The sequence below is a fragment of the Pedobacter psychroterrae genome, from assembly GCF_004331695.1.
Classification (GTDB): Bacteria; Bacteroidota; Bacteroidia; order Sphingobacteriales; family Sphingobacteriaceae; genus Pedobacter; species Pedobacter psychroterrae.
Map to the genome: position 1 here is coordinate 1 of NZ_SJSL01000003.1, position 57,671 is coordinate 57,671.

Here is a 57,671-nt window from a genome sequence, read left to right on the forward strand (position 1 = left end):
TATCGCCACAAACGTTTTTGCCGTGTTGATAAATTTGACTGCTACCGACATTCTCTTTCTTGCCTCGACCTGCTTGTCCGAAGCCTTCTTTTTTTTCTTTTTGGATTTCATCTTAATGTAAGATTTCCCAAATCGGATGTAACCGATTACATCCCCGATTTTTCCTGTAAATCCACCAAGGATTCCGCCTTTTAAAATTGCCATATGTTCTTTTTTTTTGTTTCTGAGTTCTTGTTAATTACTACTCTTAATTTTAATATTTTTGCTTCAAAAATGTTTGGCAGATGCCTTCTACCGTTACTGTACCGTTCCTGCACCGTTGCTGTACCGTTACTGCACCGTTACCAATAAGGTAGCAGTCGGTAAGCTTTTAGTCTTCAGAAGTAAATGTAATGGGAAAAAAAATAGGCGATGTCGCATTATGTCGTGTTATGTCGCATTATGTCGCAATTAGTACTTTATGTCGCATTTTGTACTTTATGTCGTTTTTATTGGATTAGTTACTGAAAATCAATTGTTTAGCTGCTTGTTTCTGTTTCTTGACATCTGGATTTCAGTCGCGAAAAGAACTGGGCAAATGCATTGATTTTTATTTATAGGTATTTACATTCGGTCAATCTGGATGAGGCATCTTAACATCCAGAGGCGCTTTTTTATGAATAAGTGCTCCGGCATATCCTTGCCATATAGGTATATAGCAAGGCTCTGAATGAGTTTTACTCCTTCACCCGAGTAGTAACGGTAGATACCAGTTTGCCCTCACAGCGGGTGATACGGGAACTGGAGATGCTGGTAGACTGGCAGGGTAGGCCGGATACGATCCGTTCTGATAACGGTCCGGAATTTATATCTGCCGCTATCTCGGAGTGTTGTGAAAATAACGGGATTAGCTGGCACTATATTCAACCAGGTAAGCCCACACAGAATAGCCTGATTGAACGTTTTAACAGAACCTTCAGACAGGATGTACTGGACAGCTATATGTTCGACAGTCTGGCTGAATTAAGAAAGTATGCGCAGGCCTGGGCCTGGATGTACAACAACGAAAGGCCCCACGCTGCTCTGGGATATCTGACACCTGTAGAATTCTTATTGAAATATGGAAAACTCCCAGCGCTGAACCAGCGCCAGTTTCCCACATTACAACAAGATAATAATAGCAATATGAATTGTAATTCTTTAGTTTTGAACGTAGTTCGTTAAGGGAAGATTACACCGATAGGTCGTCGATTTCGTTCAGTAGATTTTTATGAGTTCTTATTAATAGCAAGAGCTAATGGCAAAAAAATCCAATGTCCCGAAAAGTTTCAGCACCAAACACAGCTCTAGCGACGGATTCTAAGTCAAATCTCCCAGATACTAAATGGCGATTTTATTGAATTCAATTAGTCTACATGTTTGTGGTGTAATAATAAACCCTTATACTTAAACATCATGAAAAATTGTGCTTTACTTTTATTTTATCTTACCCTGGGTATCTGGTGTCCTATGAGCTCCCTTGGGCAGTCTACCGATAAACAAACTAATATCTTTAATTTCCAATATAACGGTGTCTTTTATGGTGAACTCAATGGCATATCAACAGTTCATATACCTGATACTGCCATTTACCAGGCATTGCAGTGGCTGAATGTGAAACCTGATTATAAAACGCCAAATAGTCCCATTATGCTTGGCGTGAAATTAAGTCCAAATAGGCCATTAAACATACCCTCACCTATAAAGTCTCTTTCCAAAACTTATTCGAGTTATTTCATCTCAGATGGATCAGCGGGAGTCGTTATAGCTATGGGTATTAATAAGAACAACATAGCGGACTACCTTTATCGGGTTGTCGAGAATGATAGCACCGAACTTGTTCCTTGGTCTAAAATCCCAGCTTTAGAGCAAAAATATGGTGCTAAACAACCATATGGCTTTATCGGCCGATTCCAAGCTCCAGGAAAACTTATACTTGTTGAGGTGAGAAACAAAAGAAATTTTAATATTAGGGATGGAATTATTTTCGACTGGCGGACTAACTTAAAACCTGCTCTTCAGCAAATTGCCATTTTTGCCAGAAGAAAAGGCCGGTTAGAATATGGCAGCCTTAAGGGCTCCGAATTTGCAAAAAAATTCAATCCCAGAACAAATATCCCCAGTGATTTCAAGTTTACGCAGGGGGACCTGGAACATTTACAGTTGTTTTTCAACGATCACTTCGGCCTCCCTTTCTCCATCGCTCTTCGTCGCATTGACGATAAGAACGAGAAAACAGATTTAGGTTTTCTTGAATTGGAGATGTTAGAGAATTCTAAAACCATCCAGTACAATCATTTCGATTACCCCGGTAAATACGAGATCATAGTAAATCGCATGGACGATTATGACCCCCTGCCAGAAAAGGAGGCACTTCGTATTCCATTTGAAGTATTGCCCCGGCCCTATAAATTTAAGAAACCACACATTGAAGTAGTCATCATTATCGCAGTAGTTATCCTCATCATTGGCGGGATAATCTTCCTCCGGTATCATAAACGCAGCAAAGAAAGGCTACAAAAATCAGCGCAGGAAAAACAACTGGCAAGCCTCAAACTAAAATCCATCCGCAGTCAGCTCAACCCACATTTCATGTTCAATGCACTAACCTCCATCCAAAACCTGATCAATAAAAACAACATCGAGGAAGCCAATTTTTACCTTTCTAAATTTGCCGGCTTAACCCGTCAGGTGCTAGACAGCAACAATGAAGAGCTGATCAGCCTTGATGAAGAAGTCAAGCTCCTGAACGACTACCTGCAAATGGAACAGCTCAGGTTCAATTTTAAATATGAGATCCTGGTCGATGAAAACCTCAATCAGGCCAATATAGAAATCCCGGCCATGCTTCTGCAGCCATTTGTGGAGAATGCCGTGAAACATGGCATATCCGGCCTAAAAGAACTGGGTACACTGTCCATAAAAATGATGGCTGATAGCAATGATTTGCTGTTGATCATTGAGGACAACGGCAAAGGATTTAGCGAAAAAGAAGATAACATGGGATATGGATTAAAACTCAGTGAAGAACGGATCACGCTACTAAATCAATTGTATAAAGAACAACCACTATCTTTACACCTCAAGCCGGGCAATACTGGTACATTGGTTACTATACGCTTATCAAACTGGATATCATGAAGATTAAAGCCTTAATCATAGACGACGAACCTAATAATATAGAGAATCTGCAACTCATTATCGATAAGTACAGTGCAGATGTATTTGTAGCAGGTACGGCAGATAATGCAGATGAGGGCGCGAAGCTTATTCGGCAACACGAGCCAGATCTGGTTTTTTTAGACATTCAAATGCCGGAGAAATCCGGCTTTGATTTGCTTTCAGCATTGCCCAAAGTCAACTTTGAAGTCATATTCATTACTGCCTACGACAAATACGGCATTCAGGCCATCAAGTTTTCAGCACTGGATTACCTGCTCAAACCCATCAACATTGAAGAGTTTCAAGTCGCCATTGAAAAGGCGAAACAGAGAATAGAGCTCAGCAAACAAAGCAGAAACATAGACAACCTGCTCGAGTACCTGAAAGCAGGGCAAAAGGGGGGGGCTAAGATCGCCCTGCCTACATTAAAGGAAACTATGTATGTCAGGATCAGTGACGTCGTCCGTTGCGAGGCTACCAACAACTACACGACTTTCCATTTGCAAAACAAAGAACAGGTATTGGTCTGTAAAACGCTAAAGGAGTTTGCAGATCTGCTAAAACCTCATGATTTTATCCGTACTCATCAATCTCATCTAGTCAATATGAATTGTATAAAAAGCTATTTGAAAGAGGATGGAGGTTCACTGTTATTGGAAAACCTTCAAAAGGTTCCCATTTCCAGGCAGAACAGGGAAATGGTGAAAGCACGTCTCAGTGCCGTGGGAAATTAAAGATTTCGGCAATCACTACTAACCCCAACCTTTCATCCCTAATCTGACATGAGGAAGATTTAATTATTGTATCAAAAAACGAAGATTTGGAGATAATCTCCTCATGGTGACTTTCAGTAGCCTGGAAGCAAGAATTGCCGCATTGAGGGATTAACTAAAGTAGTTTTCAATTTCCTTTATTGCGTTTTCAAGCCCGTTCTCATTTCTTATTTGTCGGCCAGTAATTGCTACATTATCCCTTATTTCATTTGTTTGAACCTTTGTTAGCGCTGAAATCAGTCTATGAGCATTAAGCTTTTTGATCGGGATATGAACGCCCAAATTCATTCGTTCTACAATTTTCCCCCAGGTTGGCTGGTCCGTATAAAATGAAATAATAACTATTGGCAGATTGTTCCTTAGCATAGTTGCCAGTGTGCCCGCACCACCATGAAATATCCCTACTTTACATTTGGGTAAAATAGCTTCGTGATTTACATATTTTGTTACAAACAGGTTTTTATGTGCCGGCAAATTTTCAAACACCGACCAGCCGGTGCAAAATAAAATCCGTTGGTTGGTTTTTGTTAAAATATCGTTTATTATAGCTGTAATTTTTTTTAAGTTGCCCACGCCGTTACTGCCAAATCCCATGTACACCGGTTTTTCGCCCTCGGCTAACCAGTTACTTAACGCTTTGGGAATTTCATCAAATGGATGATTTTCCCTGTACTTGTTTGGAATTGTTAAAACGCCTGTTATTTTATGGTTTTCTTCCCAATCGTTTGGCCGAGGAAACAGTGTTGGGCTTATGCTATTTACAACCAAAGGTTTTTGTTTGCCGATGTGATAAAGAAGGTTTTCTTTTAGCACAGGTAGTCCTAATTGTTGCCTGAATTCATTAGTCTCTTCCTTAACAAATTTCCAGTAAAAGGTATGTGCTAATTTATAAGTGAGCTTATTATACCAGGAGAAATTGAAAAAATCAAAATCAGCCAATGGGAATTCGGCGGTGGATACAACGGGTGGCATAAAATAGCTGAGCACAAGTTTTTTATTTTGTTTTTCGGCAATTGCGCTCGTAATTACAAGCGTTGCAGCATTCGCTATGATAAAATCAACCTTATCAAATCCATCCAGATAGCTTTTCCGCAACGGGACTTTTATATCGTGAAGCACTTTAAAAAAATATTTCATCAGTTTAAGGGTGTTTCCGGCTTGCAGCACGCTTTCTCCTAACGGAGAATTCATCCCTTCTTCCGCATTCCCATAAAGCGGGTGAAAAGCGATACCGAAACCTTCAACAAATACTGCAAAATTTTCAGGAGCTGCTATAGTTACCTGGTGCCCCTTGTCCATAAGTCCCAATGCTAAAGCAATATAAGGCTGTACGTCGCCCCTCGTTCCGTAAGTGAAAATTCCTATATTCAATTGTGATATGATTATTCACAAAAGTACCGTTTAATGAAAGAATTTTTTTAGAAATTGCTAAAAGACTTACGAAGCCGCTGTGCAAATGGTGATGTAAATCCGTTTTCGATTTTTAAAATTGTTGTCCTTAAAATGATTATTAATCGAGAAAAATTCTCATATTCAATTGCATGAAGAGGTTTAAGATTTTTTATCCATTATTGGGCTTAGCTATGTTGTTGACTGGTAGCTGGTCAATGTATGAATTAAAGCCACAACAAAAAAAAGCATTGATTATTTTTGATACTGACATGGGTCCGGACTATGATGATGTCGGTGCTATTGCAGTTTTGCATGCATTGGCAAATAAAGGTGAGTGCGAAATTTTGGCTACACTGGCCAGCGATGCACATCCGTCAATAGCGCCAACCATTGCCTTGTTTAACCAATATTTTGGACGGCCTGAAATACCGGTAGGATCGGCACCGGCTAATGCGCCCAGTTTTACTGCATCAAATAACTGGAATGATTCTTTGATTACGCGATTCTTTAATAAGCAGTATACCCGCGATTATCTTCCGGCTGTGACTGTATACCGGCAAGTATTGGCAAAGCAGGCGGATAATAGTGTTACAATAGTCACAGTTGGTTTTGTTTCTAATATAAGCGCTTTATTGAAATCCGGACCAGACCAGTTTTCGAAATTATCGGGAACTGAACTGGTTAGAAAGAAAGTAAAGAATTGGGTTGCTATGGCAGGCGCTTTTCCTCAGGGAAAGGAATTTAATGTAGACCAGGACGCTGCAGCATCTTTCGAGGCTTTTGCTAAATGGCCAAGACCTATCCTTTTTAGTGGATTCGAAATTGGTCAGCATATCTTAACAGGTGCAAGAGCAGCTCAGGGTGATGCCTACAGAAATCCTGTGGCTTGGGCGTACAGTTACAATCTGAAGACTTACGATAAGCAAGTTCAGGCGAACAGACCTTCCTGGGACCAAACAGCAGTATTGTGCGCAGTGAGGGATCCGGAAAGGTATTTTTATGTACATGGTCCAGGCAAGTTTGTTGCTGATCGACAGGGTGCAAATACCTGGGATGCCGATGGAGGTGCTAAACATTACTTCCTGAGTCATAAATATCCTTATAACACGATCGCAAAAGCCATTGAGGATCTGATGGTGGAGGGGCCTAAATAAAAAATTCTCAGCACGGCTAATCTGGAATTATCAGTTCCTTGCTGTAGGTCAGTTCCTTATTTTTACCTGAATATTGTATCAGGTATTTTCCGGGATAGAGGCATATCTTATGGTCTTTGCCTTTAGACCGTAGAACTGTCACATATATCGGAATGGCATTTTGATTCTTGAGATAATCAACTTGATTGAAGACTGATATCGCAATTAGGCTGTCAGTTACTCTTAAAGAATCTGGTAACCCGATATTGGTTTCTATTGGTATTTGGTTCCTTTTGAAACCAACAGGCTTATCCGGCATATTTATGTTGTTCCATAGCTGAAGGTCAGTGCCGGTTGTTGAGTCCTTATTTGTATATATGTAAACGTCTTGCCGATTATCAACTTCCAGATCGTTACAAACACTGGTCATAAGTTTTGTCTGATCTATTGTAAATGGGTTTATGCCAGTTATTTCGTGAAAAAAAGCGGCCATCCGTTTCGGTCTCATTGTTTCATCAATATGGGCATATCCCGCTAAGACAATCAATCTGTGGCCTTTCTTTAATTTTAACGTCTGATCTGCAAGGTTCTTAGCCTGCCCCTGTTCCCTATCAACCGAACTGCTTTCATAACCGATAACCTGAAATCCCAATGCAATGGCGTGATTGATAAGGTTTGCCATTACGGGATCTCGCACATAAAATCCATCGTCAAGCGTTGCAAAGCCTCTTTTCATTACGTTTGAAGAATCTCCTAGTGCCTCAAGCGCCAAGTGTGTGAATCCCTGATCACGAAGTCTATGAAGCAGCTGACCGACGAAATAAGCATGTTCAGGTCTATGATGAGCTGTGTTAAACATCACTACTTCTTTATCATGCGTTTGATTAAGTATTTCGGCGGTTGCGGGAAGCAAATTTTTAACGGCAATTGTTTCATTATTGAAGCCAATGAATGATTTTTCCGCCTTACTAACCGAATCTTGAGTGCCGCTAAATGAGTAGTAAGTGGCCAAGGCCTGGGTTAGTAAGCTTTGTTCTTTATACTTATTTCCACCAATGGGTAATATATATGGTGCAAGATAACCATGGTTCTCGAATAGCTCTTCAGCATCTTCAAATGGATTCAAAACTGGCACCATGCTTTCTCCGCTTCTGATTCTTCGAACACTGTTTATCATGATAGTGTGAAAGCCCTCTTTTGCATTCTCTCTTTCGGATTCGCCGTAATCAATGATTGATAAAAACCTATTAGTATCCAGACGGATCAATCCCTCAGTAGCTTCTACTCCTCTATAAACTATCGATTTCATTAAATAATATACCTTACGATCCAGGACATTTTTATATTCATTTAGCTTAATGTCATCAGCATTCCGAATCGACCCTACGATATTATATTTTTTAGACATGCTTGTGAATAGGAGTGGTTGGGACTTCATAAGACCGAACCTTCGAAGCACTTTTTTACAGAAGGGCGTCATTTTAATTGCCAAACTTCTTTTCTGATCGCCTATGTCCAGGTTCATATCACCATAAACAACTGCTCCTACACGAAGACTATCATTAAAATAGTAGTTGCGATACGTACTTTCAACTCTACCTCCTTCACTATACTTGAACGTTGTGCATCCAACCTGACAGAGGAATGAAACCAAGAACAGTGCACACACTATTTTAATAGGGGAGGTTTTTTTTGAGAGATTAACTTAGTCATGTTACTACCATTCTTATCTGTGAACCTAATATAACTAATTATTTAGTTATATACGGAGTAATCTTTACTGGGCCAAAGTTTCCGCCTGATAGCCTTAAACTAGCTACATTTAAATGATTGCAATTTTTGACTTCAAAATGTGCAATCCTAAAAAACCAAGGTTATCAATAACAATCTGTAAATGCGATTGTGAAGATCGCTGGAAATAGCAGAAATAATAGTATGTTCATAAAATTTTTTATATGAAGCTTTTCCCTGCAGTTCCGTCTTTCGTTAAATTTCTAGCCTGGATTTGTTTGATTTGGAGCGGAATGTTTTTCGTCACAGTTGGTTATAGTTTTTTTAATGAAGTGGAATTTAGTTGGTCTAGTTTCAAAACTAATAATTTGCTATCTCCACTTGGAATGTTAATTGTTTCTTTCTGGTTGATGAAAGGACTAGTAAGCTATGGTCTTTTAAAAGGGGAGATTTGGGCATATAAGCTAGGCTTAATTGACGCGGCTGCAAGTACTTTCCTATATATTGTAGCTGCCATTCATCCGTTTATCTATTTTAATCCTGAAGCGACCAGGACATTGAATTTTTCTGAGATATTATTTTTCCTAGTCTACTTTCTATTTATGAGGAGTAGAAATCAATATCAACTTGCTCAACAACAGATTATTATCCATGATAAATAAAGACATTCATGTAGTTTTCAATGAATCTGCCGGAAACACACTAATACGAAGTAAGGTTCTTAATCCTGAAAATTCAGAAATTGTTGTCTTTCGGGATTGTCAAAATATAGGTCCAGTCTGCGGTTTGAATTCGTCGAAAGAAGAACAAGAACTGAGAACTGAGTGGTTGTGGGATGTTTACGGCGGTTATCTGAATCCATATGAAGAGAGAGTTCTTTACATTGTAGAGGAGGATTTACATTCCATTTCTACCATAATTAATTATGCTCTGGCGGGTAACAAAATTTACCTATGGACCGGTATGGATGGTGCTGAAATAGCAGCAACAGGTAGATTAATAAATTACCTGCCAAATAATTTGCCTAACATTTTAAAGGTGGATTTTCCTGGCGCTCAACTTCCATCATTTAGTGAAAGAGATAATTTTATAAATCTATTACATTGTGTAAAAGTAACTCAAGTTGCACAACTCATTGATAACTTTCATCCTTTGACACCAGAAGAATATTCCAGTTTTAAAATGATCGGAAAATACCTTCTGGACTGTAAAGGTGAATTGAGGATACTTCAGGATGATTTTACGCTCAAAGAGGAGCAGGTTAGCTATTTCGATCAGATTTTGATAGAACATTGCAACACTGAATTTAAACCATCAGCCCTAACTGTAGGATATACTCTGATGGCTATCAATTTTCAAGTTGGTGATGGGTTTTTGAATTGGCGATTAAAGGAACTCGCAAAAAGTAATAGAGTTGCTTACAAAGGCGAACTTAAAGGATTGAGGGATTATGAGGTAAAAGCATAAGCGGGTACAGTGGCTAGATTAAATATAGAATTGAAAGAGGAAACTTTAATTAGTTTTGAATTATGAACTGGATCACCCGCGAAAGACCAAAGATAGACCGCATTGCCTGTCCTTGGCTAATCACGAATTTCATTGATGCGGAAGCGAAGTTTTTTTATGTGCCTTTTGATTCATGGCGCCAATTGTAAGAGGTGCAGATACAGATCAACACGGCCTCGCCAGTCAGGCTTCGGGGCTATGGGCTATTGCAGCAGGAATGGCGCACAACATCAAAGACGATCAGGAATTGTTAAAAGCCGGTATGGTTATTTACGATGCCTTATATACTGTTGACCAGTATGGCTGGCTTAATGAACAGGAGTTTGTAGATGCTGTGGCTGTTGTCATGATTACACCCGGTCCGGTGGTGATCACAGTCGCTTTCATCGGTTATTTAGTTGCGGGTTTTCCAGGCGCTTGCGTAGCCGCTTTCGCAACCTTTTTACCCTGCTATCTTTTTACAGTGGCATTGGCCCCATCTTTCAAAAAAATAGCAAAGAATGCCAGTATTAAGGAATTTGTAAACGGGATTACCGCGGTGGTTGTTGGCGCCCTGGTAGGGGCGGTAGTCATCATAGCAAGCAGGGCGATTGTGGACATCCCTACTTTCATCATCGCAATAAGTGCTGGCCTGACACTGATTTATATCAAAAAAATCAAAGAACCGCAGATTATTCTATTGGCTGCGGTCATCGGTATTCTTATAAAGAATTTCTGATTTAATCTTCCACAAGAATTGTTAAAAGCCGTACCGTCAACTATATTAAGTGACAGTGATAGACAAAAAAAATAAATAATTCAATCTGCGATACTCTATAGTGTGGGGGTAAATGGAGGTATTTGAAATCTTCGCTGAGGAGAGAATGAGCATTAGGATATTGAGTTAGAATTAGTTATTATTGATAAGCATTCATTAAACAAAAAGAAAATGAGGACACTAACGATCTTGTTTGTGCTGGTATTTGCTATATCTGCATGCAAAAAAACAAAAGATGAAAATAGCAATACATCGACATTGAAGGTGATGCTTACCTCGCCGGTTGATGGTGCTACCGTTCAAACAGGCAGTGAAGTTCCATTTACCTGGTTTTCCTCGTCTTCAGATAATAGTGTCCAGATAATGCACAAAATCAAGATCGTTGAAATAACAGCAGATCAGTCTCCGGAACAGGCTTATAGAAGTAATAAACCCCACTTTGAAAAAGACAGCTTAAAAGAACTGCTTGTTGTGCTTCCTCGTAGTGCAGCATCGCCAGGCTAGGTATTAGGTAAGAAGTATGCCTGGGGTGTGACTGCTACTCAAAAAGGCCTGACCTCTACGGGTGGCGAGAGTAAGGTGTCGATGTTTACTGCGATTAGATAAATAATAAGAATAGCGGGCAAGAATACCGCCCCGCCTAGTGTAAGGCAATTGGCATGCAGGATGGAAATGGCGGTAGTGGTAGCTTTTTTTAGGCCAATGGTGGAATTTATATCCGGATGTTGTGATGGACTATACTAAGGCAAGGGTAGCGGAGGGTACTTTGGCTATGGCTGAGGGTGCTGCGGTTTCAGCTGAAAACGAAGGGCTGAAATTTACCTGGGATGTACCTGCGGATTTGGACTGGAATGAGCAAGGACACCTAGCCATGACGCTGGCTTATTTTCCATTGCTAAACAGGGCAGTGTATTGCCTGGCTGGCGCTAAAAGGAAAGATGGTGTGGACTTGCTGTACATTCCGCAGGATCTGAAAGGAGAATACATGGAAACTTATCTTTCGTTTATAGTGGTAGGTAATAATGAGGTGGCAGACAGCGTGTATACAGGTAGTGTGAACAAGCTGGCATAGCAGTGTTTGGTAAAATTTTTGCATTATATGGTACTGTTTCTTCATTTTTATAATTGTGTTTGTTTTTTTACTATCTTCAACTTTTATTAGATAATGTAATTTTTACACTATGGTCTTTTTGTCCATCGTTTTAAATCAATTGTCTATTGATACGAGAAATTGCAGTAATAACTTTACAAAAATTAACCAGATATACCTCGCCTTTAGGCCAAACCGTAGACGGGTGAATCTTTATTTAACACACAATATGAACTTTTTCAATCAAAAAAACACAATTAAACTAGGCCTGGCGCTTTTTGTAGCGGTGGGTATTTATGCTTGTTCGAGCACCAAACCGGGCGGCAAATCTGCTTCAGGCCATCCTGAAACTAAACTGGGCTGGAAACTGGGCTCGCAGGCTTATACCTTCAAAGAATTTACTTTCTTTGATGCGGTAAGGAAGATAGACAGTTGCGACCTGCGTTTTGTAGAAGCATTCCCTGGACAGACCATCGGTGGTGGTATAGCAGGCAAAATGGGTCCGGATATGGACGATGCTACCAGGAAAGCAGTGTTAGCTAAATTAAAAGAAAGCAATGTGCAAATGAAAGCTTTTGGTGTAACCGGAGCTGGTGATGAGGCTGGCTGGATTAAATTGTTTGAATTTTGTAAAGCAATGGGTGTAGAGACGATCACGTCTGAGCCTAATGAAAAAGATTTGCCGTTGATATCTAAACTATGTGATAAATATGATATCAGAATGGCTATCCATAACCACCCTGATCCATCTCACTACTGGAATCCTGATGTGGTATTGAACGCCATCAAAGGTCAAAGCAGCCGCATCGGTGCTTGTGCTGATATAGGCCACTGGGTACGCTCTGGTCTGGACCCCGTAGAATGTTTGAAAAAACTGGAAGGCCATGTGTTTCATTCACATATGAAAGACCTGCATGAAAAAGGCAAAGGTGGCCATGATGTGCATTGGGGTGAAGGTGTATCCAACATTGCTGGCGTAATAGCTGAGATGAAGAGACAGAATTTTAAAGGAATGATCTCTGCGGAGTATGAGTACAACTGGAAAAGCAATAGCCAGGATGTAGCTGCAAGTGTGGTGAATTTCCGTGAGTTGTTGAGAAAATAAGTAAAAGAATAACATGATGAAATTATCATTTTTGAAACCAGTAACGGCCCTAGCGCTGTTATTGGTTTCAGCATTTATAGGGAATGCACAAACGGCGGCCAAGCCTGATGAAAACAGGTTTACCAAGGTGGTGCTTCAGCAAAAACTGGAAGAGCCCATTCAGTTTCAGATCCTGGCTGATGGCAAGGTGCTGTACGCAGAGCGAAAAGGTAAACTGAAGCTCTACGATCCGGCAAAGAATAAAATGGAAGTATTGGCCGAACTTTCCGTAAGCCGCGAGTATGTGAGCAAAACTGGTGAGCATTCTGAAGGGGAGGATGGCCTGCAGGGCGTAATCCTGGATCCGGACTATGCGGTAAACCACTGGATCTATATTTACTATTCTCCTAAAACTGAGTCGGTAAACAGGCTGTCGCGCTTTACCTGGGCAGGTGGTAAACTAAATCTGGCAACAGAGAAAAAGATACTGGATGTGCCTGTACAGCGCGAGGAGTGCTGCCACGTAGGTGGGGGTATGTTGTTTGATAAAGACAAAAACTTGCTACTGAGCACGGGCGATAATACTTTCTCCAGGTCATCTGATGGCTTTACGCCGATAGATGAACGTCCGGGAGAGGGTCCGCGTGATGCGCAGAAATCGTCTGGTAACACGAATGACCTGAGGGGCAAGATATTGCGTATCCATCCTGAAAAGGATGGTTCGTATACCATCCCGGAAGGCAATTTGTTTCCGAAAGGAACGCCTAAAACGAAGCCGGAGATCTATACGATGGGCAACAGAAACCCATGGAGGCTGACGATCGATTCTAAAACCAACTGGTTGTTTTGGGGTGAGGTAGGGCCTGATGGTTCTAACTCATCTGAACTGAGAGGGCCAAAGTCTTATGACGAGTTTAACATCGCCAAAAAAGCGGGCAACTATGGCTGGCCTTATTTCAATGGTAAAGAGGCATACAGGTATTATAACTTTGCGACCAAAGAATCGGGTGCATGGTATGATCCTTTGAAACCTGTGAATAATTCGCCTAACAATACAGGACTGAATGTGCTGCCGCCTACGGTAGATCCTTTTATCTGGTATCCTTATGCAGCAAGCGAGCAGTTTCCGGAAATGGGAAGCGGCGGCCGGAGTGCAGTAGGTGGTCCGATATTCCATAAAAGTGATTTCAAGAACGCGAAGGGCTTGTTCCCTGCCTATTATGAAGGCAAATGGCTGATCACTGACTGGGTGCGTGGCTGGCTGCTGTCTGTGACATTTGACGAGCAGGGAAACTATGTATCGATGGAGCGTTTCTTGCCCAACCTGACCCTGCGCGGTCCGATAGACATGAAGTTTGGCCCGGATGGCAGTTTGTATGTACTGGAATATGGTAACGGTTACTTTAAGGACAATCCTGAAGCTGAACTGATAAAAATAGAATACAACGGGGGCAACAGAAAGCCGACAGTACAGGTAGCTGCTGATAAGACGGCAGGTGCATTGCCGCTGAAGGTTTTGTTGTCTTCTCAGGGTACCACTGATGCTGATGGAGATGTGCTGAAATATGCCTGGAAAATAACTAAGGCCGGGGTGGTAACTCAGAGCAGTACTAAAGCAAATCCTCAGATCATACTGGCACAGTCTGGTGTGTATAAAGCCACATTGACGGTGACTGATCCTAAGGGAGCAACCAATAGCAAGTCGGTAGAGATCGCTGCGGGTAATGCGGTCCCGGTAGTGAGTTTTGCTTTTACCAGGGGCAATAGCAGCTATTATTTCCCTGATAATACCATCGACTATGTGGTGAGTGTATCGGACAAGGAAGATGGTAGTCTGGCCAACAAGCGCATCACGCCATCGCAGGTGTCTGTATCGATCAATTACCTTTCTGAAGGGTATGACATGACGGTGGTAGCACAAAGGCAAAAGACCTTTGACGCCAGCGCACAGTATGCTGTGGCAAAGGGGCTGATAGGCAAGAGCGATTGTAATGCCTGCCATGCTTTGGATACCAAATCTTTAGGCCCGTCATTTACAGAGGTGGCACTAAAATATAAAGGAAACGATGCTGCACAGGCTGCTTTGGTTAAAAAGATAAAAGAAGGTGGCTCGGGAGTATGGGGCGATGCAATGATGCCTGCGCACTCTACGATGCCTAATGCTGAGCTGAATACTATTGTAAAATATATATTGAGCCTGAGCAATAAATCGCAGGTGCAGAAAAGCCTGCCGGTGACGGGTAGCTATATGACCAAATTGCCGGCTGAGCAGACGAATAAAGGAAGCTTTATCTTTAGAGCGGCCTACCAGGATAAGGGAACCAAGCTTGCTCCTGCACAGTTTGGCGAAAGTATCGTGGTATTGCGCAATCCGACGGTATTGGTAAACGAAACGGCTAAGTCTAACGAGATCGCGTTTAACGGCGACAGATCGGTAGCTACTGCGAAAAGCAAGGGTGCCTATCTGCAGTTGAGCAATGTAGACCTGACGGATATTAAGAGCATGGAGTTTACAGGGGCGGGCAACAATCCTTTAGGTTCTATTGAGGTACGGATCGGTTCGCCGGATGGCACTATGATAGGAAAAGCCAGCGGTACAGGTGGTAATGGAAACGCTACTGCACAGATCACTTCTACCAGTGGGCGTCATCATGTTTTCTTTGTATTTGGAGAGGCTGAGGCAAAGATAAAAGCGATCAGCATGGTCAATAAGTAGTTTTTACTGCAAATAGATTAAAAGGTATATACTTTGCTTTGTGCAAGGTATATACCTTTGTCATATAGTGACATACTAAAAAAAGATTATCTTTGACATGGGATTAATAGACTTATGTCGGGATACAATGTACTTGCGGATCTGGAGCTTTACACACTGCTAAAAGCGGGTGATAAGGTGGCATATACCGAAATCTACAACCGCTATTTTTCACTTTTGTACCTGCATGCTTTAAAGAGACTAAGGGATGAAGAGGCTGCCAGAGATCTGATCCAGGATCTTTTTGCTACGCTGTGGCTGAAACGCGAGGTGCTTACGACTAAAACTAATCTGTCTAACTACTTGTTTACTGCGGTGAGAAATGGGGTGTTTAATTTCATTGCCCATCAGAAAGTAGCCTCCAGATATATCAGCGAACTGCCTGATAAAGTTGAACCCAGCGAATGCATTACAGATCATCTGGCCAGGGAGCGGCAACTGGCTGCGTTAATTGAGAAGGAAATAGGTGAATTGCCGGAGAAGATGCGTGAAATATTTTTGCTAAGCCGGGTAGAGGGTCTTAGTCACAAAGAGATAGGAGAGCGACTGGGGATATCAGAGCTGACGGTGAAGACCCAGGTGAAAAATGCCCTCAGGATCCTGCGCGGAAAACTGGGCGTTATTATTTATTTTATTTTTATCTACCCCCACCTCTAGGTCTTTGCTGTCTATATAAAACAGGCCGGTTAGTCCAGCCCTTTTATTATGGAAAACATTGACATTATAGCCCTTACTAAGAAATACAATGCTGGCGATTGCACACCTGAGGAAATAGCATTGCTGGAAAACTGGTACTTGCAATGGATACCTGAAGGTATAAAAGTCGATAGTGAACAAATAACTGAGGCCAGTGATGCGGTGTGGAGCAGGCTTCCTGTCTATCAGGAAGATGCTTATCCGGAATTGAAGTTACCTTCGCGTATTATTCCATTGTTAAGGAAACTAGCCGTAGCAGCATCTTTGCTGATCTGCATTGGGATTGGGTTTTACTTTTATCAGAAGGAAATAAAAACAGGTGAAGCGATCACTGCTTCTAATGACATTGCACCGGGAGGCGATAAGGCAATATTGACTTTGTCTAATGGTGAGAAGGTTCTTCTGGACAGTGCGGTCAATGGTGAGCTGATGAAACAGGCAGGTATCACCATTACGAAAACTAAAGACGGAGAGCTGATCTACACTGCAGATAAAGATGTTGCGGGTAAGCTCGTGTTTAATACGATTGAAACTCCAAAAGGTGGACAGTACACGGTAATTCTTCCCGATGGTTCTCGCGTGTGGATCAATGCGGCTTCTAAGCTGGTTTATCCTGTAAGGTTTGCCGGCACTGAGCGAAGTGTGGATTTAGTTGGTGAGGCGTATTTTGAAGTAGTGCACAACAAAGCCATGCCTTTTAGGGTAAAAACAGCTGCCCAGCAGATAGAAGTATTGGGTACGCATTTTAATGTAAACAGCTACCCGGATGAGCCTGCGATAAAAACTACCCTGCTTGAAGGTTTGGTGCGTATAGCGGTAGACGGGCAGATAAATAATGACAGGATTTTAAAGCCAGGTGAGCAATCAGTGCTGGCTGATAAGCGCCTGAACATAGTAGTAGTAAATACGGAAGAAGCCATTGCCTGGAAAAATGGGGACTTCGTATTTGAAAATCAGACACTTCCTGAGATCATGAGAAAGATTTCAAGGTGGTATGATGTAGAGATCGACTATCAGCAGGCTGCAAATCCACAGGAAACATTTAGCGGTACGGTGTCGCGCTCGCGTAATCTGTCGGCTGTACTTAAAATGCTGGAATTAACCACCCAGTTCAGATTTAGAATAAAGGGTAATAACATCACTGTAATTAATTAGCATCCTAATAAAATCAACATATCAATTAAAAACTAAAACCAACTAACTAAATCAACATGAAAAAAAGCTACCACAAAAGTCCTTAAGGCGCAAGTGTAAGAAAGGCTATAAAAAAGCCGGATTCCGATGGCGTCGGAACCCGGCTAAAAGTTTAGGCCTCATCATTAATCCCGGTATATGACCGGTGATTGAGTTAACAATTTATTAATGAACCCTTTCGATATGCACCAATTGGTTGTACAGTAAATGCATAGCGAAATAAACTCAAACAAATGTATGAATTTTTATACTAGAAAATTATACAGGCGGATAGCCTGTATCACACAAATTTTGCGTGTTATGAAACTAATTATTTTCTTATTAACGACAGCAATTTTACAGGTAAGCGCCAGCAGCTTTGCGCAGCGCGTGACAATTAATTTGAATAAAGCATCACTGACTGCTGTTTTTAAAGAGATCAGAAAACAGACAGGGTATGACTTCTTTTATTCTGACCAGGCGATGAAGAATGCCGGAAAGATAAACATCAATGTTAAAGATGCTGATCTTAGAACAGTAATGGAATTATGTCTGGCCGACCAGAAGCTCAGCTACAGAATTGATGATAATATCATAGTAGTCAAGCAACAGGTTAGTATAGGCATATTCCGCAATTCAATACAGCCAAGAATCTACATTGGGATAGTACTGGACGAAAATGATAAGCCACTGGCTGGCGTGGGTGTTAAAGTAAAAGATAGTAATCTGATAATCACCACCAACGTGGAAGGCCGGTTTACCACACCAGTAATTACCGATCCGGAGGCGGTGCTGATCTTTAGCTACGTTGGCTATGTCACCCAGGAAATAAACGTTTCAGAACTAAAAGCGCCCATAATTATTAAACTCGTAGTAGCCAATAGTGCTCTGGACCAGGTGCAGGTTTTAGCCTATGGCTCTACTACAAAAAGATTAAATACAGGGAATTCTTATACCATTAAAAGCAGTGAAATAGAGAAAAACCCTGTTCCAAATATCCTGCAGGTAATGCAGTACAGGGTTCCAGGGCTGTCTATTTCACAAAATACAGGCCAGGTAGGGGGGTCTTTCCTGGTTCGTGTAAGGGGACTAAATGGATTGAACAACATTGATCCGCTGTACATAGTAGATGGTGTCCCTTTCCCGGCAGGTGGTTTGAATAACAACCCGAATGGCATGTCCGGCGGTCTCCCTACTTTGTCAAACAACCGCGGTTCAGGTACACTGGCACAACAGGGCGGAAACGCGCTGAACTATATTAATCCTATTGATATTGAAAGTATTGACATTCTAAAAGATGCTGATGCAACTTCCATTTACGGCTCGAGAGGGGCTTATGGGGTGATCCTCATTACCACCAAAAAGGGCAAACAGGGAAAGCCTAAGCTAAACGTTAACCTGAACCGTGGTGTAGCCACACCTGGTTCTTTTCCAGAGCTGCTAAAAACTGAGGACTACCTGATGCTAAGACGTGAAGCGATCAGCAATGACGGACTGACGGTAACGGCTACTGATCTGGATCTCAATGGAACCTATCCTGAGGATGCGTATACCAACTGGTCTGAGGAACTGACCGGGCATACAGCGGCTACCACCCGCTTAAATACCACCTATAGCGGTGGTACGGAGCTGACCAGTTTCTCACTGAGCGGAAGTTATAATGACCATGGTAATGTGCTGCAAGCCAAAGGCTATAACAGGGACGGATCTTTAAGGTTTCAGATCAACAATACCACGCCAAATAAAAAGTTCAGTATAGACCTTTCCGGCTATTACAGTTCTACTGTAAATACCATGGTTCCCTATGATTTTACTGGTGAGGCTTCTATCTTCAGGGCACCAAATGCACCTTCTTTCTTCCTGCCTGATGGCTCGCTAAACTGGGAGTCTGGGTCTAATCCATATGCCTACATCAATGCAATCTATAAAGGGCTGACCAATAACCTCTTTGGAAGCACTTCATTGAACTATAAACCAGTTAAAGGACTTACGCTGCGGGCAGTATTGGGATACAATCTTCTTACTGGTAACGAACTGAGGGCTATTCCCACCACGGTATTTAATCCGGTAGGCGCAAATAACGGGCAGAGTACCAACAGTGCGAATAATGCGTATAACATCCGGACATGGTCTTTTGAACCCTTTGCCAATTATGTAACTAAAATTGCAAAAGGAACGCTGAATATTACAGCAGGGGCAACTTTACAAGATAAACTGAACAACCAGACCACCATTACGGGTACGGGCTTTGTTGCTGATGCAAGGCTGAACAATCCATCGGCAGGTACTACGCTTACGCAGAATTATAACCAGTTTGTATTCAGGTACGAGGGTTATTTTGGTAGTATCAATTACAATTGGGACAATAAGTATTTACTTAATCTAAGCACCAGGTATGATGGTTCAACCAGGTTTGGCCCCGGACATCGCTATGGGCTCTTTGGTTCTGTCGGCCTTGGTTACATTTTTACTGAGGAGAATTGGATCAAAGACAACCTGTCCTTCCTTAGCTTTGGTAAGCTGAGGGGCAGTTATGGGACCAGTGGCGGCGATGGTATCCCTAATTATCTTTACCTGTCTACTTATGCCACCACAACCGCATACCTGGGCAATACGGCATTCCTCAACAATGGTCTGGCCAACTCAGACCTGCACTGGGAAACTACCGATAAACGCGATATTGGCATTATTCTGGGCTTTTTTAAAGACAGGCTAACCATTGATGCTGGTTATTATAAAAATACTACTACTGAGTCATTGGTACAACAGCCGCTAGCCAGTACTACAGGATTTATTTCCATTGCCCAGAATTCGCCTGCCAAAACACAATCGACGGGTGTGGAGCTAATCCTTACCAGCTCCAATCTGAGAGGAAAGGATTTTAACTGGACTACTACTGCGGTAATGACTGTGCCGCAGACTAAACTCGTTGCTTTTCCGGAAGGCCAGATTCTGACTGTTTCCAATTACCTTGTGGGCAAATCACTTACAAACATGAAGGTATTTGACTATGCAGGGGTAAACCCTGAAACAGGGGTATACAATTTCATCAATGCCGCAGGAGTACAGGGACCGTATCTGACTGGACTTACTGAAGCCGATAAGATCAGAAATGTAGATGTTGCCACCAAATACTTTGGCAGCATTTCCAATACAATCAGCTACAAATCACTGTCTGTAGACTTTACTTTCAGCCTCATCAATAAAATGGGCTTCAACTATCAGGGAAGGTTAATGTATCTTCCGGGCACGCTCAATCAAAATACTACAGAATGGGCATTGGACCGCTGGACTACTCCAGGGCAGGTGACGAATGTACCAAAGGCGACTACTAGTTTCCTAAACAGTCTGCTAGGCCAAAATACATTCAGGTTAAGCTCAGGTGCCTATGAACGAATTATCTATTCGCGTCTACAAAACGTGAGCATCGCTTATGACCTGTCCAATTCATTCTTTAAACGGATTAATGTAAACAATATGCGTGTGGTACTGAGTGGACAGAATCTATTGACTTTTTCGAAGTATCATGACCTTGATCCGGAAAACAATTCACTGAATTCTATGCCTCCATTGCGTGTGTTTAACCTTGGCCTCAATTTTACGCTTTAACTGAAAGAACAATGAAACAAAAAAATATAATCCATACCGGCACATTAGCTTTAGCATTGATGCTGTGCCTTATCCTGGTTTCAGGCTGTAAAAACTTCCTGGAAATACCATTGCCTACTGATAAACTGGCTGCTGATGGAGCCTATCTGACCGATAATTCGGCAGGGGCGGTGATCACCGGCATACTGAGTAGTGCCGCCAGCAATTCCGCTTATGGCGGAAGCAACAACAATGAATCTATCGGTTACCGTACTTCACTCTACATCGATGATTTTCAGCTGATCAATCCAAACAGTACCTCAAACACAGCCTATTTAACAAGCGGGGTATTTCATGCCAACACGCTTACTGCTGCCTATTCTACACAATGGAGCGTCCTGTACAAGCAGATTTACTATGCCAACCTGGCGATAGAAGGAATCACGGCAAACCAGGGTAAACTGGTGAATAAGAACCAATGGCTGGGAGAAGCATTGTTTATACGTGCATTTTCTTATTTTGACCTGATAAATTTGTATGGTGATGTGCCATTGGCCACTACTTCAAATTATCTTGCCAATAATGTGCTGGCAAGGAGTTCTAAAGCGCTTGTGGTGACTCAAATGATCAATGACCTGAAACAGGCAGAAAGCCTGCTGGGTACTACCTATCTGAACGGACTGAGCGTGGTAACACCTAATCGTGCGAGGCCGAATCAATTTGTGGCAAGTGCATTGCTAGCCCGTGTGTACCTGTACAATGGGGAATGGGCCAATGCGGAAGCTGCTGCTGCTAAAGTCATCAATAATACTACGGCTTATGAACTGGTAGCTCCGGGTCTGGCCTTCCTGGCAAATAGTAGGGAAACGCTCTGGGCACTGGCACCAATGGCCAATACAGGGGCTACTTTTGTAAGGGATTATGGTCTGTACAACGCAGGTATGCCTGCACAAGCACCAACATCAGCTAATATGGCTACTTTTTCCATGACGCCTATCAGTGAGTCATTATTCAATTCCTTTGAAGCCAATGATGCCAGGGTTACCAACTGGCTGAGACTGACTATCACAACGGCATCGCCAACAGCCGGACGTTTCTACTTTCCCAATAAATACAAAACAAATGTAGTGGGTGCAGAATTCAATATCGTGTTAAGGCTGGCAGAGCAATACCTTATCCGAGCTGAGTCCAGGGCCCGGCTGAACAATCTGAGTGGGGCCAAGACTGATGTGGACGCAGTAAGAAACAGGGCCTCATTAGGTGGCATTACAGCAACTACACAGGCAGAAATGATCAATGCGGTTCTCAAAGAGCGCAGGACAGAGTTGTTCTCAGAATTTGGCCATCGTTTTTACGACCTTAAGCGTACAGGGCTGATTGATGCTGTAATGAATGTAGCCGCTCCGCTAAAGGGCGGAACCTGGTCTGGCTTTAAACAGATCTGGCCTATCCCGGCTACTGATGTAATTGCCAATCCAAACTTGACACAGGCACCTGAATATAATTAATCTACATACACTTATTTGTTAAAGCCATCATGGGCCAGATACCGGTAGGGGTGCCTGACTCATGATTGCTTCATTCTTCAATAACTAGAAACTCATGAAAACTTCAATTAAAAATAACATAGCATACTGTACTTTTTTTCTTTGCCTGATAATGCTGCAGACGATAGCACAGGAAAAAAAGAGTTTTATCATCAATGGCAGCCTGACAAACATGACACCCACAAAAGTCTACTTAAGATATGATCAGGTAACGGGAAAATCTGCAGATAGCAGTGTGGTTACCAACGGTAAGTATAGTTTTAAAGGGGATGTGGATGCTTCGGTAGTAGCCATGATAGCCTTAACTAAAGACGGTGTGAAATCACCGGCTGACCAATACAACCTGATGCTTGACAAGGGTGTGATCAATATTGTTTCAGATCAGACCATCAGCAATGCTATGGTTACAGGAACCGGCAGCAATGCGCATACTGAATACCTTAAAGTGACTAGGTTTTCATTTAATGAATCTGCTGCCATAAAGAAAATTATCGAGAGCGAAGCATACAAAACAGATGAAGCATTAAAAAAGGAGGTGACATCCAAGTCAAACAACCTGCTGGGGAGCGCTCTTACTAATATGATCGTTTATGTGCGAAAAAACCCTGCATCTCCTGCCAGCCCTTATTTTACCTATGCACTGATTGCATCCGGATTTGTGACCCCCGCTATGATAGATACGCTGTATAGTACTTTTCCGGCTGAGCTAAAGACTTCAAAACTCGGCCTTGCCATCGATACAACGCTCGCTAAACGCAGAGAAGCAGAAATGGAAGCAGCTGCGAAAAGAAAAGCCCTCGATGATATGGTTCCATTGGGTTCTAGGGCAAAAGATTTTACACAAAATGATACTAATGATAAACTGGTCAGCCTTTCTTCTTTTAAAGGCAAGTATGTACTGATAGATTTCTGGGCCAGCTGGTGCGCACCATGCAGGGCGGAGAATCCCAACGTGGTCAAAGCCTATGAAACCTATAAAGATAAGAATTTTACCATTTTAGGTGTTTCGCTTGATTCAAAAAGTGGTAAACAGGCTTGGTTGAAGGCCATCGAGAACGATGGGTTAAACTGGACACAGGTGTCTGATCTAAAGTCTTTTGACAACGAAGCAGCCAAATTGTATGGTGTAAGTGCTATCCCTCAAAACTTTTTGATAGATCCTGACGGAGTGGTCATAGCAAAAAACCTGAGGGGTGAAGAACTGCAGCAAAAACTGGCCTCTGTATTAAAATAAATTAGTACACTTATACAATTGAACTTGAAATATGACCTGAGCAGTTATGCTGTCACTCTTTTGACAGGTATTACTACAAAATAATTTTGCTAAGGAATTAACTCATATAAAAGTGCCTTTTTTAAAAATAAAAAGGCACTTTTGCATTCCCGTAAATCAGTACAACGATGTAAACATAACGCGCATATGGAAGAAATGATTGTTGAAGAGATCACAGCGCTTTTAGAGCAGGAAGATGATGCCCGGTTAAAGGCATATCTGGACGATCTGAATATTTCAGATGTAGAACACCTGATAGATGAACTTCCACAGCATGCCGTTAAATTCATTGAAACATTATCCAGCAAAAGAGCAGTAAACGTATTCAGGATTCTTGACTTTCCAACTCAGGAAAGGATCATTAAGAAACTCCCTGGAAATAAGCTAACTGAACTCATTAACCTCCTGCCTCCTGATGACCGTACTTCCTTATTCAGCGAGCTGAAAGGTGATGCAGTTAAAAAGCTCATCATTTTATTGCCGGCCAAAGACAGGATAGAAGCCCTTTCGCTTTTAGGGTATGAAGAGGACAGTGTGGGAAGGCTGATGACACCGGATTATGTGGCGGTAAAGATCGACTGGACGGTAAACCGGGTACTTTCTCACATCAGGCGGTATGGCAAAAACTCTGAAACAATTGATGTCATCTATGTAATTGACAAAGACGGTGTACTCCTTGATGATATCAGGATACGGGAAATTCTTCTTGCAGATCCCGAGGCAAAAATAGGCGACCTGACCGATCAGCGGCTTATAGCGCTTAAAGTTACTGACCCACAGGAAGAAGCCATCAATGTATTTAGAATGAATAACAGGGTGGCACTGCCGGTAGTAGATGACAATTATATACTGCTTGGCATTGTCACGGTAGATGATATTCTTTGGTTGGCCAATGAGGAGTATACAGAAGATATTCATAAGATTGGAGGTACCCAGGCACTCGACGAACCTTACCTGGACGTGCCTGTTTTTGAACTTTATAAAAAGCGGGTAGTATGGTTAATCGTGCTGTTCTTTGGAGAGCTCCTCACTATATTTGCGATGTCTAATTTTGAGAGCCAAATTGAAAAAGTAGTGATTCTGGCTACTTTTATACCACTCATTATTTCCAGTGGAGGAAATAGCGGGTCGCAGGCTGCCACATTGATCATACAGGCTATGGCACTCGGTGAGATCACCATTAAGGACTGGTGGCGGGTAATGCGCAGAGAGATATTTTCAGGCATTTTTCTGGGAACCACCCTATGCCTGCTCAGCTTTTCGGTGATTATCTGCTGGCAATTGATCTCAGGATCATTGGAAGAACCAACCCGGATTGCCCTGGTAGTTGGCTGTTCACTGGTAGGTGTAGTACTTTGGGGAACCTTGATGGGCTCTATGCTTCCTTTACTCTTGAAAAAACTAGGTGCTGACCCTGCGGTATCTTCTACACCATTTGTGGCAACGCTGGTTGATGTAACAGGTCTAATCATTTACTTCAGCATGGCCCTGCTGTTTCTAAAGGGTGTATTGCTGTAGCAGGTCTTCAGGTATCCTTATTTTTTGTATGGGATGAAAAAGCTGAAGGTAGTACCTTTTGATGGATCGCTTTTTACACTGATCTTACCTCCCTGCATCTCAATAAGCTGTTTGCATATATATAGGCCAAGGCCAGTACCTACCTGTCCTTTAGACGAACTGGTTTGATAATATTTAGAAAAAAGGTTTGGTAGCTGATCAGCAGAGATCCCTGATCCGGTATCAACTATATCAACCTGGAGTGCGTCTCCGTTCTGCAGTTCGGCTTGTACAGTAATTCCACCATTAGGTGTGTATTTTATGGCATTGCTCAGCAGGTTGACCAAAACTTGTTTTAACCGGAAATCATCGCCAAGTACCAGTGCGTTTTTATCTCCTGCAAAGTTATAGCACAATGAAAGCTTCTTTTTCTCCGCACTGTAGCTCATGCTTTCTATCACCTGTTGGATGGTAAAATCAGGATTAAAAGCTACTGTATTAATCTTTAACTGACTGTCTTCCATCTTTGCCGCATCCAGTGTGTCATTCACAGTATGCAGTAGCATGTCAGAGGACCTTCTAATAGATTTGAGCATTTGTGTTTGGCGTTCTGAGAGGCTGGTCTTGCTAAAAACATTCAAAAGGCCTTGAATGGCAGTGAGCGGGTTACGAATCTCGTGGCTCATATGCAGCAGCAAATCCATCTTTTGCCTTGCGGTGTTTACCGATCTTTCATTTTCTTTCCTGAGCAGCAGTTCAGATCTGTTCAGCTGCGTAATAAACACAATCAACAGCAGGGCAAATAGGAGCACCAGGAACAGCGCGGCAAGATAAAATTTATTCAGCAATAAGGTAGTTTCCTTATAGTTCTTGAAGGCCATGTCTTTAAAGGTGCCTGTCATCTGGTAGTCAATATCTCTTAATTCATTGACAATTCTCTCCAGCTCACTGGTAATAGTTGAATTAAGGATTATCAAACGACGCTGCATATCAAGTAAATTTCCATAACTCTGCTGTAGCCGCCGGAGCTTTTCCCTTGTTGCTTTGTCGCCCTTGCGCCCAAAGCCCTGAGCAGATTCCGCGTATATCTTTGTCTGCTTGTTGTGATTGATCTCAATAATGCCCGTGGTAGTACTTGGTTTATTGACAATGGCATCTTTTATTCTGCCAAAAAGCCCTTTCTTCTTACCTGTATCAAATAACTTCTTAAGTGTGTCGGTTTTTTGAGTAGTCTGATTGCGGCCAGGGGTATTGACAACAACCGGCTTTTGCCCCTCTTTAGAAGCAACATTATAAGCCCCATATACCGTCAGCAGAGAATCGAAATCATCCTTTAGCACAAACAAGCGCTCTGATAAATATATTTTTCTCTGATACCATAGGCCAGCTTGTTTTCGCTGTGAGCGGTTGAGCTGTGAAGTATCGGAACTTTGTGTAAGCAAAGTATCAATCTTGTTGAAAGCCAGCAAAAGAGTGCGCTTGTAGGCCGTGCTTTTCTCACTATTGGTATCTAATAAGGAAGCCTGAAAATCATCCTCCGCCTGATGAAGCAGCAGCAGCGCATCTTCCGGATTCACCTTGTCGTTATAACTCTGGGTAAGATCAGAGATCATTGCCAGCTTGTTGGTGATGTTATTACGAACAAGGAGCGCTGCTATCGCAAGAATTGCTACAAATGCCAGGAAGGCCAGCAATATCTTCCTCGACAGAACAAGTGTTTCACTGCTTTTCTTCATTAAACATTGAAGCGGAAGTGCATGATGTCGCCATCTTCTACTACATAGGTCTTTCCTTCTACGCCCAGCTTACCCGCATCTTTACAGGCATTTTCAGAACCCAGTGTCACAAAATCTTCGTATTTGATCACCTCAGCCCGGATAAATCCCTTTTCAAAATCAGTATGGATTACACCTGCAGCCTGTGGGGCCGTAAAGCCCTTAGTAATGGTCCACGCCCTTACTTCCTGTACTCCAGCTGTAAAATAAGTGTATAGGTCAAGTAACCGGTATGCTGCACGGATTAGTTTATTAACACCTGATTCCGTTAAGCCCAGATCAGCTAAAAATTCCTGGCGGTCTTCATAGCTGTCCATCTCTGCAATCTCTGATTCTATTTTAGCCGATATCACCAATACCTCAGCATTCTCATCTTTTACAGCTTCTTTAACACGGTCTACATAAGCGTTGCCATTTATCACCGATTCCTCATCCACATTGCATACATACATCACGGGTTTTTGGGTAAGCAGCCCAAGGTCCTGTATGAATTCAAAATCTTCAGCAGAAACCGCAGCGGAACGTACAGATTTTCCGCTTTCAACATGGCTTTTGATTACGGAAAGGATATCAAAAGTTCTTTTGGCTTCTTTATCCGTTTTAGCCATTTTCTCCACCTTTTGGATACGCTTGGTCACGGTATCAAGATCTTTAAGCTGAAGCTCTGTATCAATGATTTCCTTGTCGCGGATCGGATCTACCGAACCATCTACATGGATGACATTGCCATCGTCAAAACAACGAAGCACATGGATAATGGCATTGGTAGCCCTGATATTGCCCAAAAACTGATTGCCCAGTCCTTCACCCTTGGAAGCACCTTTTACCAGACCTGCAATGTCAACAATTTCTATGGTGTTAGGCACTACGCTTTTGGGTTTAACGAGTTCTTCCAGTTTAGTAAGCCTGTCGTCCGGAACGGTGATTACCCCGATGTTCGGTTCAATAGTACAGAAAGGAAAATTAGCTGCCTGAGCTTTTGCGTTTGATAAACAGTTAAATAAGGTAGATTTACCAACATTTGGTAAGCCCACTATACCACATTGTAATGCCATGTATGTTTTTTTTCTTGATTTGGCGCAAAGGTATCAATTTTTTAAAAATATTCTTTATGTTTAGGGGAACCAATAAACTAAAAAAAATAACACAACATGGAAAATATTGAAGAAAAAGAACCTGAAGTTTTGATTATCACCGAAGACATTCGCAGTTACATCTATGAGACTGCCAAATGGGCAAATTTTCTGTCGATAGTTGGATTTGTGTTCACTGCACTGATGGTGTTATGTACATTTGGTGTGGGGGCATTTATGTCGCTGATGAACAATGCCATGGGAGCTGCAAACCCTTACGCCGCTTTGGGTACAGCCGGACTTACCGTAGTATTGCTGTTTTGTGCACTTATCTATTTCTATCCGAGCTTGCTGTTGTTTAAGTATGCAAATGCTGCAAAGAAAGCAGTACTTTTTGCAGACCAGGCCACTTTAAGCATTGCAATGGGCAAGATGAAGTCTTTTTTTAAGTTTTGGGGCATCCTGATGATAGTGGTTCTTGCATTTTACGGACTCATCTTCTTGTTTGGGATAATAGCAGGTATAGGGGCTGCGGGTGTGGCTTCTTAGTTTTTTTAGATCTTGTATACTTTTGCCAGGTCACTCAATAATATACAATTTGGTTTTAAAAAGGGCTAATGGATGTCAGTCCTTTTTAATCTGCACGGATGGCCTGTACAGGATTTATTCCCGCAGCTTTATATGCCTGAAAAATTACCGTAATCAGCGAGATCAACAAGGCCATAAATCCTGCGGCCATAAAAAACCAAAGTTGCAGCTCAATTTTATAGGCAAATGAAGCCAGCCAGAGCCTGCTGAATACATACCCTATGGGCAAGGCAATCAATATTCCTATCAACACAGGCTTGGTAAAATCTCTGGATAGAATATAAACGACACTTAAATTTGTAGCACCCAGTACCTTTCTGATACCGATTTCTTTAAATCGTCGTTCGGCGGTAAATGAGGCCAGACCAAATAATCCTAAACACGAGATCAGTACAGCCAATACGGCAAAGTATCCAGACAAGAGGCTGACCCGGGTTTCAGCCACATATTGTGCCTGAAAATCCTGATCCAGAAATTTATAATCAAGTGGAAAGCCAGGATTATAAGTTTTATTGAACTCCCCAAGTCCTGCCAGTGCCTCTTTCACTTTTCCGGAAGCGATCTTTACCATGATCCTGTTGGTTCCGGTTGGTTTATATCTTATAAACATTGGTTTGATCTGCTGGTGCATGGATTCAAAATGAAAATCTTTTATCACACCAATGATCTGCATATCTTCTCCCCAAAGGGTAAATATTTTACCTACAGGGTCTCTTAAACGCATCACTTTTATACCTGCTTCATTAATAATGATCTTTGAGGTATCTGATGTAAATTTTTCAGAGAAGCTTCTGCCTGCCGCCATTTGTATTCCCAATGTTTCTATCAGCCCTGTGCTGACATCGGCACGTTGAAATTTAATCACTTCCTTAGGATCTCTGCCTTCCCAGTTGAAAACACCGGTAGTGTAGCTCAGATCACCCAAAAACTCCCGGTTGATGCTGGACGCATTGACCACTCCAGGGATTTTCTTTATTTGTTCAACTGCAAAACCTGCATTGCCGTTAAATTTTCCTGCCGTTTCAAAGTATAGTACATTGTCCTTTTGATAGCCCTGGTTTTTTGTCTGTACATATTCCACTTGTTTATGGATGATCAGTACTGCCACAATCAATATCACTGAAACAGCAAACTGAAATACGACCAGTCCCTGCCGGGTCCACATGGCTCCTGAGGTTAACCTGATCTTTCCTTTCAACGCAGCAGCAGGTTTAAGTCCTGAGAGGTATATAGCAGGATAACTCCCAGAAATTAAACCCGTAAAAATGGTAATCCCAAGTAGTGGAAATACAAGGCCCGGACTAAAACTAAGAGATAAATGCTTTGCTGTCATGTTGTTGAACTGTGGTAGCGCCAGTTCTACAATCAGCAATGAAACGAACATCGCTATTAAACTAAGCATCATAGATTCTGATAGATACTGCAGCATGAGTGATCTTCTGGATACACCCATCACTTTTTTAACCCCAATCTCCTTTAGCCTTCTAGATGCTTTTGCAGTAGAAAGGTTCATAAAATTGATACAAGCAATGATCAGTATAAATACAGCAATCAGGGAAAACAGCTTTATATAATCTATTCTGCCCCCGGCTACCACCCCGTTTTCAAACTGGTTGTAGAGGTAGCTATCTGCATATGGCCTGATGAACAAGGTATAATCTTTCACACCCTTTTCTTTTAAAAAATCTCTGATCCGGGTATTAAACAAGTTAGGATCCGCATCTTTTTTGAGCGATACGAATGTATTTGGACCGTAATTATTCCATTTTGCATAGGTTGCATTTCCTGCAGTCAGTAATACATCCAGTGACACAAGAAAATCAAATTGGTCAGAAGAATTGCGTAGTACATTCTTAAATACGCCCGAGATCAGCGCATGGCTTTCTGCCTCCATCTCTGCATTGGTCCATATTACTTCTCTGCCAATGACGTCAAGGGAATTAAATAGTTTCATAGCCAGTGCTTCTGATACGACTACTGTGTTTTTTTCTGCCAGTACTTTGTCTGCACTTCCTGATAGCAGCGGATAAGAAAATACTTTAAAAAAATCCTTGCCTGCAAATTTACCGGCAGCATTGACCGGAGGTTTACCATTCAATGCTATTTTGCTTTTGGCCAGCCAGTAAGCAGGTGAGGTGGTCACAGCTGTGGCTACATCAGGCACCTCTTTAGCAAGTGCTTCTGCCAATATTCCGGGCGTACCATCTACGGTATTGACCCTTTCTGTAATGTGTTCATTCTGCATTACCTGGTATACGGTTTTGTCATGAAACCCATCCATCTGTACTTCATCATTTACCCAAAGGTAAATGAGCAAGGTGCAGGAGAGCCCGGCGGTGAGACCTATGAGGTTAATGAAAAAAGAACTTTTATATCTTTTAAAATTTCTGTAGGCAAGTAAAAGGTGATGTCGGAACATATCCAGGGTTTATTTCGCATACGGATTCAATCCGTATGCCATTTCAGATAAAGATCGGCTAACGGCATTAAGATAAGGAATTTAAACTGTTGGTGTGCGGTTTTGAACAGTACGTGTACGTATTTGAACGATACCTACACATATGTTTGCAATGTTTTATACCGGGATATCCCCTGCATTGGTATTGAGTTCCAGAACAATTACAGAAGCATCAGCATTGGGCAGTTGCTCCGGCAACTGGAGCGTGACCGATCCATTGGTATCCTGTGTATAGGTTATTTTAGCACCTTTCAGAAAATAAGCCTTATTGACCTTAATTCCTGGCAATACAGGCAAAGAGAGGGTAGCAGATTTTCTTTCAAAAACATGGATAAAAAGCTTTTTAGCTTTGCGTGTAGCAGCGTATGTTTCATTTGGCACAAAAGGTCCTCCCTTGGTGCCATAAATGCTTTCACCATAAATCTTTAGCCAGTCGCCCATTTCCTTAAGTCTTTTTACCTGCCGCTCTTCAATTTGTCCGTTTGCCTGAGGGCCTACATTAAAGAGCAGGTTGCCGTTTCCGCCAGCAGTTTTGATAAGGGTCTGAAGGCATTGCTTTAGGGATTTCATGTTGTCGTTTGGTTTCCATGCCCATTGTTCGCATATGGTCATGCAAGTTTCCCAGGGGTCTTTCATGTTTAAAGTACCGATCTTTTGTTCAGGGGTCGCATAATCGCCAATGGCCGTCGGACTCAATATAGAATGATCATTGCCTGCCGCTACATTTGTGGAAATGCTTTTAAGCCTGTTGTTTATGATTACATTCGGATTTAGTTTTTTAATGAAACTATACACATCTACAGCATGTTCCGGAGTCCAGGGACTTTCCCAGTTGCCATCAAACCAAAGCATATAAGGGTCATATTGGGTAATGATCTCTTCTAACTGGTTTTTCATGGTCATTACGAATTTGTCCATATTTGCATTGGGATCTGCTTTAGCTCCTGAAATATGTATCGGATAGTTTGGGTCATGCCAGTCAAGTACAGTAAAATACACGCAGAACTTGATGCCGTATTTTTTACAGGCTTTGGCCAGCTCACCTAATATGTCTTTTTTGTAAGGGGAACTCATGATGTTGTAATCTGAGAATTTGGTAGGCCACAGGCAAAAACCGTCATGGTGTTTGGCGGTAATTGTCAGGTACTTCATACCAGCATCTTTGGCGGTCTTCACCCAGGCATCTGCGCTAAACAAAAGAGGGTTGAATTGCTTATACAGGTTGTCATATTCTTCAGTTGGGACACCCAAGCCCCTGCTCCAGCCAATTTCAGTACCGCGAAGTGTTACAGGGCCCCAATGGATAAACATTCCGAACCGCTGGTCCATAAAATCATCCAATACCGATTTAGGGGTTTTGATTAAAGAAGTGGCAGATTTTTCCTGTGCATTTAGCTGGAAAAAGAGCAATAGAAAGATCAGTGAATTGAATAATAGCTTCATTGTGTGTGTTTTTGGTTAGAACACCTAAATTAAGCCGTCCCAATTTAGCAAACAATGAACTAAATATCGATTTTAATGAATTATTCTATTGTCAGCTCAGCACCCTGTCTTCAATAGTATGCTTGAAATTTTTGATCTCTTTTTTTAACAAGTGTTCCAGATATGGATTAAGGAATTTCCCTAAGGCAATACCAACCCCGCCAATAGGTGGATGATAAGATAAAACAACTTTAAGCATTGTTCCTCCATGTTTGCTCTCCTCAAATGTTACCTTACCAACATGTCCAAGGGTGCTTCCATAGGCAGAACGCCAACCTATGAGGTGGCCTGGCTCATCCTTGACGATCTCTATATCCCAGTTCATAGAAAATACTTTGCTCAATATCCTGGACTTCCAATCTGAAAGACTTTCGTCTCTAACTTTCACATTCAATAAATACTTGATACTCCCCGGAAGGTTGTCTACATTCCGCCAATGGGCATACACCTCGGCCGGACTGCGCTCTATCTCAAATTCACCTCTTATATTTATGGCTTTTGGATTGGTAGCATCTATTCCCAGACGGTCGTAAAACAGGCAATGGCCGGTTAGACCCCGGTAGCTAAGGTAAGCCCCATACAAAAATCGCGACTTAAATGGTTTGGTAATACTTCGACTGATTAACACTCCGCCCAAAAACATGGATATCATTCGTTCCGTAAGTCCGATGTTTTCATAATGGTGTTTTTCAATAGAGAAATTGCCTGATTTTAGCCTTAAGTTATGTCGATGTAGTTCCATATAGCTGCTATTTTATTTCAATAACAGATATACGGTGCTTAAGTTTTTGCAGGATGTAAATAATGCCAAAATCCTTTAGCTTAATGACAAATTAAGATAATTATTAATAGTTGTTATATTGCAATTTTAGGCAACTAACCAGGCATATGAAAACCATACATTACCTTATTGCAGCAGGACTCTTCTCTCTTTCGACTACTTCAACAGCGCTTGCACAAAAAGCACCCGCTCCTTATGGCGCAATCCCTACAACACATCAGCTGGAATGGCAGAATATGGAATACTATATGTTCATCCATTTTGGGCCTAACACGTTTACTGATAAGGAATGGGGACATGGGGATGAAGATCCAAAAGTATTTAATCCCAAAAAACTGGATGCCCGTCAGTGGGCGCGTACCGCAAAAGCTGCAGGTATGAAAGCTATAATAATCACAGCAAAACATCATGATGGGTTTTGTTTGTTCCCCAGTAAGTACAGTACACATACTGTCAGGGAAAGCAACTGGAAGGATGGCAAAGGTGACGTGCTGAAGGAACTTTCGGCAGCGTGTAAAGAATATGGTCTTAAGTTTGGCGTATACCTTTCTCCATGGGACAGAAACCACCCTAAGTATGGTACAGCCGAATACAACGAGATATTTGCCAAAACCTTAAAGGAAGTGCATACCCAATACGGCCCCATATTTGAACAATGGTTTGATGGTGCAAAAGGAGAGGGAGAGAAAAAGCAAGACTATGATTTTAAATTGTTTAACAGCGTAGTTTATGAACATAATCCTCAGGCAATTATATTTAGTGACATTGGCCCGGGTGCCCGCTGGATGGGTAATGAAAATGGGGTAGCTGGCGAGACCAACTGGTCTACACTGAATACTGATGGATTTGGGGTAGGGGCCGACGCACCTAAAGCGACAGTGCTGAATACCGGTAATGAAGATGGCAAGTACTGGATTCCTGCAGAGGTGGATGTTTCCATCAGGCCGGGATGGTTCTACAGCGCCAGCACGGATGATAAAGTGAAGACACTGGAGCAACTGGTATCGATCTACCATACTTCAGTAGGCCGCAATGGTAATTTATTGCTCAATGTACCTGTAGACAGGGACGGCCTGATCCATCCAAATGATTCTACACGATTGATGGAACTACGCAGGTATCTGGATGCGTCGTTTAAGACCAATCTAGCCAAAGGAAAGAAAGTGATAGCCAGTACCGAGGCGGGAAAAAAATATGGTGCCCAAAACCTGACTGACGGTAATGCCAATACCTACTGGACTACAGGGGGAATGGTTAAAAATGCTACAATCACCATAGATTTAGGCAAGCCCACCCAGCTCAATCGCATTGTGCTTCAGGAATACATTTCATTGGGGCAAAGGATTAGTTCTTTTATGGTAATGTATTGGGATGGTAAAGCTTATAAGCTTCTTGATCAGCAAACCACTATCGGACACAAAAGAATCCTTGCTTTTCCTACCATCACCAGCAGTAAAATACGAATAATAATTACTGAGCCTAATGCTGATCCAGTGCTGTCTGAGATAGGGGTTTATCTCGCACCACCATTGCCAAAACCCACAGCGCCATAGGTATAGCTCTTGAGTCCAAAGGTTTAATGTATAATTAATTGAAAATAATGTGATTACATTAAAATTTGCATTACCTTTGCGCAAATTTTATGAAGAAGATAGCAGATTACAGGAAGTTATTGGGTGTACAGAAGGATGCCGAATTGAAAGAATTAAAAACCATTTACAGGAATTTAATGAAAGACTGGCACCCGGATAAGTTTCAGGACAGTGAAGAAGCCAAAGCAGAAGCAGAGACCAAAAGCAAGGAGATCATTGAGGCCTACCATTTTCTGGTAAGTATTGCTCCGGAAACACTTGCCATCTCTCTTGATGAGTATACGCAAACAACTGCTACCTGTGGTATTGCCGACTATAACTGGGCTGGTTTGGTATTGACTGTTCATTTCCTGGATGGAAGTGCATATGAATATTTTGGTGTTCCCAAAGCAATTTATGTAAAGCTGGTGAATGCCGATTCTCCTGGTAGATTTGCACGCCGTCATATATTTGGGTCCTTTCCATACAGGAATATAGCCAAGCTGGCTACTGCTTAGATTGTAGCTATTGCGTCAGAAAGCCTTCGTTATTTTGTAAATCTAATTCTCCTTGTTACATTTGTTAACACCGTTAACTATTGTGCTATGGGTATCGCAGAACGTAAAATTAGACAAAAAGAGGAATTCAAAGCCAGCATTCTGGAAGCAGCATGGCTGCAGGTACTGGCTGATGGATGGCAATCTTTATCCATCCGTAAGATCGCGGATGCAATAGAATATAGCGTTCCGGTTATATATACCCACTTTGAAAACAAGGAGGCTATTCTTTTAGAGTTCACAAAAGAAGGTTTTCAGAAGCTGGCAGACCAGCTTCAAGGGGTCAAAGACCAGCATTCAGACCCTTCGGTACAGCTTGAAGCCATTGCAAATGCATATTGGGATTTTGCTTTTGAACATAAAGAGTATTACCAGCTGATGTTCGGATTGGGCATCCCTGCCTGTGAGATGGTCAATCAAATTGCTGAAATGAAGGTGATGACGATGATCATGATTTCCACCATCAAGGAAGCAATTGAAGGCAGTGAGAATCGGGAAGCTGATTATTTTTTGAAATATCACACCTATTTTTCTATACTTCATGGTATCGTGTCCATTCAGATGATCCAAAAAGAGGGTAAGCCGGCAGAGGAAAAAAGAATGATCCTTCAGGATGCAATATCAGGATTTATCAAGTCGCTGATTATTAAATAAATTAACTACTGAATAATAATTGTGGAACTAAAATTGTTGGGTTTGCACAGTTTTTATATATGTTTACCGATTACTAAAAAACGAGAATCTACATGAAAAGATTATTTAATACCAATTTTAACAATGAAACCGTTCATGGTATGCTGCTTTTTCTGCGCATAGGTATTGCTGCTTTGATGCTAACTCATGGAATTCCAAAACTACAGGGCCTGCTGGCTGGAGGAGAAATAAAGTTTGGCGATCCTATTGGGATTGGTGTGGAACCCTCACTTTATCTGACGATCTTTGCTGAAGTTGGTTGCTCGGTTTTATTAATACTGGGCCTATGTACCAGACTGGCTATTATACCGTTAATCATTACAATGCTCGTAGCGGCATTTATTGTCCATGCCCAGGATGATTTTGGAACAAAGGAAATGGCATTTCATTACTTGCTGGTGTTTGTATTTTTGTTGTTCTCAGGCCCGGGTAAGTATAGTTTTGATAGTTTAATTGGCCGTAGTTCAGGACAAAGTTCCGGCCGTAGAAGAAGAAGTAGTAGAAGATGATAAAAATGAGAAAAATACTATCTGGATGCCTGATTGCCATTGTGATAGCAGGTTGTGGTATTAACAAACAAGCGCAGCAAATTAAAGCGCTTGAAAAATGTACCTATAGGATCATCTCTGCTGATCAGATTACTGTTGGCGGTGCGGATGTAAAAAAACTGATTAAAGATCAGGATATTAACCTGGCAAGTCTGCCTGGTCTAGCACTGGGCCTGCTAAGGCAGGATGTTCCGCTTAAAGCCCGTTTAAACCTGGAAGTTAAAAATCCAACAGGCGATGCAGCCTCCATCAATCAGTTTGAATACAAGATCCTGATCAATAAACAGGAGCTGGCAGATGGTATTGTAAACCAGGAGGTAAATATTGGGGCAGGGCAGGCTACTGTTGTGCCTGTAGATATGCAGATCAATCTTTATCCTTTCTTGTCCAATAGTAAAGTAATGCAGGAGATAAACGAATTTTTGCAGGCAGGCAAAGGTGGCCCTGAAAGGAAGGGTATATTGACTTTAAAGATCAAACCGAGTATAAAAGTAGGCAATTCAGTGGTGAAATACCCTGGCTATATCACCATAGATAAAGAAGTGAGTAGTAAAATCCTGCTGTAAAATCTCCTATAAAAAGGGTCGTATTTTTGCATTATTGTTACCGATTTTAGTAGGTATTTAACTGTAGAGTGATGTTTTTTAATTAATTTCGAAACCGTCATTAAGGTTATATATTTACAAAATATGAAGTTTCATTTATACCTGTTCTTGTTAATTGCAGTTTTACCGGTTTGTTTGAAGGCACAGAATATGCAGCAGCTAAATGCTGCTGAAATCAAACAGGGACTGGAAGGGCTGAATGTGTATGGCAGTGTACTCTACATTGCTGCACATCCTGATGATGAAAATACCCGTTTACTTGCCTACCTGGCAAAAGAAAAGAAGGTGAGAACCGGCTATTTGTCACTCACCAGGGGAGACGGGGGACAAAACCTGATAGGTAATGAACAGGCAGAAGTGCTAGGTCTGATCCGTACGCAGGAACTGCTGGCAGCGCGTCGCACCGATGGTGCAGAACAGTTCTTTACCAGGGCTAATGACTTTGGTTTCTCTAAAAATCCGGAAGAAAGTTTTAAAATATGGGACAAGGCAAAGATCCTTGCTGATGTGGTATGGGTGATCAGAAAGTTTCAGCCTGATGTGATCATTGCGCGGTTTCCGGAAGATGGACGTGCCGGGCATGGGCACCATTCAGGCTCAGGCATCCTGGCACGTGAAGGTTTTATTGCGGCTGCCGATCCTAAACAGTTTCCTGAGCAACTGGCTTTTGTGAAGCCATGGCAGGCAAAACGCGTTGTCTGGAACACCTTTAACTTTGGTGGCAACAACACCACTTCTGACGAGCAATTGAAAATGGAAGTAGGTGCTTATAATTCTTTGCTGGGAAAAAGTTATGGCGAAATAGCAGCAGAAAGCAGGTCTAATCATAGAAGTCAGGGCTTTGGCTCTGCAAGGCAGCGTGGATCTTCTACTGAATACTTTACTCCCGTCGCAGGAGAGAAAGCCTCAGGTGATATATTTGACGGGATAGATTTTAGCCTCAACAGGATACCGGGCAGTACCTCCATTCAGCAGTTACTGAAAGAGATCAATGCCGAATATGATGTTTCTGATCCTTCCAAATCGATAGCAAAATTATTGAAGCTGAAAGCCTTGGTAAAAGGTAAGCCTTTCAAACAAGAGCAACTGGACGAGCTGATCCTGGCTTGTGCCGGTATCTGGCTGGAATGTGCCGCTGTAAATCCTTCGTATGCTTTGGGCGAAATGGTGAATGTCAGGATACAGGGTATTTCCAGGCTTAAGGATGAATCCCAAATGTCGGTAAATATAGAAGAAATAGTGAGCGGCTCTTCTTTTATTCTTCCTCCTAATAAGTTTATCACGCACGATCGGCAGATAAAGGCTTCTTCAGTGATAACGCAGCCATATTGGCTGGAAAAGCCTCATGTATCAGGTACTTATACCGTAGATTCCTTGTCTAAAATAGGCCTGGCAGAGAACCCGATAGGCTTGCATGCTTTTTTTAGGGTTACGATAGGTGACCAGGTAATAGAAAAAAAACGTCCTGTAGTGTATAAATACACGGATCAGGTAAGGGGAGAAATCTATCAGCCATTGGTGATTGCACCGCCGGTAACCGCTACCCTGGCAGATAAGGCTTTTGTATTTAATGGCAATGAGCCTAAAAAGATTACCCTGCAGTTGAGGAACTTTAAAGACAATGCTGCCGGAGTACTTGAACCAAAAGTACCTGCAGGATGGATCGTATCCCCAAAGAAGCTGGATTTTAATCTGGCCAGAAAGGGTGATGAACAGGCTGTGGAACTGACCATCACACCTGCTGGTAATACCACAGGCGGAATACTGTCCTTAAATGTGATAGTAGAGGACAAGACTTATCATCATGGTCTTAAGGTAATTGATTATGAGCATATCCCAACCCAGACGCTGTTTCCATTTGCCGAAGCCATGGTAAATAAGGTAGATCTGAAACTGGCCGGCAAACGTATCGGCTACATAGCCGGGGCGGGAGACCTGGTGGCTGAATCATTAAAGCAGGTCGGATATGATGTGGTAAGCCTAAGTGCTGCTCAGGTCATCCATACTGATCTGACGGGTTTTGATGCGATCGTTACTGGCGTTAGGCTGTACAATGTGAGTGAAGACGTGAAGGGCATGCAGCCAAAGCTGATGAAGTATGTGGAAAACGGCGGAGTACTGTTGGTTCAGTACAATGTAAACGGGCCCTTAAAATTGAACAATATCGGGCCTTATTCTTTTGGGATCATGAGAGATCGGGTGACTGAAGAAGACGCAAAGGTAAGCCTGCTGGCGCCTGCACATCCTGTGCTAAACTTTCCAAATAAGATTACCTCAAAAGATTTTGATGGATGGATCCAGGAACGGGGATTATACTTCGTAGGTAGCCTCGATGAAAAATACACACCCATTTTAAGCATGAACGACAACGGAGAGGCAGCTAAAAATGGTTCCCTGATCGTTGCCGATTATGGTAAAGGAAGGTTTGTATACACAGGTTTGTCATTCTTCAGACAGTTGCCGGCTGGTGTTCCCGGGGCCTACAGGTTATTTGTAAACTTATTATCCGCTAAAAAATAGTTTATGGAACAGGATAAGCAGCCAGGACAACCGGAAAAGCAGGAGCTTCCACCTTTTGTGAAGACCTGGAAGCAGTTCTATGCCCTGCTTATTGGCTGGCTAGTGCTGCTGGTGTTACTTTTTTATGCTTTTACAAAATATTTTGAATGAGTGTTATAGATTGGGTAGTTTTAATCCTGACACTGGTTGTCATAGTAGTATACGGCATTTATAAAAGTCGCGGTACACACAATATACAGGGGTATTTATTGGGCAATCAATCCCTGCCCTGGTATCATGTAAGTCTTTCCGTAATGGCCACCCAGGCCAGCGCCATTACTTTTCTGTCTGCGCCAGGCCTTGCTTATTCCTCAGGGATGAGTTTTGTCCAGTTTTATCTGGGCCTGCCCCTGGCGATGATTGTGTTGTGCATTACTTTTGTGCCTATATTTCACAGATTAAAAGTCTATACTGCCTATGAATACCTGGAGCAGCGTTTTGATCTCAAGACACGGGCCTTAACAGCCTTTCTTTTCCTGATACAGCGGGGCTTGTCTACAGGCATAACCATTTATGCACCTTCTATTATTCTGTCTACTATTTTAGATATCAACACTACTTATACTACTTTGTTCATCGGTAGTTTGGTGGTATGCTATACCGTATATGGTGGCACAAAGGCCGTTTCTTATACACAGATGCTGCAAATGAGCATTATTTTCTGTGGTCTGTTTGCTGCGGGTGTGATGGTAGTACATTTACTACCTGCCGATATAGGCTTTGGCAGGGCGATCAGCATTGCAGGTAAAATGGGCAGGGCCAATGCCATTGATTTTAAACTCGATCTTAACAACCAGTATACCGTATGGACGGGACTGATAGGAGGGTTCTTTTTGCAATTGTCTTATTTCGGAACAGACCAGAGTCAGGTGGGGAGGTATTTGTCGGGCGCTTCCATCAGTCAGAGCAGGCTGGGGCTTTTAATGAACGGTTTGGTAAAGATACCCATGCAATTTCTGATATTGCTAATAGGTGTGCTTGTCTTTACGTTTTATCAGTATAACCGCCCACCGATATTCTTCAACAGTTTTGAACTGAATAAACTGGAAAAAAGTAAGTATGCACCCGAATTGAGTGTGATCAAAGCTGATTTCGAAAAAGCATTTGAAGAGAAACAAGTGGTGGTAGAACAAATGAATGTGGCGCTTGAACAGGATGATCAAGCGATGATCAATGCGCATAGAAAGACCTTACAAGTTGCTGATGAAAAGGAAAAGTCCATCAGGACTAAGGTTACAGACCTCATGGTAAAGAATGATGAACATGCGAATACCAAGGACAATAACTACATATTTTTGAGTTTTGTGACCCAATATCTGCCACAGGGACTTATAGGCTTATTGATAGCCATAATCTTTCTGGCTTCTATGGGTTCAACGGCAAGCGCATTAAATTCATTGGCGTCTACTACGGTGATAGATATATACAAGCGGCTGATCAAGAAGGATGCTTCAGACCATCAATACTTACAGGCTTCCAGAATTGCGACGGTATTTTGGGGAGTAATATGTATCGTTATGGCACTGTATGCCAGTAAAATTGGAAATCTGCTGGAGGCGGTCAATATTTTAGGTTCCTATGTCTACGGAACTATACTGGGTGTCTTTCTGGTGGCGTTCTATGTGCGCCATGTAAATGGCAGGGCTGTGTTTTTTGCGGCTTTAGCGGCAGAGATGCTGGTGATAGTGATCGGTCAGCTGGAACTGGTAGCTTATTTATGGCTCAATGTGATAGGTTGTATGCTGGTGGTGGTGTTTTCAGTCATTATCCAGAAACTCCTGAGAAAACAGCGCATTACCATTCAATAAAAAAGCAGGTATTGTGGGTCGACATGCAAAGATTTTCCCTTCCGAAATGCTTTGAGGAGACGAACAGTACCTGCTTTTTTTTAACAATACTTTTATTTTTTAGCTTCCGCGATCAATGCGGTATTTAACCTGATGTACTCAGGGTTTTTAATCTCTGTAGCAATCTTCAATCCCTCTTCAGCTGTTTGTGCTGCACCTTTCTTATCACCCATTTTCAGTTGCAAACGGCCCTTCCAAAGTTTTACCCAAGGCTGGTTAGTATTGTTAGCATCAGCAGCGTTCATCCATTCCAATGCCTTGTTTAAGTCCTTGCCGTTTTCAAAATAATACTGAGCGGCCTGGAAATATGGCTTTTTCTCACCTTTCATCGCCTCATCAATGCCGGCCATAACTTTTGAGTCTACCTCTGTAGCAAGTGATATATTCAGTGCAGTATTCTCCCACATCAGCTGCAGTTTGGCAGCAGTAGGAAAGACATCGGCAAACTGGATAGTGAATGTTTCCACCTTGCTGTTTGTTTTAACTGGCTTTATTTTAAAACGCAGTACATCATCACTTTCTTTGTAAGTATATGCTCCCCACTGCTGAGCACCCTTACTTATGATTACTGTCCATTCGTTTTGTCCGGGAATGGTAAACAGGCCGTACTCTCCTGCAGCCAGGTCCTGACCTTCAATTTTAACGGCTTCAGTCAAGCTGATAACCGTTGCCGAATTTGCTCCCGTACGCCAAACAGCCCCATAAGGCTCCAGGCCACCAAAGATCTTGCGCCCTTTCACATTCGGACGTGAATAAGTTACCGAAATTTTTCCCAGGCCAAAGTTCTGAGAAATAGTTTGAGTGGAACTGGCTGCGGGCATTTTTAATCCCTGGGCTTTCAGTTCTGATTGCAATGTCACCACCAGTGCAATTAGTGGTAAAGTCTTTAAAATAGATTTCATAATATTTTGAATTGAATTAAGTTTTGTTGTCGCTAAATTACAGTAATCTTCCATAAATTCGCCATTATGGTAAATCTTCGTTTCTGTTATCTTACGTTCATCATCTTTCTTTTCTCCTGTTCAGGAGCGAAATATGCATCTGGCCCCAGTTTAGAAGTAGGTGTTTCAAAAGAACTGGCTGCCTACCGGAAATCAGTGATCAGTCATATAAATTACAAACTGGAACTTGATATTCCCGGAGAAAAAGAAACCGCAATAACTGCCGCTGAGGTCCTTACATTTCAGCTTAAGGCCAACGCCAATCCGCTGCAACTGGACTTTAGAGAAGACAGTAAGCGTATAAAGGCAATTGACGTAAACGGACAGGCTACAACAATAAACAACGATAGTGAGCACCTGGTAATCGATACAAAATACCTTAAGGAAGGACAAAATACTATTGAGATTAAATTTGACGCCGGCAATGGTGCCCTGAACAGAAATGAAGACTATTTGTATACACTGTTTGTGCCCGACAGGGCCAGGACTGTATTTCCTTGTTTTGACCAGCCTGATTTGAAGGCTACTTATACGCTCACTTTAAAAGTGCCGGGCGACTGGAAGGCACTGGCTAACGGAGCATTAAAAGATGCTGTGGTAATAAATGGTAGAAAAACCTATCATTTCAATACTTCTGATACATTAAGTACTTATCTGTTTGCTTTCGCAGCAGGGAAGTTTGAACTAGCGACCGGAAATACAGGTAATATGAAGGCAGATTTTCTATACCGTGAAACAGATACAGCAAAGATAAAGAACAGTGTAAATGAAGTGTTTAAGATTCATAATGAGGCGTTAACCTATTTAGCAGATTGGACTGGAATTTCCTACCCCTTCCAGAAGTTTGGATTTGTGGCTATTCCCGACTATCAGTTTGGGGGTATGGAGCATCCCGGAGCCATTCAGTACAAGGCCTCTGCATTATTTCTGGATGGTGGCGCTACCAAAGACCAGCTGAATGCGAGAAGTAACCTCATCTCGCACGAAACTGCACATATGTGGTTCGGGGATCTTGTGACCATGAACTGGTTTACGGATGTATGGATGAAAGAGGTGTTCGCCAATTTTATGGCTGATAAGAGTACCGAAGTGAATACAGGAAAAGAGGTGTTTGACCTTAAGTTTTTGGTAGACCATTTTCCGCTTGCTTATGGCATAGACCGGACTACAGGCGCCAATCCCATTAGGCAGGACCTCGACAACCTTAAAGACGCAGGGACTATGTATGGCAACATCATTTATCATAAGGCGCCGATCATGATGAGGCAACTGGAAAGGCTGATGGGCAAGGACAAATTTCAACAGGGCGTAAGGGAATACCTGAAGAAATTTGCCAATGGTAATGCTTCCTGGCCAGACCTGATCACAATCCTGGATAAACATACTACAGCAGACTTGCAGCAATGGAATACCGTTTGGGTCAATGAACCCGGTAGACCGGTGGTAGATTATGAGATCAAAAAAACCGGCAATAAAATAGATAGATTCATCATCACACAGAAACCTGAATATGGAACCAAAAGGATCTGGCCGCAGTTTTTCGAAATTACACTTTTCTATCCCGACGGTCAGAAGGAGCTGACAGTTAACCTGAATGCAGCGTCGATAGAACTGAAAGAAGCAGAAGGAATGGAAGTGCCGTTATTTGTGCTGTTCAATTCTTCCGGTCAGGGATACGGGCTATGGCCATTGGATGAAGGGATGTTTGACCAGATATATTCGATAGAAAAACCTTTAGGTCGTGCTTCTGCTTACATTTCACTCTATGAAAATATGCTGAATGGACGTTCAATAAAGCCCAAAGCGTTACTGGATCTTTTTGTCGACGGGCTGCAAAAAGAAAATGAGGAACTAAATCTTAAACTGATCACCAATTACATCAGTACCATTTACTGGGAATTTATTCCTAAAGCAATACGGGAAGAATCTGTCGCCGGTCTGGAGAATTCCTTATGGACAGCGATGCAAAAGCATACCCTGTCCAATCACAAAAAGCTGTTGTTTAAGACTTATCAGGATATCTATGTATCAGATGAAGGAAGAAATAGACTATATGCGATTTGGAATACACAAAAGACTCCTGAGGGCTTAAAGCTTACAGAAGATGACTTTACCTCGCTTGCTTTCTCTCTGGCGCTTAGAGATGATAAAGACCCTGCGATCTTAACAAAACAATTGGAAAAAATCAGCAATGCCGACAGGAAAAAGAGATTCGAGTTTATCATGCCAGCCGTTTCTTCAGACGTTAAAGAACGCGATGCTTTTTTTAAAAGTCTTGAACTTAAGGCAAACCGCGAAAAAGAAGCTAATGTAGGAGCCGCACTCTATTATCTGCACCATCCGCTAAGGCAAGCAAGCGCTATAAAATATCTGCCTAAAAGCCTGGATATGCTAACAGAAATACAGACTACCGGTGATATCTTTTTCCCTCAGAACTGGTTGCAGTCTACATTTGGCTATTACCAGAGTAAAGAGGCAGTCAAGGTAGTACAGGACTTCTTAAAGAATAATCCAAAATATAATCCTAAGCTGAAAGCAAAGATACTGCAGACTGCAGACAACCTTTTGAGGGCTGAAAGACTTCTGGTGCAATAGCAGTTTAGTTGCTGAGTTCGGCATAAGTAATGTCGAAAGTTTGTTTACCCGTGGTATCTTCTATCACCATCCGGGAAGGGTAATCATCGATATTATAGAGATAACTGTAAGTAATTTGCGCATTCGGGATCTTGGTGTTTTTACAACTCAGCCAATTGTTGGAAGCAGGAGAAAAAATAGGGTATGCTGTTTCCAGGAAAAGTAATTGGGAATGTAACACATTTTTGAAAATACCATTTTTGTTATCGTAGGAATACTCAACCACGCTGGCTTTACCTTGTTGATCTGTCAGCTTTAATTCAGATAAATTTCCCAAGGCAGAATAAGACATCACGCTTTCCAGGATAAATTCATTTGCCGCATTGTAGTCCTTGATATTGACCAGCTGACCCACTGTATTGTAGCTGAGCATATAATTGCCGGTAGGAACGTCAACCCTTCCAAAAGAATCAAATGAATGTACCTTTGTTGCCCTCTTATCAGACAGTATGAAATCTGCGTAATGGTAAAGCACATTGTCTTTAAATCGCTCCACTCGATAGTAAGTGGGTTTATAAGTAATTAAAATATGGCTTTTATCTGTACTGCTGATCTTTGTCAGCAATGCTGTCCCCGGCTGATAGTCGAGTGTTAATGTTAGCTTATCAGATTTTAATTTAACAGGTAATAAAACCTTTTTTAAACCAGTTTCATCCGGCGGCACAATTTCAGTTTCTTCCTGCTTCGGCAGTTTCTTGCAGGAAACACAGATGATAAATAGAGGAATGAAAAATAGTGCTGTATTATTGACTTTCATCATTTAAATATTTGATTACTATTGTTGGCAATATTAATCAATAATTACCTTAAAGCAAATAAAATTACTAATTTATTATTTTTAAATATCTTGTTGTGATATTAAATATTTTTGTATTTAACCCAAGCTTCTGAGAAAAAATCCAAATAATTTCATTTAATACTTGAATAAATCGTCTCCGGAATGGCGATTTACACTTACTTTTGTAGCGTAATCTTTTTTGCGCTTCACGTTTATTTTGCTTCATAATATGGACGATTTTTTAGCTGCCCGCCTCCAGATGGCCTTTTCATTAGGCTTCCACATTGTATTTGCCTGTATTGGAATGGTAATGCCTTTTTTTATGACCGTAGCACATTTTTACTGGCTCAGAACCAAGAAAGCAGTCTTTAAAGATATAACAAAGGCCTGGAGCAAGGGTGTAGCGATTTTCTTTGCGACTGGTGCAGTGTCGGGTACTGTATTGTCTTTCGAGCTGGGTCTCTTATGGCCTGCCTTTATGGAACACGCAGGCCCTATATTTGGAATGCCGTTTTCTTTGGAGGGGACGGCATTTTTTATTGAAGCCATCGCACTTGGTTTTTATTTGTATGGCTGGGGTAAGCTGCATCCCTGGTTTCACTGGGCTACAGGTGTGGTAGTGGGTATCAGCGGATTGCTGTCGGGGATATTGGTAGTAGCGGCCAATGCCTGGATGAACAGTCCTGCGGGATTTGATTACGTAGATGGAAAATATCTGAACATTGATCCTATAAAGGCAATGTTCAACGACGCATGGTTTTCACAGGCATTGCATATGTCGATAGCAGCATTCGTATCCACCGGATTTGCTGTGGCCGGGGTGCATGCATTAATGATACTTCGGGGAAGGAATGTGGCTTTCCATAGCAAGGCTTTTAAGATTGCTGCCATATTTGGTACAGTTGCGGCTTGCCTGCAGCCCATCAGTGGAGATATTTCTGCAAAGGATGTGGCAGAGCGGCAGCCTGCAAAACTGGCGGCCATGGAAGCCCATTTTCATACAGAGCGAAATGCGGCATTGATTATAGGCGGTATACCGGATACAGCCAACAAAAAGGTCGATTATGCGATCAAGATACCGGGCTTACTGAGTTTTATGGCCAAAGGGGATGTAAATGCAGAAGTAACCGGATTGGATAAGATACCTACACAGGACCAGCCTCCAATTGCCATTACACATTACGCGTTTCAGATCATGGTAGGTCTGGGTATGGTTATGGTACTGATTGCTTTGCTGTATTTCTTTGCTTTGTGGAAGAAGAAGCGCTGGCAGGACAGCCGATGGCTTTTAAAGCTTTTTGTACTGGCTACCCCGTTGGGCTTTATCGCGCTGGAAGCAGGCTGGACCGTCACGGAAGTAGGCAGACAACCCTGGATCATTCATGGCGTGATGCGTACAGCAGATGCCGTTACGCCAATGCCGGGCATCGCTTATTCTTTTTATCTGTTTACCGCCATCTATATCTCTCTGGCAGTAATAGTAAGCTTACTGTTATACAGACAGATCACGATGGTAAGCAAATTATACGATTCATCCTCAAATACTAATAGCTAAAGTCATGATATACGTTGTGATCGTTTTCCTGTGGACCTCCATCTTATTGTACATCCTGCTTGGCGGGGCAGACTTCGGTGCCGGTATCATAGAGCTGTTTACCTCCAGGGCCAACAGGCCTAAAACACGAAAGACCATGTACAATGCAATTGGTCCGATCTGGGAGGCCAATCATATGTGGCTCATCATTGCTGTCGTGATACTGTTCGTAGGATTTCCAAAAATATATACTACCATTTCCGTTTACCTGCATATTCCATTGGTGGGGATGCTCCTGGGTATCATCGCGAGGGGCACTGCTTTTGTATTCAGGAATTATGACGCAGTCAAAGACGACATGCAAAAGATTTATACACCGATATTTGTGTATTCCAGTCTGATCACTCCATTTTTCCTTGGGATCATTGCAGCCAGTGCGGTATCAGGACAGATCGATCCGGCTGCAGCCGATTTTTTGTCGGCCTATGTGTTCAGCTGGCTTAGCTGGTTTTCTATAGCTGTAGGTCTGTTTACCGTAAGTATCTGCGGTTTTCTTGCCACCATATTTATCATCGGACAAGCAGATGAGGGTGCAGACAGGGAGCACTTTGTAAGGAAAGCGCGGCGGGTGATCTTTGTGGTCATGTTTAGCGGATTGCTGGTCTTTATAGCGGCCGGTTATGAAGGCATCCCCGTCTTGAACTGGATCTTTGGCGACTGGCCCGGTATTGCAGCCATCATTGCAGCAAGTATCTCGTTAGGGATTATGTTTTTTGTACTTGGCCGCAACAAGCCGATTTTCCTGCGTCTGCTTGCAGGTTTTCAGGTTACCATGATTCTTTTTGCAGCTACTTATACCCACTTCCCTAAAATTGTATTGCTAAAGAATGGCACAGACCTTTCTTTATTGATGCATCAGGGGCAGGCAAAAACGATAGACACGCTTGGTTATGCATTATTGATCGGGAGCTTATTTATTTTGCCGGCACTCGTTTACCTGATCTATATTTTTCAGCGTAAAAAGGATTTTTAGAATAACTACATTCTTCCTTTTTGGCTCTGTGTTCGCTCTCTGTTCGCTATTGGTAGAGGGTTGCGTGAGGTTATGTAAAGGGTTGGTTCGGTCGCCTGGCTGTCAACCCTTAGCGTTATGTTTAGCAATCCTTACTGTAGACCCTGGAAGAATCGAATGCATAATGACTTGTCTAGTCCTGGAATAGAACTTAACATATCCTGATTACGGATTACATACTATTTCATCCCGAATATAGCAATGCATTTTGTTGTTTTCGTCTAATGTTTAATTGAATACTTCATGCAAATCCACGGATATTCTATTGGTATACGTTCCTAAAACTGTAGCTTTGATTGTTTAATATATGAAAAAGCTCATTTTTCTCTATTTTTTTTTCTGTCTTTGCTTTGGCTCTTACGCCCAAAATGACGGAGTAACTTTTAAATCGACCGACGAAGCATTGCAGATCGCATTTGGCCGGGCCAAAGAAATGGCTTTGAGTTATAAAGGAAAGCCCTCTGATCCCGTTGGGCCGTGGTATGAATCTGCGCTGCCACCAAGATCTGCATTCTGCATGCGGGATGTTGCACATCAGAGCATCGGAGGAGAGATTCTGGGTTTAAGTAAGGAGAATAAAAATATGCTAAGGCTTTTTGTCAATAACATATCTGAATCTAAGGACTGGTGTTCTTACTGGGAGATCAACCACTTGGGGAAGCCAGCTGTGGAAGATTATCGTAATGATAAGGAGTTCTGGTATAACCTGAATGCTAATTTTGATATTCTGAATACCGGCTGGAAGCTATATTTATGGACAGGAGATGAAGAATATATTAAAGGTGCAGGTTTTGAGAATTTTTATGAAAAATCGGTTACTGACTATATTGGCCGCTGGGTGCTCCAGGTAGATTCCCTGCTTAGCCGGCCGACGCATCCAAATGCGCCTATGCCTTTTAATGATGAAGATTCTTTTCATAGATGCCGTGGTTTACCTTCTTATTCAGAAGGTGTTCCCAACATTAAAATGGGGGTTGACCTGGTTGGGGCAATATACAGGGGACTGATGTCGTATGCTTCAATTCTCGATGTGAAGGGTCAGCATAACAAGGCAAAGCTGTTTAAAGAAAAAGCTGTCGGCTATCAGAAAAGCATAGATGCTTTTTGGTGGAATGATACAGTTTCCCGATACCATACTTTTTATTCTAACGATGATAAGTTCGGTATGGAAGAAGGGGAAACTTTTCTGCTTTGGTTTGATGCATTGAAAGAAGGGGAACGAAAACAAAAAACCATACAACATTTATTGTCGAAGGACTGGAATATAGAAAATCTGTCGTACTTTCCTTTGATCATGTATCAGAATGGAAAACCAGAAAAGGCTTACGATTATTTGCTACATCTGACTGATCCGACCACGAGCCGGAGAGAATATCCTGAAGTTTCTTTTGGTGTAATCAAAGGTTTTGTAGAAGGATTAATGGGGGTTGAGGCCGACGCAAGACTTGATCAGGTAACAACATTACACCGTGGAAAACCTGCGACCACTTCTGAATTGAGAGATCTGCCTGTATTGAAGACATTGATCACAATAAAACACGAAGGAAATAAAGCAACAACGCTGATCAACAAGGGAGAAAAGCAAATATTGTGGCAGCCTAAATTCTTAAATGACATAGGAAAAATAATTACCAGGAAAGCTGTTTGGGTAAAACCAGCAAGCTCATTGACAGTGAAAGCCAACTAAATAACCCGGCTGGCTGATTAACACTCGTAAATAGCCCTGCATCTTGCGGAAAACTGGAAAAAGCATTGTAACATTTGAAAGACAAATTAAAAACTTAAACGGGTGGATTAAACCTAACCGGATATTAGCTGTCATAAACAAAAGGCATAGATTTATGACAATTTGTTCAGATATGAAAACGAGATTTTTTAAAATTACCATACCTACCCTGTTACTTGCAGGCTTTGGACTAAACGCACAGGCACAAAAGGTTACCGAACTGCAGGAGGTGAGCATATCTGCTCCGCATTCAATTAAAGTTGACGGCAAGAATTTTGAATGGGAAGGGGTCAGTTTTTCGGAAAATAAACGAACCAATATCTCCTATCTGATATGTAATGATGATAAAAATCTTTATTTGGTTGTAAAATCTAAAGATATTGGTAATAATACAAAGATCATGGCCGGCGGCATTACTTTCTCTGTAAACCCTGATGGAAAAAAGAAAGAAAAAGAGAGTATTGCACTGACTTATCCGCTGGTAAACCGCGGAAATGTAAGAGGTGGGGGTGATCGCAGGGCTATGATGAGGATGGGTGGTGGAGCATCTGGCGGCGGCACTACTTCTGTGAAACAAAGAGATTCGATGATGGCCGCTATGCAAAAAACCCAACTTTCGCAAGTTAAGGAAATCAAAATCAGCCGATTTAAAAATACTGCTGATACCCTTGTTTCTATCTATAACGAATATGGAATTAAAGCCTTTGGAAATATAGAGAAAGACAATAGCTTTTTCTACGAAATGGCAATTCCACTTGAAGCGCTTGGACTTACCAAAGACTCTTCCAAGGAGTTTGCTTATAATATTAAATTGAATGGACTTCAACTACCCGGATTAGATGGAGGAGGATTTGGCGGCGGTGGCGGCAACAGAGGCGGCGGTGGTGGTGGTGGCAATAGAGGCGGTGGTGGCGGAGGTAACTTCGGTCCTCCCAGAGGTGGTGGTATTGATTTTCAGTCTTTAATGAGTCCGACAGATTTTTGGGGCAAGTATGCATTGGTTGCGAAATAATCTATCGGCTTTCATTATCTAAATAAACACACAACTCAATATTACACACAAATGAATCAAACTTACCAGGTCAGGGCTATCAGGCTGAACCCAATTCTTAATGCCTGCTATTTAAGGCAGTTGATAACAACTGCCACGCTTATATTTCTGGTATTTTTAAGTATACTTGCCTCTGCTCAGGACAGACCTAAGCAAGATCCTCCGCCTCCACTCCCTACACGGGAAATAAGTGGTATTGTCAAAGATAGTACCGACCTCGGGGTCATTGGGGCTACTGTGAGCCTTACTTCTGAAAAGGATACATTAAAAGCGAGTACTAATAACGATGGTATATTTGTATTTAAGAACGTAAAATCGGCTACTTATACTATTCTCGTGACCAGTATCGGTTACACCAATACGCCCCCTATGCGCTTTAAGCAAAATGATCTGCTTCCGCGGATTGTAATGGACCCAATCGTACTAAAGGAGGAATCAAATACTTTAAATACAGTGGTAATAGACGGAACACCATCCATTACTTACAAAACGGATACCGTGGAATATAAGGCAAGTGACTATGTGGTAAGGGCCAATTCCACGGTGGATGAATTACTGAAAAAGATGGAAGGCATGGAAGTTGGTACGGATGGTTCTCTGGTCCACCAGGGACAGGAAGTGACTAAGGCTAAACTGAACGGTAAGGAATACCTGGGAGGAGACCTTGCAAATGCCATTAAGAATCTGCCGGCAGAAATAGTAGATAAAATACAGATTGTGGATGATTATGGCGATCAGGCTGCACGTACAGGGATTAAAGACGGTGAAGCGACTAAGACATTAAACATAACTACCAGAACAGATAAGTCTGTGGGTAATATGGTAAATCTAAATGGTGCCGCGGGCAACAATGACCGCTATGAGGCAGGTTTGTTTTCCACGCGCATCAATGGCAATCAGCAGATTGGCCTGAATGGTAATTTCAGGAATACCATCAACGGTGTGGCTGGCAGCGGTGGAAATGAAGGTGGTGGAAGAGGCCAGGGCGGTGGTGGACAGACTGGCGGTGGAGGTAGCGGTGGTACCACTACTTCAGGAAACGGTTCTTTCAGTTTGCGCGAAAGGCTTGGTAAAAAAATAGAAATGAACTTAAACTATGACTACAGGGCTACAGATGTAAATGCATTAAATAACAGTACCTCGTTGAATAACAGTTCACTCGGCGAGACTTTTACAACAAGCGACAGTGAGAGTAATAATAATAACAAAAACCACGGTTTTAAACTGGAACTAGAAGCCGAACTTGATACCAGCAATTTCTTAAGATTCATACCTACGTTGCGATATACTTCTTCTGCAACCGGCCGGTTTTCAAATAATACACAGAGAGGTTTGATTATGCAGGACCGCGTTACGAATAATAATACGACCAATACGAGACCTGAACTTGGTGCCTCAATATTTTATCAGCATACTTTCGGAAATAAAAGAAGGAATTTTTCTGTACAAGCCGACTTAAACAGCAATGACTATAGGGCTGACCAGCAACAGGATCAGGACATCATTTATTATGCAAGTGATGCAGAGACCATACAAAAAGATTCGGCAGTAAACAGGATAATTGCCCGTAAGAACCTTCAGGACAATTACAGGGGAAGCATGACCTATGCTGAACCATTGTCGACCAATACCCAGCTTGAATTTAATGCGCAGGTAAACTATAATGGCTATGACAACAGTGCTACCACAAGAAACATAACTCCATCGGGATTCTCGCAGGTAATTGATTCCCTAAGTAATATTTATGCCTATTCATTTACACAGGGACGTTTTGCAGTAAACTTTCGTTATGGCTTGAGCAGCATGTCTAAATTCAGGTTTTCATTGGGGGTAACTGCAGTGCCTGCAGTACTGTCTGGTACTAAAGTGAGCCTGGGTACTACTACCAATAGAAAGAGCTTAAATACAATCCCGATTGCCCGTTTTGAATATTTGTGGTCCAGACAACATAAGATTTCCTTCAATTATTCAGGAAATGCTCAGGAACCTTCTTTTGATCAGATCCAGCCAGTGAGAGATGTAACGAATCCGCAAAATCCAATAATAGGTAATCCAAATTTGTTGGCTACTTTCAATCACTCCATCAGAGGTGATTATAACAATTATATAGCCAATGCTAAACTGAATTATTCATTCAATATGAACTATTCATTTACGGATAATGCAGTAATCAGGAATAATGTGGAGGTAGAAGACCTGAGTGTAAGGACAAGTCCTTCTGACAAGCCTGTATATATCACAGAAACCAGGTTTCAGAATATAGGTGGTTCTCGTCGTTTTGATGCAAACTACTCGGTCAGCAAGCAGCTGGACAATAGAAAGTATAACCTGTCTTTAAGTGGAAGGGTCAATCTTGATCACCGTTTGTCAATGACCAACAATCAGTTGAACGTAAATGATGTGCAGACCTTTATCCAGCGTTTTGGTCCAAGAATTAACCCGGTGGAATGGTTTGAAGTGAATCCTTATGTATCTTATAATTATACTAAGTCGGTCAACTCGCTGCCGAATTTCAGAAATACCGAGACAAATACGCTTGCGCTGAACATAGATGGCAGAATGTATATTGGAGAAACCTATCTGTTAGGTTATAGTGCGAGTAAAAACTACGTAACTGGTATCGACGCAAACGTAACCAGCAACCCTTTTGTAATGAACCTTTATGCTGAAAAGGAAGTGTTTAACCGCAGAGGCAAGATCTCGCTTCAGGCATTTGATTTATTCAACCAGAATAATTTTGTGAGCCGTGATTTCAATGACAATGGTGGTTATACTGATACCAAATCCAATGCATTGAGCAGGTACTTTATGCTGCGATTAAGCATGCGCCTGCAAAAATGGACCGGTGCACAGCCACGCGGGGGAGGAGATATGAGACGCAGAGGCGACGGTAGTTTTTATTAACCAGCACCTTTATTTATAATATTAATGGAAAATCCGTAATTTGGGCAACAACCAAATACGGATTTTTCTTTTAGCCCTATTATGAGTAAAACCCTGATAGCCATTTTCCTTCTTTTTTCTTCATTTTTAGACAGCATTGCCCAGATTGGTACGCCCCAAATAATTAATTATAACAGGGACGAGTACAAAGGCGGTCTTCAAAATTGGGATGTGGCACAGGATAAATCCGGAAGAATGTATTTCGGTAATAACGAAGGGCTATTGGCATTCAACGGACAGTTTTGGGACCGATACCGGCTTCCTAATCTTACTTCGGTAAGATCAGTAGAAATTGATGAAGAGAATAGAATTTTCGTAGGCGGACAAGACGAGATAGGGTATTTTTTTCCTGACAAAAGAGGATTACTGCAGTACCATTCCCTAACCTCACTCATTCCTCAGAAATATAGAAAATTTGCAGATGTATGGAATGTTTGCATCTCTGAAAAGCAAGTGTTTTTTAGGGCCTTCAATGTGATATTGCTCTATAAGGACGGAATAATCAAGACCTACAAGGCTGAGGTGGGCTGGGATTTTGTTGGAAAGGGCATTGGGCTGGTTTTTGCGCAGTCCAGGGGACGAGGATTGAAAGTTTATGATCAGGGGATTTGGAAGCAGTACTGTGATGATCCTGTGTTGAGGAGTTCAGCAGTCACTTCCATCGTGGAGTATCACAAGGATACGCTACTGGTCTCTACCCTGAAATCGGGATTGTTTTTGTTGCACAAAGGCGAGCTATTTCCTAAAAAAACCGGTCTTGACGCTACATTTTACAATGACAGGGTATATTTCGTTCAGAAGCTGGACAAGGACAGGTTCGTCGTGGGCACAACCTCAGGAGGAATTTTTATAATTAATAAATCAGGAGTTTCCTTACAGGAATACAAGTATAAGGATGGTCTGCAAAGTAGCAATGTGCGGGCATGCTACACAGATAAAGATAAAAATCTCTGGCTGGCGCTGGATGACGGGATAGATTTCATCGCAATAAATAGCCCGGTAACTACTGTTTTTCCTGACAAAACAAAACAGACTACTTCCTATGCAATACGCGTATTTGGTGACAAGCTGTACATTGGGACCGCCAATGGTCTGTATGCTGCAAATGTGGATTCCAAAATAGCAGATCTCAGTGATTCAAAAGGCTCTTTTAAAGAGGTAAAACATACGAAGGGTCAGGTGTGGAATCTGAATGAACTGAACAATCAGTTGTTGATGGGGCATGAGGATGGCTTTTTCACGATTGATAATTATGAGGCCCGCAAGGTTAATGCAATGCCAGGTACCTGGCTATTCGAGCCAGTTTCTGATGTATTTCCATCAAATGAAATCATTGCTGGCACCTATCTGGGATTGCAGCACATCAAATTTGAAAACGGTAAATTTTATGACAAGGGAAAGGTCACAGGAATAGCAGAATCGCTAAGATTCATAGTTTTTGACGGGGAAAACCATCTATGGGCATCGCACCCATATCATGGTGTATTCAAAATCGAATTATCTGCCGATAAGCGGTCAGTTAGTAAATATTCCCTGTTTACAAAGCAAGACGGACTACCCTCTCATCTATATAACTATGTATTTAAGGTTAAAAATAGAATTGTAGTGGCTACTGAAAATGGAGTGTACGAATATGATGCCCTCAAAAACCGGTTTATTCAATTTCAATTGATTAATCAGACACTTAAAGGGATGTCTATTCAATACCTAAAGGAAGATCCAAATGGAAATTTGTGGTTTGTATCTAATAAGCGGGTGGGCGTTCTTGATTTTATGAGACCTGCTGGCGGCAAGCCGTATTCCCTCAATTACCTTTCTCAACTCGATGGCAAAGTTGTTGGAGGCTTTGAATCCATTTATTATTTGAATGATGAGAATGTTTTTATTGGAGCCAATAACGGAGCGTATCACATAAACTACGCAAAATACCTGGCAAATATATCCAGACCTGATATGCTGATAGGGTCTGTTAAGTTATTTGGAAAAAAGGACAGTCTGATCTTTGGCGGGTATTTTGTTAAAGACAGTAAAATCATTGATAAGCAGGATGTAACGACTCTGATGGAGCTGGCACATGAATTTAATTCCATGCATTTTGAGTATGCCTCCACTTCCTTTGAGTTTCAAAAGAACATCCAATACAGTTACCAGCTGGAGGGCTTTGATAAGAAATGGTCGCCATGGGGACAAAAAACGGAAAAGGATTATACAAACCTTTCTGCTGGCAGTTACATTTTCAAAGTAAAGTCCAGGAATAACCTGGGGAATGAATCTTTGGCGGCAAGTTATGCTTTCAGAATCTTACCACCATGGTATCAGACGATCTGGATGTACATGTTTTATATGATGTGCACCTTTATGATTCTTTACCTGGTATTTAAATGGCAGAAGAAAAAGCATCTTAAAGCTCAGGAACGTTTGAGTTACCTCCATCAGTTGGAGATGGACCGCACAGAGCAGGAAATCGTCAGACTAAAGTATGAAAAGCTTGAAGCTGATGTCAATTACAAGAACAGGGAACTGTCTACTATGACCATGCACCTTGTGCAAAGAGGAAAAGTATTGGCAAAGATCAAAGAGGTGATTTCTACTGTGCTAAAAAATCACGATATCAATGATAGCTCACCCAGCTTCCGGCACCTGATCAGATTAATAAGGGATGTGGAGAAAAGCGATGAGGACTGGGATAATTTTACCATGCATTTTACCAACGTAAACGCCAACTTTTTCAACGAACTCAAAGACAAATTTTCGGATCTAACCCCAAATGAACTCAAGCTTTCTGCATATCTAAAAATGAATCTTTCTACCAAGGAGATAGCGCAGCTAATGAATATAACCATCAAGGCCGTCGAGGTGGGCCGTTACAGGTTAAGAAAGAAGCTTCATCTTCAACCTGAGATAAATTTATTCGAGTTCCTAAATGCCATTTCACGATTAGCAGAAGGAAGACAAATTAAATAGATTGATTAATAGTGTATTACATTATTTTGTAGGGGTAATGTAGGGTCTGTGTTTTCAATTTTTTAGGAAATGATCCTTGATTGTAGGGTTTGTGTAGGGGAGGTGTTTTGTACAACAATAACAATAGGCTTATAGCTTTGATACTGTTGAAACCTAATGGTAACAACGTAAATAACCAAATACTAAATCCTAAAACTTATTGTATGAGCAAAAGAATTACACAAATTTTTCTGATCGCAATTATGCTGATGTTACCTGCCGCTATGATGGCGCAGACCGTTAATGTAACTGGAAAAATCACAGATCAGTCAGATGG

General features: G+C 41.9%; 45 protein-coding genes (1 of these 45 running past the window's edge). 35 read left to right on the forward strand and 10 right to left on the reverse strand.

Annotated features, from left to right (window positions below; translation table 11 throughout):
- The coding region (locus EZ437_RS13840; protein WP_225869589.1) for a DUF6266 family protein at positions 1-204 on the reverse strand (204 nt) is incomplete at its 3' end.
- A 501-nt stretch (positions 205-705) separates the two neighbouring features.
- On the opposite strand from EZ437_RS13840, the gene EZ437_RS13845 reads away from it, so the two are divergent.
- The 3 genes from EZ437_RS13845 to EZ437_RS13855 all read left to right on the forward strand — a co-directional run bounded on the left by EZ437_RS13845 (position 706) and on the right by EZ437_RS13855 (position 3,914).
- A complete protein-coding gene (locus EZ437_RS13845; protein ID WP_131596655.1) occupies positions 706-1,203 on the forward strand; it encodes an integrase core domain-containing protein in 498 nt (165 codons plus the stop codon).
- A 231-nt stretch (positions 1,204-1,434) separates the two neighbouring features.
- Complete coding sequence (locus tag EZ437_RS13850) at positions 1,435-3,159, forward strand: sensor histidine kinase (protein WP_131596656.1); 1,725 nt, start codon at positions 1,435-1,437, stop codon at positions 3,157-3,159.
- Positions 3,156-3,914, forward strand: a complete 759-nt coding sequence (locus tag EZ437_RS13855) for a LytR/AlgR family response regulator transcription factor (RefSeq protein ID WP_131596657.1) — start codon at positions 3,156-3,158, stop codon at positions 3,912-3,914. The genes EZ437_RS13850 and EZ437_RS13855 overlap by 4 nt, the downstream gene beginning before the upstream one ends.
- Before the next feature lie 150 nt (positions 3,915-4,064).
- On the opposite strand, the gene EZ437_RS13860 is transcribed toward EZ437_RS13855, so the two are convergent.
- On the reverse strand, positions 4,065-5,324 hold the full coding sequence (locus EZ437_RS13860; RefSeq protein ID WP_165500423.1) for a glycosyltransferase: 1,260 nt from the start codon (positions 5,322-5,324) through the stop codon (positions 4,065-4,067).
- A gap of 170 nt (positions 5,325-5,494) precedes the next feature.
- On the opposite strand from EZ437_RS13860, the gene EZ437_RS13865 reads away from it, so the two are divergent.
- Positions 5,495-6,499 (forward strand): nucleoside hydrolase, encoded by a 1,005-nt coding sequence (locus EZ437_RS13865; RefSeq protein ID WP_131596659.1) that lies wholly within the window; start codon positions 5,495-5,497, stop codon positions 6,497-6,499.
- Between the two features lie 16 nt (positions 6,500-6,515).
- On the opposite strand, the gene EZ437_RS13870 is transcribed toward EZ437_RS13865, so the two are convergent.
- The gene (locus EZ437_RS13870) at positions 6,516-8,003 is read right to left on the reverse strand and encodes a hypothetical protein (protein ID WP_131596660.1); all 1,488 of its coding nucleotides are present in this window, start codon (positions 8,001-8,003) and stop codon (positions 6,516-6,518) included.
- 430 nt (positions 8,004-8,433) lie between these two features.
- Between EZ437_RS13870 and EZ437_RS13875 the strand changes: the two genes are divergently transcribed.
- From EZ437_RS13875 to mgtE, 14 genes are all read left to right on the forward strand, one after another.
- Entirely contained in the window at positions 8,434-8,871 is a 438-nt protein-coding gene (locus EZ437_RS13875) for a hypothetical protein (RefSeq protein WP_131596661.1), read from the forward strand.
- Complete coding sequence (locus EZ437_RS13880) at positions 8,861-9,676, forward strand: DUF3658 domain-containing protein (protein WP_131596662.1); 816 nt, start codon at positions 8,861-8,863, stop codon at positions 9,674-9,676. The genes EZ437_RS13875 and EZ437_RS13880 overlap by 11 nt, the downstream gene beginning before the upstream one ends.
- 62 nt (positions 9,677-9,738) lie before the next feature.
- Positions 9,739-9,864, forward strand: coding sequence for a chromate resistance protein ChrB domain-containing protein (locus EZ437_RS21750; protein ID WP_205942726.1), 126 nt, complete (start codon positions 9,739-9,741; stop codon positions 9,862-9,864).
- Positions 9,849-10,433 (forward strand): chromate transporter, encoded by a 585-nt coding sequence (locus EZ437_RS13885; RefSeq protein WP_225869590.1) that lies wholly within the window; start codon positions 9,849-9,851, stop codon positions 10,431-10,433. Before EZ437_RS21750 ends, EZ437_RS13885 begins: the two co-directional genes overlap by 16 nt.
- 210 nt (positions 10,434-10,643) lie before the next feature.
- Positions 10,644-10,976 carry a hypothetical protein gene (locus EZ437_RS13890; RefSeq protein WP_131596663.1) on the forward strand — a complete coding sequence of 111 codons (333 nt, stop codon included), beginning with the start codon at positions 10,644-10,646 and terminating at the stop codon, positions 10,974-10,976.
- 223 nt (positions 10,977-11,199) lie between these two features.
- The gene (locus EZ437_RS13895) at positions 11,200-11,544 is read left to right on the forward strand and encodes a DUF6266 family protein (RefSeq protein ID WP_262708923.1); all 345 of its coding nucleotides are present in this window, start codon (positions 11,200-11,202) and stop codon (positions 11,542-11,544) included.
- Positions 11,545-11,791: 247 nt separating this feature from the next.
- Positions 11,792-12,667, forward strand: a complete 876-nt coding sequence (locus EZ437_RS13900; protein ID WP_131596665.1) for a sugar phosphate isomerase/epimerase family protein — start codon at positions 11,792-11,794, stop codon at positions 12,665-12,667.
- Between the two features lie 13 nt (positions 12,668-12,680).
- Complete coding sequence (locus tag EZ437_RS13905; RefSeq protein ID WP_205942716.1) at positions 12,681-15,362, forward strand: PQQ-dependent sugar dehydrogenase; 2,682 nt, start codon at positions 12,681-12,683, stop codon at positions 15,360-15,362.
- 114 nt (positions 15,363-15,476) lie between these two features.
- Positions 15,477-16,058, forward strand: coding sequence for an RNA polymerase sigma factor (locus tag EZ437_RS13910; RefSeq protein ID WP_131596666.1), 582 nt, complete (start codon positions 15,477-15,479; stop codon positions 16,056-16,058).
- A 48-nt stretch (positions 16,059-16,106) separates the two neighbouring features.
- Positions 16,107-17,252, forward strand: coding sequence for a FecR family protein (locus tag EZ437_RS13915; RefSeq protein WP_131596667.1), 1,146 nt, complete (start codon positions 16,107-16,109; stop codon positions 17,250-17,252).
- 339 nt (positions 17,253-17,591) lie between these two features.
- Positions 17,592-20,879 carry a SusC/RagA family TonB-linked outer membrane protein gene (locus EZ437_RS13920; protein WP_165500424.1) on the forward strand — a complete coding sequence of 1,096 codons (3,288 nt, stop codon included), beginning with the start codon at positions 17,592-17,594 and terminating at the stop codon, positions 20,877-20,879.
- An 11-nt stretch (positions 20,880-20,890) separates the two neighbouring features.
- Complete coding sequence (locus EZ437_RS13925) at positions 20,891-22,366, forward strand: RagB/SusD family nutrient uptake outer membrane protein (protein ID WP_131596669.1); 1,476 nt, start codon at positions 20,891-20,893, stop codon at positions 22,364-22,366.
- A gap of 94 nt (positions 22,367-22,460) precedes the next feature.
- Complete coding sequence (locus EZ437_RS13930) at positions 22,461-23,639, forward strand: TlpA disulfide reductase family protein (RefSeq protein ID WP_131596670.1); 1,179 nt, start codon at positions 22,461-22,463, stop codon at positions 23,637-23,639.
- A 186-nt stretch (positions 23,640-23,825) separates the two neighbouring features.
- Positions 23,826-25,196 (forward strand): magnesium transporter, encoded by a 1,371-nt coding sequence (mgtE, locus tag EZ437_RS13935; RefSeq protein ID WP_131596671.1) that lies wholly within the window; start codon positions 23,826-23,828, stop codon positions 25,194-25,196.
- A 17-nt stretch (positions 25,197-25,213) separates the two neighbouring features.
- Here the strand turns inward: mgtE and EZ437_RS13940 are convergent, their stop codons facing one another.
- Together EZ437_RS13940 and ychF are read right to left on the reverse strand one after the other, a co-directional pair.
- Complete coding sequence (locus EZ437_RS13940; protein ID WP_131596672.1) at positions 25,214-26,911, reverse strand: sensor histidine kinase; 1,698 nt, start codon at positions 26,909-26,911, stop codon at positions 25,214-25,216.
- Entirely contained in the window at positions 26,911-28,005 is a 1,095-nt protein-coding gene (gene ychF, locus EZ437_RS13945) for a redox-regulated ATPase YchF (protein WP_131596673.1), read from the reverse strand. The genes EZ437_RS13940 and ychF overlap by 1 nt, the downstream gene beginning before the upstream one ends.
- A 96-nt stretch (positions 28,006-28,101) precedes the next feature.
- Between ychF and EZ437_RS13950 the strand changes: the two genes are divergently transcribed.
- Positions 28,102-28,572 carry a DUF5362 family protein gene (locus EZ437_RS13950; RefSeq protein WP_131596674.1) on the forward strand — a complete coding sequence of 157 codons (471 nt, stop codon included), beginning with the start codon at positions 28,102-28,104 and terminating at the stop codon, positions 28,570-28,572.
- Between the two features lie 85 nt (positions 28,573-28,657).
- Here EZ437_RS13950 and EZ437_RS13955 read toward each other — a convergent pair whose 3' ends face one another.
- The 3 genes from EZ437_RS13955 to EZ437_RS13965 all read right to left on the reverse strand — a co-directional run bounded on the left by EZ437_RS13955 (position 28,658) and on the right by EZ437_RS13965 (position 33,293).
- Positions 28,658-31,030 carry an ABC transporter permease gene (locus EZ437_RS13955; RefSeq protein ID WP_131596675.1) on the reverse strand — a complete coding sequence of 791 codons (2,373 nt, stop codon included), beginning with the start codon at positions 31,028-31,030 and terminating at the stop codon, positions 28,658-28,660.
- Between the two features lie 156 nt (positions 31,031-31,186).
- A complete protein-coding gene (locus EZ437_RS13960; protein ID WP_131596676.1) occupies positions 31,187-32,512 on the reverse strand; it encodes an alpha-L-fucosidase in 1,326 nt (441 codons plus the stop codon).
- Positions 32,513-32,603: 91 nt separating this feature from the next.
- Positions 32,604-33,293 carry an SRPBCC family protein gene (locus EZ437_RS13965; RefSeq protein WP_131596677.1) on the reverse strand — a complete coding sequence of 230 codons (690 nt, stop codon included), beginning with the start codon at positions 33,291-33,293 and terminating at the stop codon, positions 32,604-32,606.
- A 146-nt stretch (positions 33,294-33,439) separates the two neighbouring features.
- On the opposite strand from EZ437_RS13965, the gene EZ437_RS13970 reads away from it, so the two are divergent.
- The 8 genes from EZ437_RS13970 (at position 33,440) to EZ437_RS14000 (ending at position 41,673) form a co-directional block, all read left to right on the forward strand.
- On the forward strand, positions 33,440-34,885 hold the full coding sequence (locus EZ437_RS13970) for an alpha-L-fucosidase (RefSeq protein WP_205942717.1): 1,446 nt from the start codon (positions 33,440-33,442) through the stop codon (positions 34,883-34,885).
- A gap of 89 nt (positions 34,886-34,974) precedes the next feature.
- A complete protein-coding gene (locus tag EZ437_RS13975) occupies positions 34,975-35,421 on the forward strand; it encodes a KTSC domain-containing protein (protein ID WP_131596678.1) in 447 nt (148 codons plus the stop codon).
- 87 nt (positions 35,422-35,508) lie between these two features.
- Positions 35,509-36,114, forward strand: coding sequence for a TetR/AcrR family transcriptional regulator (locus EZ437_RS13980; RefSeq protein WP_131596679.1), 606 nt, complete (start codon positions 35,509-35,511; stop codon positions 36,112-36,114).
- A gap of 92 nt (positions 36,115-36,206) precedes the next feature.
- On the forward strand, positions 36,207-36,662 hold the full coding sequence (locus tag EZ437_RS13985; protein ID WP_131596680.1) for a DoxX family protein: 456 nt from the start codon (positions 36,207-36,209) through the stop codon (positions 36,660-36,662).
- Positions 36,663-36,667: 5 nt separating this feature from the next.
- The gene (locus EZ437_RS13990; RefSeq protein ID WP_131596681.1) at positions 36,668-37,267 is read left to right on the forward strand and encodes an NDR1/HIN1-like protein; all 600 of its coding nucleotides are present in this window, start codon (positions 36,668-36,670) and stop codon (positions 37,265-37,267) included.
- A 123-nt stretch (positions 37,268-37,390) separates the two neighbouring features.
- Positions 37,391-39,826, forward strand: a complete 2,436-nt coding sequence (locus tag EZ437_RS13995) for a PIG-L family deacetylase (protein WP_131596682.1) — start codon at positions 37,391-37,393, stop codon at positions 39,824-39,826.
- A 3-nt stretch (positions 39,827-39,829) separates the two neighbouring features.
- Positions 39,830-39,976: a hypothetical protein gene (locus tag EZ437_RS21620; protein WP_165500425.1), complete on the forward strand. Its 147-nt coding sequence runs from the start codon at positions 39,830-39,832 to the stop codon at positions 39,974-39,976.
- A complete protein-coding gene (locus EZ437_RS14000; protein ID WP_131596683.1) occupies positions 39,973-41,673 on the forward strand; it encodes a sodium:solute symporter in 1,701 nt (566 codons plus the stop codon). Before EZ437_RS21620 ends, EZ437_RS14000 begins: the two co-directional genes overlap by 4 nt.
- 92 nt (positions 41,674-41,765) lie before the next feature.
- On the opposite strand, the gene EZ437_RS14005 is transcribed toward EZ437_RS14000, so the two are convergent.
- A complete protein-coding gene (locus tag EZ437_RS14005) occupies positions 41,766-42,614 on the reverse strand; it encodes a DUF2911 domain-containing protein (protein ID WP_131596684.1) in 849 nt (282 codons plus the stop codon).
- A 66-nt stretch (positions 42,615-42,680) separates the two neighbouring features.
- On the opposite strand from EZ437_RS14005, the gene EZ437_RS14010 reads away from it, so the two are divergent.
- Positions 42,681-45,248, forward strand: a complete 2,568-nt coding sequence (locus tag EZ437_RS14010; protein WP_131596685.1) for a M1 family aminopeptidase — start codon at positions 42,681-42,683, stop codon at positions 45,246-45,248.
- A 4-nt stretch (positions 45,249-45,252) separates the two neighbouring features.
- Here the strand turns inward: EZ437_RS14010 and EZ437_RS14015 are convergent, their stop codons facing one another.
- A complete protein-coding gene (locus EZ437_RS14015) occupies positions 45,253-46,047 on the reverse strand; it encodes a hypothetical protein (protein WP_131596686.1) in 795 nt (264 codons plus the stop codon).
- 247 nt (positions 46,048-46,294) lie between these two features.
- Between EZ437_RS14015 and EZ437_RS14020 the strand changes: the two genes are divergently transcribed.
- The 7 genes from EZ437_RS14020 to EZ437_RS14050 all read left to right on the forward strand — a co-directional run.
- Positions 46,295-47,620, forward strand: a complete 1,326-nt coding sequence (locus tag EZ437_RS14020; RefSeq protein ID WP_131596687.1) for a cytochrome ubiquinol oxidase subunit I — start codon at positions 46,295-46,297, stop codon at positions 47,618-47,620.
- Between the two features lie 4 nt (positions 47,621-47,624).
- Positions 47,625-48,632, forward strand: coding sequence for a cytochrome d ubiquinol oxidase subunit II (locus EZ437_RS14025; RefSeq protein ID WP_131596688.1), 1,008 nt, complete (start codon positions 47,625-47,627; stop codon positions 48,630-48,632).
- 346 nt (positions 48,633-48,978) lie between these two features.
- Entirely contained in the window at positions 48,979-50,358 is a 1,380-nt protein-coding gene (locus tag EZ437_RS14030) for a hypothetical protein (protein WP_131596689.1), read from the forward strand.
- 172 nt (positions 50,359-50,530) lie between these two features.
- On the forward strand, positions 50,531-51,409 hold the full coding sequence (locus EZ437_RS21625; RefSeq protein ID WP_165500426.1) for a hypothetical protein: 879 nt from the start codon (positions 50,531-50,533) through the stop codon (positions 51,407-51,409).
- Positions 51,410-51,460: 51 nt separating this feature from the next.
- Complete coding sequence (locus EZ437_RS14040; protein ID WP_131596690.1) at positions 51,461-54,352, forward strand: outer membrane beta-barrel protein; 2,892 nt, start codon at positions 51,461-51,463, stop codon at positions 54,350-54,352.
- 81 nt (positions 54,353-54,433) lie between these two features.
- Positions 54,434-57,355, forward strand: coding sequence for a ligand-binding sensor domain-containing protein (locus EZ437_RS14045; protein ID WP_131596691.1), 2,922 nt, complete (start codon positions 54,434-54,436; stop codon positions 57,353-57,355).
- Between the two features lie 203 nt (positions 57,356-57,558).
- Positions 57,559-57,671 carry the beginning of a SusC/RagA family TonB-linked outer membrane protein gene (locus EZ437_RS14050; RefSeq protein WP_131596692.1) on the forward strand. It continues 3,085 nt past the right edge of the window, so the window shows 113 of its 3,198 coding nt (coding positions 1-113); it begins with the start codon at positions 57,559-57,561; the stop codon falls past the right edge of the window.

Bases quoted from the DNA above. Each gene is read 5' to 3' on its own strand.
- EZ437_RS13940 (WP_131596672.1), bottom strand. From the start codon at position 26,911: ATGAAGAAAAGCAGTGAAACACTTGTTCTGTCGAGGAAGATATTGCTG.
- EZ437_RS13970 (WP_205942717.1), top strand. From the start codon at position 33,440: ATGAAAACCATACATTACCTTATTGCAGCAGGACTCTTCTCTCTTTCG.
- EZ437_RS13960 (WP_131596676.1), bottom strand. From the start codon at position 32,512: ATGAAGCTATTATTCAATTCACTGATCTTTCTATTGCTCTTTTTCCAG.
- EZ437_RS21620 (WP_165500425.1), top strand. From the start codon at position 39,830: ATGGAACAGGATAAGCAGCCAGGACAACCGGAAAAGCAGGAGCTTCCA.
- EZ437_RS13930 (WP_131596670.1), top strand. From the start codon at position 22,461: ATGAAAACTTCAATTAAAAATAACATAGCATACTGTACTTTTTTTCTT.
- EZ437_RS13885 (WP_225869590.1), top strand. From the start codon at position 9,849: ATGGCGCCAATTGTAAGAGGTGCAGATACAGATCAACACGGCCTCGCC.
- EZ437_RS14010 (WP_131596685.1), top strand. From the start codon at position 42,681: ATGGTAAATCTTCGTTTCTGTTATCTTACGTTCATCATCTTTCTTTTC.
- EZ437_RS14030 (WP_131596689.1), top strand. From the start codon at position 48,979: ATGAAAAAGCTCATTTTTCTCTATTTTTTTTTCTGTCTTTGCTTTGGC.
- EZ437_RS13910 (WP_131596666.1), top strand. From the start codon at position 15,477: ATGTCGGGATACAATGTACTTGCGGATCTGGAGCTTTACACACTGCTA.
- EZ437_RS21750 (WP_205942726.1), top strand. From the start codon at position 9,739: ATGAACTGGATCACCCGCGAAAGACCAAAGATAGACCGCATTGCCTGT.
- EZ437_RS13880 (WP_131596662.1), top strand. From the start codon at position 8,861: ATGATAAATAAAGACATTCATGTAGTTTTCAATGAATCTGCCGGAAAC.
- EZ437_RS13870 (WP_131596660.1), bottom strand. From the start codon at position 8,003: ATGAACCTGGACATAGGCGATCAGAAAAGAAGTTTGGCAATTAAAATG.
- EZ437_RS14045 (WP_131596691.1), top strand. From the start codon at position 54,434: ATGAGTAAAACCCTGATAGCCATTTTCCTTCTTTTTTCTTCATTTTTA.
- EZ437_RS13980 (WP_131596679.1), top strand. From the start codon at position 35,509: ATGGGTATCGCAGAACGTAAAATTAGACAAAAAGAGGAATTCAAAGCC.
- EZ437_RS14040 (WP_131596690.1), top strand. From the start codon at position 51,461: ATGAATCAAACTTACCAGGTCAGGGCTATCAGGCTGAACCCAATTCTT.
- EZ437_RS13990 (WP_131596681.1), top strand. From the start codon at position 36,668: ATGAGAAAAATACTATCTGGATGCCTGATTGCCATTGTGATAGCAGGT.
- EZ437_RS14015 (WP_131596686.1), bottom strand. From the start codon at position 46,047: ATGATGAAAGTCAATAATACAGCACTATTTTTCATTCCTCTATTTATC.
- EZ437_RS13915 (WP_131596667.1), top strand. From the start codon at position 16,107: ATGGAAAACATTGACATTATAGCCCTTACTAAGAAATACAATGCTGGC.
- EZ437_RS13890 (WP_131596663.1), top strand. From the start codon at position 10,644: ATGAGGACACTAACGATCTTGTTTGTGCTGGTATTTGCTATATCTGCA.
- EZ437_RS13905 (WP_205942716.1), top strand. From the start codon at position 12,681: ATGATGAAATTATCATTTTTGAAACCAGTAACGGCCCTAGCGCTGTTA.
- EZ437_RS13975 (WP_131596678.1), top strand. From the start codon at position 34,975: ATGAAGAAGATAGCAGATTACAGGAAGTTATTGGGTGTACAGAAGGAT.
- EZ437_RS13965 (WP_131596677.1), bottom strand. From the start codon at position 33,293: ATGGAACTACATCGACATAACTTAAGGCTAAAATCAGGCAATTTCTCT.
- EZ437_RS21625 (WP_165500426.1), top strand. From the start codon at position 50,531: ATGAAAACGAGATTTTTTAAAATTACCATACCTACCCTGTTACTTGCA.
- EZ437_RS13955 (WP_131596675.1), bottom strand. From the start codon at position 31,030: ATGTTCCGACATCACCTTTTACTTGCCTACAGAAATTTTAAAAGATAT.
- mgtE (WP_131596671.1), top strand. From the start codon at position 23,826: ATGGAAGAAATGATTGTTGAAGAGATCACAGCGCTTTTAGAGCAGGAA.
- EZ437_RS14020 (WP_131596687.1), top strand. From the start codon at position 46,295: ATGGACGATTTTTTAGCTGCCCGCCTCCAGATGGCCTTTTCATTAGGC.
- EZ437_RS13850 (WP_131596656.1), top strand. From the start codon at position 1,435: ATGAAAAATTGTGCTTTACTTTTATTTTATCTTACCCTGGGTATCTGG.
- EZ437_RS14005 (WP_131596684.1), bottom strand. From the start codon at position 42,614: ATGAAATCTATTTTAAAGACTTTACCACTAATTGCACTGGTGGTGACA.
- EZ437_RS13855 (WP_131596657.1), top strand. From the start codon at position 3,156: ATGAAGATTAAAGCCTTAATCATAGACGACGAACCTAATAATATAGAG.
- EZ437_RS13900 (WP_131596665.1), top strand. From the start codon at position 11,792: ATGAACTTTTTCAATCAAAAAAACACAATTAAACTAGGCCTGGCGCTT.
- EZ437_RS13865 (WP_131596659.1), top strand. From the start codon at position 5,495: ATGAAGAGGTTTAAGATTTTTTATCCATTATTGGGCTTAGCTATGTTG.
- EZ437_RS13995 (WP_131596682.1), top strand. From the start codon at position 37,391: ATGAAGTTTCATTTATACCTGTTCTTGTTAATTGCAGTTTTACCGGTT.
- EZ437_RS13875 (WP_131596661.1), top strand. From the start codon at position 8,434: ATGAAGCTTTTCCCTGCAGTTCCGTCTTTCGTTAAATTTCTAGCCTGG.
- EZ437_RS13925 (WP_131596669.1), top strand. From the start codon at position 20,891: ATGAAACAAAAAAATATAATCCATACCGGCACATTAGCTTTAGCATTG.
- EZ437_RS14025 (WP_131596688.1), top strand. From the start codon at position 47,625: ATGATATACGTTGTGATCGTTTTCCTGTGGACCTCCATCTTATTGTAC.
- EZ437_RS14000 (WP_131596683.1), top strand. From the start codon at position 39,973: ATGAGTGTTATAGATTGGGTAGTTTTAATCCTGACACTGGTTGTCATA.
- EZ437_RS13985 (WP_131596680.1), top strand. From the start codon at position 36,207: ATGAAAAGATTATTTAATACCAATTTTAACAATGAAACCGTTCATGGT.
- EZ437_RS13950 (WP_131596674.1), top strand. From the start codon at position 28,102: ATGGAAAATATTGAAGAAAAAGAACCTGAAGTTTTGATTATCACCGAA.
- EZ437_RS13920 (WP_165500424.1), top strand. From the start codon at position 17,592: ATGAAACTAATTATTTTCTTATTAACGACAGCAATTTTACAGGTAAGC.
- ychF (WP_131596673.1), bottom strand. From the start codon at position 28,005: ATGGCATTACAATGTGGTATAGTGGGCTTACCAAATGTTGGTAAATCT.